The sequence below is a fragment of the Streptomyces sp. 1331.2 genome, assembly GCF_900199205.1.
Lineage (GTDB): Bacteria > Actinomycetota > Actinomycetes > Streptomycetales > Streptomycetaceae > Kitasatospora.
This window is the reverse complement of record NZ_OBMJ01000001.1, coordinates 2,350,344-2,408,014: the sequence shown is the minus strand read 5'-3', so window position 1 is coordinate 2,408,014 and position 57,671 is coordinate 2,350,344. Positions and strand designations below refer to the sequence as shown.

Sequence of the window (57,671 nt, the reverse complement as noted above, 5' to 3'; positions counted from 1 at the left end):
GGGCACCCGCCGGTACGAAACCGGCAGGTGCCCCTCTCTCCCGCGCCGGGACCGAACCACCGGTCCCGGCGCCACCCCACGCAGACACGCGAGACGCGAGAAGAGATTCACACCATGGCGAACTTCACCGCCGCGGACGTCAAGAAGCTCCGTGAGCTCACCGGCGCCGGCATGATGGACTGCAAGAAGGCCCTGGACGAGGCCGAGGGCAACGTCGAGAAGGCCGTCGAGCTCCTGCGCATCAAGGGCCAGAAGGGCGTTGCCAAGCGCGAGGGCCGCGACGCCTCCAACGGCGCCGTTTCCGCGCTGATCGCCGAGGACAAGAAGTCCGGCGTCCTGGTCGAGCTGAACTGCGAGACCGACTTCGTCGCCAAGGGTGACAACTTCGTCAAGGTCGCCGACGCCATCGCCGCCCACGTCGCCAAGTCCGCCCCGGCCGACCTGGACGCCGCCCTGGCCTCCGAGATCGAGGCCGGCAAGACCGTCCAGCAGTTCGTGGACGAGGCCAACGCGACCCTGGGCGAGAAGATCGTCTTCCGTCGCTTCGCCCAGTTCGACGGTGACGGCTTCGTCGCGGTCTACCTGCACAAGACCAGCCCCGACCTGCCGCCGGCCGTCGGCGTCCTGGTCGAGCTGGACAAGGAGAACGCCGAGGTCGCCAAGGACGTCGCGCAGCACATCGCCGCCTTCGCGCCGAAGTACCTGTCCCGCGAGGAGATCCCGGCCGAGGAGCTTGAGAACGAGCGCCGCGTCGCCGAGGCCACCGCTCGCGAGGAGGGCAAGCCGGAAGCCGCCCTGCCGAAGATCGTCGAGGGCCGCGTCACCGGCTTCGTGAAGGAGAACTCCGTTCTGGAGCAGGCCTTCGCGAAGGACAACAAGAAGACCGTCGCCAAGGTCCTTGAGGAGAACGGCGTCGCCCTCAAGCGCTTCGCCCGCTTCCGCGTCGGCGCCTGAGCCACGTTCCACCTGGTCCCCGGCCCCCTTAGGCTGGGAACCGCCCCCGCCCGCTGACCGGGGCGGGAGGAACGCCGAACGGGCTCACCCAGCGCCTACCGCCCACGGGCGGGCTCGCGTCGGCACCATGAACGACGAGGAGGCCATTGCCGTGCAGGACACCGAACCGGTTCCCGCGGCAGTGGCCTCCTCGCGTGTACGCGCAGGCGGGGCATCCGCACACCCGCGCCTGTGACCAGTAGGTGCAAAAAGGAGAAGTCCATGCAGGAGACGCAGGAGACCGCGCAGGACCCCAAGGCCGGCTCGCGCCGCCGGGTGCTGCTCAAGCTGTCCGGTGAAGCCTTCGCCGGTGGCGGCGGGCTCGGCGTCGACCCGGACGTCGTGCACGCGATCGCCCGGGAGATCGCCACCGTCGTCCGCGCCGGTACCGAGGTCGCGGTGGTCATCGGCGGCGGCAACTTCTTCCGGGGCGCCGAGCTGCAGGTCCGCGGTATGGACCGGGCCCGCTCCGACTACATGGGCATGCTCGGCACCGTCATGAACTGCCTTGCGCTGCAGGACTTCCTGGTCAAGGAGGGCATCGAGACCCGGGTCCAGACCGCCATCACCATGGGCCAGGTCGCCGAGCCGTACCTGCCGCTGCGCGCCGTCCGGCACCTGGAGAAGGGCCGCGTCGTGATCTTCGGCGCCGGTATGGGCATGCCGTACTTCTCCACCGACACCACGGCCGTCCAGCGGGCGCTGGAGATCCACGCCGACGTCCTGCTGATGGGCAAGAACGGCGTGGACGGCGTCTACGACTCCGACCCGCGGACCAACCCGGACGCGGTCAAGTTCGACGCGCTGGAGTACTCCGAGGTCATCGCGCGCGACCTCAAGGTCGCCGACCTCACCGCGATCACGCTGTGCAAGGACAACAACCTTCCGATGCTGGTCTTCGAACTGCTGGCGGAGGGCAATATCGCGCGTGCGGTGAAGAGTGAGAAGATCGGCACACTCATCAGCCAGGATTCTGTCCGGGCCTGAGCAGCAACCAGCCGTACGGGACGGCGCGGGCGCCGCGACCGGCCTCCGAGCCGTCACCGGTCGGAACAACAGCAGATGAACCGGACAGGGAGACCACAGTGATCGAAGAGACCCTCCTCGAAGCCGAGGAGAAGATGGAGAAGGCCGTCGCCGTCGCCAAGGACGACTTCGCCGCCATCCGCACCGGCCGCGCGCACCCGGCGATGTTCGCCAAGATCGTCGCGGAGTACTACGGCGCCGTGACGCCGATCAACCAGCTGGCCTCGTTCTCGGTGCCGGAGCCCCGGATGGCGGTCGTCTCGCCGTTCGACAAGACCGCGCTGAAGGCCATCGAGCAGGCGATCCGCGACTCCGACCTGGGCGTCAACCCGTCCAACGACGGCAACATCATCCGCGTCGTGCTGCCCGAGCTGACCGAGGAGCGCCGCCGGGAGTTCATCAAGGTCGCCCGCGGCAAGGGCGAGGACGCCAAGGTCTCCATCCGTTCGGTGCGCCGCAAGGCCAAGGACGCGATCGACAAGCTGGTCAAGGACGGCGAGGTCGGCGAGGACGAGGGCCGCCGCGCCGAGAAGGAGCTCGACGACACCACGGCCAAGTACGTGGCCGCCGTCGACGAGCTGCTGAAGCACAAGGAAGCCGAGCTGCTCGAGGTCTGATGAACGACGCCCCTGACGCCCCTGGCTACTGGGGCCCGTCCGACCAGCAGTTCCAGCCCTACCGCCCGGCGCCCCAGCCGCAGCCACTCCGCGACCCGGTCGGACCGGCGCCGGGGTACGGCGAGCAGCCGGCGCCGGTCCAGGGACGTCCCGGCCACCCGGGCGGCCCGGCCGTGCCCCCGGGCGTGCCGGGTGCCGTCCCGGGGGACCAGGGTCTCCGTTCGGATCACTTGCGGCAGCCCCCGGTGTACTGGGGCGGCGACGCGGAGGAGACTCAGGTCATGCCCCCCGTCCCGGCCGACCCCGGCCCGCCCCCCGGTGCGCCGGGCCGCGGCCGACCGGCCGTCCCCGGCGCCTCCGCGGCGGAGCCGGCCCGGGAGGCCGGCCGACTGAGCGGTCCGCTGTTCCGCGACGAGCCGTCCGAGCCGGCGCCGCCCGCCGTGACGGAGACGGTCGTGCTGCGCGCGATATCGCCCGACGTCGCCCCCGCCCCCGCCCCCGGTCACGGCACCCCGCCGCACCCGGGGGCACCGGTGCATCCCGCGCCGCCGCCCAGCCACCCGGCGGCCGGACAGCCCCGCTTCGTGCCGTCGTCCCACCCAGGGCAGGAGACACCCGTGGCCGCCCAGCCCGACCCGCAACCGCAGCCGCGCAAGCAGCGCGGTGGCCGTAACCTCCAGGCCGCCATAGGCGTGGGGGTCGGCCTCGGCGTGGTGATCATCGCCTCGCTGTTCGTGGTGAAGGCGCTGTTCCTGGTCGTCGTGATGGCCGCGGTCGCGGTCGGCGTCTGGGAGCTGACCAGCCGGCTCTCCGAGCGCAAGGAGATCAAGGCGCCGCTGGTCCCGCTGGTCGTCGGCGGCATCGCGATGGTCGCCACCGGTTACTGGTCCGGGGTCGAGTGGGCCGCAGCCTCACTCGCACTGACCGGCCTGGCGGTGATGGTCTGGAGGATGGCCGAGCCGCCGGAGAACTACCTGCGGGACATAACGGCGGGCGTGTTCACCGCCTTCTACGTGCCCTTCCTGGCCACCTTCGTGGCGATGATGCTGGCGGCCGACGACGGCCCCCAGCGGATCGTGCTCTTCCTGATCGTCACGATCTGCAGCGACACCGGCGCCTACGCCGTGGGCTACAAGTTCGGCCGGACCAAGCTGGCCCCGACGATCAGCCCCGGCAAGACCCGCGAGGGCCTGGCCGGCGGCATCGCCCTGTCGATGCTGGCCGGCGCCGTGCTGATGCAGCTGATCATCGACGACGGCAGCTGGTGGCAGGGCCTGATCCTGGGCGGCTGCGCCGCGGTCACCGCGACCCTGGGCGACCTGGGCGAGTCGATGATCAAGCGCGACCTGGGGATCAAGGACATGGGCACGCTGCTGCCCGGCCACGGCGGCATCATGGACCGGTTGGACTCGCTCCTGCCGACCGCCCCGGTGGTCTGGCTGCTGCTGGTGGCCTTCGTCGGCAGCTGATCCGCGCGTACGACGGAGGGCCCCGGACGCCTGGCGTCCGGGGCCCTCGCGCGTCTGCGACACTGGAACAACCATGCCTAAGCCCGGAGAACTCACCTTTGTCGCGCCGCGCGGCGCCAAGCCCCCGCGACACCTCGCCGACCTGAGCCCCGCCGAGCGCAAGGAGGCCGTCGCCGAGCTGGGCGAGCAGCCGTTCCGCGCCAAGCAGCTCTCCAACCACTACTTCGGCCGGATGTCGAACGACCCGGCGGGCTGGACGGACATCCCCGCCGCCAGCCGGGAGAAGCTCACCGGGAGCCTGCTGCCCGAGCTGATGTCGGTGGTGCGGCACGTGTCCTGCGACGACGACGCCACCCGCAAGACGCTGTGGAAGCTCTTCGACGGCACGCTCGTGGAGTCCGTGCTGATGCGCTACCCGGACCGGGTCACCATGTGCATCAGCTCGCAGGCGGGCTGCGGGATGAACTGCCCGTTCTGCGCCACCGGTCAGGCCGGGCTGACCCGCAACCTCTCCACCGCCGAGATCGTCGAGCAGATCGCCGCCGGGATGCGCGCGCTCAAGGTCGGGGAGTTCGGGGCGCGCGGGACGTCGTCCGTCGAGGACGGCAGCGGTCCGGCCGGCGAGGCGCGGCTGTCCAACGTGGTCTTCATGGGCATGGGCGAGCCGCTGGCCAACTACAACCGGGTGCTGGCCGCGATCCGCCGGCTGACCGACCCGGCGCCGGACGGCTTCGGGCTGTCCCAGCGCGGCATCACGGTCTCCACCGTCGGCCTCGTCCCGGCGATGCACCGCTTCGCCGACGAGGGCCTGAGCTGCCGCCTGGCGCTGTCGCTGCACGCCCCGGACGACGAGCTGCGCGACGAGCTGGTGCCGGTGAACACCCGGTGGAAGGTCGCCGAGGTGCTGGACGCGGCCTGGAACTACGCGGAGAAGTCCGGCCGCCGGATCTCCATCGAGTACGCGCTGATCAAGGACATCAACGACCAGGCCTGGCGGGCCGACCTGCTCGGCCGGTTGATCAAGAACCACCGGGTGCACGTCAACCTGATCCCGCTGAACCCGACGCCGGGTTCCAAGTGGACGGCCTCCCGGCCCGAGGACGAGCGCGAGTTCGTCCGCCGGCTCCGGGCCCACGGCGTGCCGACGACCGTCCGCGACACCCGCGGCCAGGAGATCGACGGCGCCTGCGGCCAGCTCGCCGCGGCCGGCTGACCGGAGCGGTCAGCGCAGACCGGCGGCCGCCAGCGCGGCGGTCGCCCCGCCGGTCAGCAGCAGCGTCGTGCCGACGGCCAGGGTGCGCAGTGCGACCGCGCCGAACAGCAGCCGGGGCGAGGTGCCGAGGCGCAGCAGCACCTCGGTGACGTCCCGGCGGTCGGTGCGGACCTCGGCCAGCCGGGCGATCACCGCGGCGGCCGCGCAGCCGAGCACCAGGCAGGCCTCGACGGCGGGCAGGGCGTCGGCGCTGCCGGGGGTGCCGATCCAGTAGCGGATGGTGGTGAGCACCAGCGCGACGGCCAGGGTGAGGACGGCCAGCGGCGCGCCGAGGCGGGGGGCCTGGGCGGTGAGCCCGCGGCCGGCCAGCAGCCGTAGCGGGGTGGGCCGGCCGAGGGCGAGCAGCCGTCCGGCCCAGGCCAGCAGCGGGCCGGTGAGCAGGGCGAGGCCCAGTGCGCCGGCCGCCCAGCCGCCGAGGGCGGCGGTGCTGGTGGTGCCGAGCCCGGCGGGCAGGTGGATCGGGCGGCCGTCGGCGGGGGCTCCGGGCCGCAGCGCGATGAGTTCGAGGGCCGCGCCGATCACGCTCACTCCGATCGGCAGCGCGATCCGCCAGACGCCGAAGCCGGTGCGGTGGTGGGTGCGGCCGCCGGGCAGGTCCTCGGTGACGGGCACCGCGCAGGCGGCGGCGATGCCGGCGGTGAGCGGGACCAGGGCGAGCAGGGTGACCGGTGCGGCGGCCGGCAGCGGGACGCCCATGCCGAGGTCGGGGGCCAGTGAGGGCCCGGCGATGTCGTTGCGCAGTACCAGGAAGACCAGCAGGGTGAGCACGCTGCCGAGGGTGCAGGCGAGGGCGACCTCGCCGGCGATCAGGGCCCGGATCCGGCGGGAGCCGGCCCCGGCGGCGGTGAGGCCGGCGATCCGCTCGGGCCGCCGGGCGGGGACCGAGCGGGCGGCGACGGCGGCGAACCAGGCGACGGCGGCGAGCGGGGGCAGGCACCAGAGCAGCCGGACCAGCGGGTCGGCACCGCCGAGCGGGTCGCTCATGGCCCGGCCGAGGGAGCGCAGCAGGAAGGCGGCCACCACGGCGGCGGCCAGTGTGGTGAGCAGCCAGCGGCCGAGGTCGGGCGCCCGGTAGCCCCGGGCCAGACGGAGATAGAACACGGCGACTCTTTCAGCGGCTCGGCGTCGTCAGCGGCACGGTGTCGTCAACGGCTCGGTGTCGTCCGTCGTCAGAGGCGGGTGGCCGTGACGGCGGGTGCTCCGGTGGTCCCGCGCGGGACGGGGGCGGCGGGGGCGGTGAGCCGGCCGTCGACGAGGGCGACGGCGCGGTCCGCGAACCGGACGAGTTCGGGGTCGTGGGTGGCCAGGACGAGGGTGAGCTGGTGCGAGCGGGCGGCGCTGGTCAGTATCCGCAGGACCTGGTCGGCGGCCTCGCGGTGCAGCGGGGCGGTGGGGTCGTCGGCGAAGACGACGGGCGGCTGCGGGGCGAGGGCGCGGGCGACGGCGACCCGCTGGCGCTGGCTCTGGACCAGCCGGTCGGGGCGGTGCCTGGCGAAGTCGCCGACGTCCAGGCGCTCCAGCCACTCGTCGGCGGCGGTGTACGCGGCCTTGTTGCCGGCCCCGGCGAGCAGCAGGGGCAGGGCGACGTTCTCCCGGGCCGTCAGTTCGGGGACGAGCTGCGGCTCGGAGCCGACGAAGCCGAAGCGGTCGCGGCGCAGCCGTTCGCGGCCGGCCCGGTTGAGGGTGTGCACGGGGGCGCTGTTGAACCAGACCTCGCCCTCGTCGACCGGGAGCCGGGCGGAGAGGCAGCCGAGCAGGGTGCTCTTGCCGGAGCCGCGCGGGCCGGTGACGGCGAGTACCTCGCCCTCGCGGACGCCGAGCGAGATGCCGCGCAGGGCGGGGGTGCTGTGATGGGACTTGACGATCCCCCGGGCCCACAGCACGTCGTTGTCAGGCGGTGCCGCTGACATGAGGTTCCATCCTGGGTGGCCGCAGGGATATGACAGTCGTCAGATTAGAACGACCGTGGCGGGTCGCGGTTGCGGCGCACTGGTCCATCACGGGCAAATCACCCGCATTCAGGCATGTTTGGTCGTACGACTGTGATGTTCGGTGACGGTGGTGTGAACGCCGAAGGGCGGCCCCGCGGGAGCGGGACCGCCCTTCGGCGGAGGGTGGGGAAGAGGGCTCAGGGGATCAGAGCTTCGCCCACGCGTCGGTGAGGCTGGTCCGCAGGATCTGCTCGATCTCGTCGAAGGTCGACTGGTCGGAGATCAGCGGCGGGGCCAGCTGGACGACCGGGTCGCCACGGTCGTCGGCGCGGCAGTACAGGCCGTTGTCGAAGAGAGCCTTCGAGAGGAAGCCGTAGAGCACGCGCTCGGTCTCCTCGTCGTTGAAGGACTCCTTGGTGATCTTGTCCTTCACGAGCTCGATGCCGTAGAAGTAGCCGTTGCCGCGGACGTCGCCGACGATCGGCAGGTCGCGCAGCTTGCTCAGGGTGCCCAGGAAGCGCGACTCGTTGTCGAGCACGTGCTGGTTGAGGCCCTCGCGCTCGAAGATGTCGAGGTTGGCGAGCGCCACGGCCGAGGAGACCGGGTGGCCGGCGAAGGTGTAGCCGTGCAGGAAGGTGTTGTCACCCTTGTAGAACGGCTCGGCGATGCGGTCCGAGATGATCGTGGCGCCGATCGGGGAGTAGCCCGAGGTCATGCCCTTGGCGCAGGTGATCATGTCCGGCACGTAGCCGAACTTGTCGGCGCCGAACATGGTGCCGAGGCGGCCGAAGGCGCAGATGACCTCGTCCGAGACCATCAGCACGTCGTGGCGGTCACAGATCTCGCGCAGGCGCTGGAAGTAGCCGGGCGGCGGCGGGAAGCAGCCACCGGCGTTCTGCACCGGCTCGACGAAGACGGCGGCGACGGTCTCGGGGCCCTCGAAGAGGATCGCCTCCTCGACCTGGTCGGCGCACCAGCGGCCGTACGCCTCGGGGTCGACGGTGCCGTCGGGGCCCTCAAGGTAGTGCGGGGCGCGGTAGATGTTGGTGTTCGGGGCCTTGTGGGTGCCCGGCACCAGCGGCTCGAACGGGGCCTTCAGGCCCGGCAGGCCGGTGATGGACAGCGCGCCCTGCGGGGTGCCGTGGTAGGCGATGGCGCGGGAGATGACCTTGTACTTGGTCGGCTTGCCGATCAGCTTGAAGTACTGCTTGGCGAGCTTCCAGGCGGTCTCGACGGCCTCGCCGCCACCGGTGGAGAAGAAGACCTTGTTCAGGTCGCCCGGGGCGTAGTTGGCCAGGCGCTCGGCCAGCTCGACGGCCTTGGGGTGCGCGTAGCTCCAGATCGGGAAGAACGCGAGTTCCTTGGCCTGCTTGGCGGCGACCTCGGCGAGCTCGGTGCGGCCGTGACCGGCCTGCACGACGAACAGGCCGGCCAGGCCGTCGATGTACTTCCGGCCCTTGTCGTCCCAGATGTAGGTGCCCTCGCCCTTGACGATCGTCGGCACGGGGGAGTTCTCGTACGACGACATGCGGGTGAAGTGCATCCACAGGTGGTCGTAGGCGGTCTTGGAAAGGTCCTTCTGCGCCGGGTCGGCTGTCATCGGGTGCCCCAGGTGTAGGTCTGTTTCCGGAGCTTCAGGTAAACGAAGCTCTCGGTGCTCCGCACGCCGGGAAGGGCGCGGATGCGCTTGTTGATCAGTTCGAGCAGGTGCTCGTCGTCCTCGCAGACCAGTTCGGCCAGAAGGTCGAACGAGCCTGCGGTGCAGACGACGTAGTCGACCTCGTCGAGGGCGGCCAGCGCGTCGGCGACGGGCTCGATGTCGCCCTCGACCCGGATGCCGACCATCGCCTGGCGGGTGAAGCCGACGGTGAGCGGGTCCGTGACGGCGACGATCTGCATCACGCCTTGGTCGAGCAGCTTCTGGACGCGCTGCCGTACGGCTGCCTCGGACAGGCCGACGGCCTTGCCGATGGCGGCGTACGGGCGGCGCCCGTCCTCCTGGAGCTGCTCGATGATCGCCTTGGAGGCGGCGTCGAGGGGAACGCTGGCGTTCCGGTCGCGGTTGGCCACGCGGCCACTGTGCCTGATCGATTCGGCGTTCGCAAGCTTGGAAGCTGCTGATTTCGTCGCGATCTTGGAAAACGCGTACGGATTTCATCGCGTACATCCACTTGGCCTGTCGATTACGGCAGTGGTGCGGCTACCCTGGCACGGTACGCGCGCGGCCCCGCGGGATGCGGCGCGTACCGCCACCAGTGGACCGCGCCGTTTCGGGCCCGGCCACTCGGCACCCTTCGTACGCCGGACCCGCCGACGTACCATGGCGCCGGAATCTGCAATGCCGCAGGCCCAGACCGAGGAGAGACCCCGTGAGCGACCTTCGTACGCTGCGCAACTACATCAATGGTGAGTTCGTCGACGCGGCTGACGGCCGCACGCTCGACATCGTGGACCCGACCACCGGCGAGGTGTACGCGACGTCGCCGCTGTCCGGTGCCGCGGACGTGGACGCCGCCATGGCCTCCGCCGCCGCCGCGTTCCCGATCTGGCGCGACGCCACCCCGAGCACCCGGCAGAAGCTGCTGCTCAAGATCGCCGACGCGGTCGAGGCCCGGGCCGACGAGATCGTCGACGCCGAGGTGCGCAACACCGGCAAGCCCCGCGGGCTGACCCTCTCCGAGGAGATCGGCCCGATGGTGGACCAGATCCGGTTCTTCGCCGGTGCCGCCCGCCTGCTGGAGGGCAAGGCCGCCGGTGAGTATATGGACGGGATGACCTCGATCATCCGCCGCGAGCCGGTCGGCGTCTGCGCCCAGGTCGCCCCGTGGAACTACCCGATGATGATGGCCGTCTGGAAGTTCGCCCCGGCCATCGCCGCGGGCAACACCGTCGTGCTGAAGCCCTCGGACACCACCCCGGCCTCCACCGTGCTGCTGGCCGAGATCATCGGCGGCGTCCTCAAGGAGCTGGAGCTGCCGGCCGGCATCTTCAACGTCATCTGCGGCGACCGCGAGAGCGGCAAGCTGATGGTCGAGCACCGGACGCCGGCGATGGCCTCCATCACCGGTTCGGTCCGGGCCGGCATCCAGGTCGCCGAGTCGGCCTCCAAGGACGTCAAGCGCGTCCATCTGGAGCTGGGCGGCAAGGCCCCGGTCGTGGTCTTCGAGGACGCCGACATCGCCGAGGCCGTCGAGGGCATCTCGGTGGCGGGCTACTTCAACGCCGGCCAGGACTGTACGGCCGCCACCCGCGTGCTGGTGCACGAGTCGATCCACGACGCCTTCGTCGAGGCGCTGGCCAAGGCCGCGGCCGAGACCAAGACCGGCGGCGTGGACGACGAGGACGTGCTGTACGGCCCGCTGAACAACGCCAACCAGCTGAAGCAGGTGGCCGGCTTCATCGAGCGGCTGCCCGCCCACGCCAAGGTCGAGGCCGGTGGCCACCAGGTCGGCGACAAGGGCTACTTCTACGCCCCGACCGTCGTCTCCGGCCTGAACCAGGACGACGAGATCATCCAGAACGAGGTCTTCGGCCCGGTCATCACCGTGCAGAAGTTCACCGACGAGGACCAGGCCGTCGAGTACGCCAACGGCGTCGAGTTCGCGCTGGCCTCCTCGGTGTGGACCAAGGACCACGCCCGCGCCATGCGGATGTCGCGCCGCCTGGACTTCGGCTGCGTCTGGATCAACACCCACATCCCGCTGGTCGCCGAGATGCCGCACGGCGGCTTCAAGAAGTCCGGCTACGGCAAGGACCTGTCGTCGTACGGCTTCGAGGACTACACCCGCGTGAAGCACGTCATGACCGCGATCTAGCGGGTCGTGACCGTCGGGCGGGGTATGACCGCGATCTAGCGGGTCGTGACCGTCGGGCGGGGTATGACCGCGATCTGAGTGCTGGTATGAACTGACCATGGGCCCGGGGCTTTTCGCCCCGGGCCCTGTGTCTTTGCATCCTGTCGACGGATCGGGTGACCGGCTGACAAGATGAAACTGCCCTTCGGGGACGACCGGCCCTAGCCTTACCGGCATGAGCATCCCCACCGCTGACTCAGCCACCGGCCAGGCGGTCAAGGCCGCCGACCGCGCGCACGTCTTCCACTCGTGGTCCGCCCAGGCGCTGATCGACCCCCTCGCGGTGGCCGGCGCCGAGGGCTCGTACTTCTGGGACTACGACGGCAACCGCTACCTCGACTTCTCCTCGCAGCTGGTCAACACCAACATCGGCCACCAGCACCCGAAGGTGGTCGCCGCGATCCAGGAGCAGGCGGCGAAGCTCTGCACCATCGCCCCCGGCTTCGCGGTCGAGGCGCGCAGCGAGGCCGCCCGGCTGGTCGCCGAGCGCACCCCGGGCGACCTGGACAAGATCTTCTTCACCAACGGCGGCGCCGAGGCCAACGAGAACGCCATCCGGCTGGCCCGGCTGCACACCGGCCGGCAGAAGGTCCTGTCCACCTACCGCTCGTACCACGGCGCCACCGCCAACGCGATCGCCCTGACCGGCGACCCGCGGCGCTGGGCCAACGAGATCGGCGTCTCCGGCGTGGTGCACTTCTGGGGCCCGTACGCCTACCGCTCCAACTTCCACGCCGAGAACGAGGCGCAGGAGTGCGAGCGCGCGCTGCGGCACCTGGAGGAGGTGATCGCGTTCGAGGGGCCGGGCACCGTCGCGGCGGTCATCCTGGAGACCGTGGTCGGCACCGCGGGCATCCTGGTCCCGCCGCCGGGCTACCTGGCCGGGGTGCGGGAGATCTGCGACCGGTACGGCATCGTGTTCATCCTCGACGAGGTGATGGCGGGCTTCGGCCGCACCGGCGAGTGGTTCGCCGCCGACCACTGGGGCGTCACCCCGGACCTGCTCACCTTCGCCAAGGGCGTCAACTCCGGTTACGTGCCGCTGGGCGGCGTGGCGATCAGCGCCGAGATCGCTGCCACCTTCGCCGAGCGGCCGTTCCCCGGCGGGCTCACCTACTCCGGCCACCCGCTGGCCTGTGCCTCGGCGGTGGCCACCATCAACGCCATGGCGGAGGAGGGCATCGTCGAGAACGCCAAGCACATCGGCGAGACGGTGCTCGGCCCCGGGCTGCGCGAGCTGGCCGAGCGGCACCCCTCGATCGGCGAGGTCCGCGGCCTCGGCGTGTTCTGGGCGCTCGACCTGGTGAAGGACCGGGAGACCCGCGAGCCGCTGGTGCCGTACAACGCCGCCGGCGCCGCCAACGCACCGATGGCCGAGCTGGCCGCGGCCTGCAAGCAGCGCGGGCTCTGGCCGTTCGTCAACATGAACCGCTTCCACGTCGTCCCGCCGTGCACCGTCACCGAGGAGGAGGCCAAGACCGGCCTCGCGGTGCTGGACGAGGTGCTGTCGCTCACCGACGCGCACACTGTCTGACGTACCTCCCAGGACGGCCCCGGCGCCCGCGCGTGCCGGGGCCGTCCCACGCTCCGGAAGGCTCCCCATGTCCAGCTCCACCCTGACCCGCCGTTCGTCCGACTCCCGTACTGTGCGCCGACGTTCCGTGCTCGGCGGGGCGGCGCTGCTCGGTGCCGGCACACTGACCGGCTGCGGGATCCCGTCCGCGTACGTCCCCGAGGACCGCCGCTCGGCACCGGACCGTTCGGAGAGCGACCGGAGGCTCGCCTTCTCCAACTGGACGCAGTACATCGACACCGACGACCAGGGCGGCCGACCGACCCTGGACGCCTTCAGCGCCAGCACCGGGATCGCGGTCACCTACACCGAGGACATCAACGACAACGACGAGTTCTTCGGCAAGATCAGCCCGGTGCTCACCCAGGGCGCCGACCCCGGCCGGGACCTGATGGTGGTCAGCGACTGGATGGCCGGGCGGTACGTCTCGCTCGGCTGGGTGCAGGCCATGGACCGGGCCAACCTGCCCCACGTGACCGCCAACCTGGACCCGCAGCTCGCCGACCCGGCCTTCGACCCCGGGCGCCGGCGCAGCGTGCCCTGGCAGTCCGGGATCACCGGCATCGCCTACAACCGCAAGGCGCTCGGCCGGGAGATCAAGTCCACCGCCGACCTGTGGGCGCCTGAACTCAAGGGCCGGGTCACGCTGTTCGCCGGGCTGGACGAGGCGCTCGGGCTGCTGATGCTCTCCCAGGGCGCGGACCTCGCCAGGTTCACCGGGGACGACGCGGACAAGGCGATGGACCTGGTGCAGAAGATGGTCGACACCGGCCACGTCCGCCGCTTCACCGGCAACGACTACACCAGCGACCTCGCCTCCGGGGCGGCCCTCGCCTGCCAGGCCTACTCCGGCGACGCCGTCCAACTCACCGCCGAGAACCCGGACATCGAGTTCGTGGTGCCCGAGGAGGGCGGCGAACTGTGGGCGGAGAGCCTGATGATCCCCAACCGGGCCGTCCACAAGCGCAACGCCGAGGCGCTGATCGACTACTACTACCAGCCCGAAGTGGCCGCCGAACTCGCCGCGTTCGTCCAGTACATCTGTCCGGTGCCGGCCGCCCGCGAGGTGCTGGCGGCCAGCGGCGACAAGGAGAAGGCCGAACTCGCCGAGAACCCGCTGGTGTTCCCGACCGAGGAGATGCGGGCCCGGCTGCACACCATGCGCGACGTCACCTCGGCCGAGCGGCCGCAGCTGCACAAGGTCTGGGGGCGCATCACCGGGGTGTGATCCGCCGTGTTGTGATCCGCGGGGTGTGATCCGCCGGGGTGTGACGGCAACCGGAGCGCGGCCCCCTGGGCTCAGCGGCGGACGGCGTCCAGGGCGAGCAGCGCCACGTGCAAGGACAGGCAGGACTCCACCTGGTCCAGGTCCACGCCGAGGATCCGCTCGACCTTGTGCAGCCGGTCGTAGAAGGACGGCCGGGACAGGTGGGCGGCGTCCGCCGCGGCCGACTTGTTCCGGCCCTGCTCCAGGTAGATCCGCAGCATCTGCACCAACTGGCCGTTGTGCTCGGCGTCGTGGGCCAGCAGCGGGCCCAGCTCTCGCTCCACGTAGGTCTGCAGCCGGGCGTCGTCGCGCAGCAGGTGGAGCAGGCCGCGCAGCCGGACGTCCGGCAGCCGGTAGTAGGAGGAGGTGCGGCCGCCGCCGGGCACGTCGTGCAGCGCGGCGTCGGCGACCTGGGTGGCCTCCAGCAGGGTGCGCCGGGCGTCGCGGACCGATCCGACCGAGGAGCCGACCGCGACCACCGGGGCGGCCGGGTCGCCGCCCTCCCGGCCGGCCTCGGCCGACATCCGGCGCAGGGTGGCCGAGAAGGCGTCCAGCGAGGCGTGCTCCTCCTGCTGGGCGCCGAGCGAGATCAACAGGCCGACGGCCTCGTCGTCCAGCGCGCCGACCAGGGCGGAGAGCCGGGCGGCCCGGGCCGCGCCCGCGGCCAGCTCGGTGAAGTCGCGCAGCCGGGCCTGTGCCTCCAGCGCGGCCGGGATCGGCCCGCGCCGCTGGCGCAGCACCACGCCGACCAGCCGTCGGCCCTCCAGCGGGACGCCGAGCGCCTGGGCGCGCAGCGCCGCCTCGGAGACGGTCAGGGCGTGGGTGAGGATGCCGGAGAGCAGGGTGCGGTGGGTCTGCCGCTCCAGGGACTCCCGGTCGCGGACCACCAGCCGGTTGAGCGCCAGCGCGGAGGCGCCGCGTTCCAGGAGCATGGCGTGCGGGTGGGTCTCGCCCTCGGGCAGCGGGCCGGGCTCCTGGACCAGCACCAGCCGGCCCCAGTCCTGGCCGCGGGCGCCGACGGTGGTGACCAGCCAGCCGCTGCGCGGGTCGTGCCCGGTGCGGCCGGACGGGCGCACCCCGCGCGAGCGGCGCTCCCAGTCCTCCAGTACCTCGGCCTCCGGGCGTCCGGCGGTGTCGTGGGCCAGCACCTGGTGCGCCAGGTTCTCCAGGACGACCGGCGCGCCCGCCATCCGGGCGACCTGCCGGATCACCTCGGGCGGCTCGGCGCCCTCCACCACCAGCTCGTTGAACACCTGGTGCACGGACTCGGAGATGCGCAGCTGCTCCAGCTGGGCGTTGACCACCAGGGCGTGCACGGCCTCGGTGACGGCGACGAAGCGCAGTTCGCGGCGGAGCGTGATCAGCGGCAGCCCGCGTTGCTCGGCGGCGTTGACCAGGGCGCGGGGGAGCGCGTCGAAGTAGCGCCGCCCGAACTCGACGACCAGGCCGGCGACCCCGACCTCGTCCAGCTCGCGGACGTAGCGGGCCAGGCCCTCGCGGTCCTCGGGCAGCGCGATGCCGGTGGTCAGCACCAGCTCGCCGCCGCGGAGCATTCCGGCGACGTCGGGCAGCTCGCTGACGTGGACCCAGCGGACCGGGCGCTCCAGGTGGTCGGCGCCGGCCACGACCTGGGGCAGGCCGCGCCGCATCACCTCCAGGTCGAGTACGCGGGCGACGGTGGGGAGCATCGCGGGCCTCCAGGACCGTGTGGGTTCGGGCTATCCAGGGTTCGGGCTATTCAGGGTGTCAGGTGAATCATCCATCGCCGCGACGACCTGTTGCCCTGCCCGCACCCTTGCACCCTGTAAGGCGCTTCGTACCGAGATTGCCGCAGTGACCCTTGTCACGCCCCGGCGGCAACGGGCATGGTCAGCGGGTCAGCCGTGGCGGAAAACCGATCCTGCACAGGAATCCGTCGCGTGACCGGAAAGCAACCGCGGAATCCCTTGCTAGGAACCCCGCCGGGCTGTCAGGATCGCGCAACCCCCAGTGATCGACACGGCGGACTCCGCTACCGCGGAAGCGCGCTACGGCCCTGCGCAGTCGTACCACCGGCACTTGGAGGAACCAGATGGACCTGACCGACTTCGGCGCAGGCGCGCAGCACATCGCGGGCCGCCGGACCCGGGGCGGCGGCGAGGCCTTCCAGGTCGTCAACCCCGCCGACGGCAGCGTGGTCGAGCAGGTCTCCCTGGCCACCACCGAGGACGTCGACGCGGCCGTCGCAGCGGCAAGGGCCGCCCTGCCGGGCTGGTCCTCGGCCACCCCCGGTGCGCGTTCCGAGGCGCTGACCCGGCTGGCCGCGGTGCTGACCGAGGCCTCCGGGGAGCTCGCCCGGGTGGAGACCGCGCAGACCGGCAAGCCGGTCAAGCTCGCCACCGAGTTCGACGTGCCCGGCACCATCGACAACGCCGCGTTCTTCGCCGGCGCCGCCCGCAACCTGGAGGGCAAGGCGGCCGGCGAGTACTCCGGCGACCACACCTCCTACGTCCGGCGCGAGGCGATCGGCGTGGTCGGCTCGATCTCGCCGTGGAACTACCCGCTGCAGATGGCCGCCTGGAAGATCCTCCCGGCGATCGCGGCGGGCAACACCATCGTGCTCAAGCCGGCCGAGCTGACTCCGCTGACCTCGCTGATGTTCGCTTCGGCGTGCACCGCGGCGGGCATCCCGGACGGCGTGGTCAACGTGGTCACCGGCGCCGGGCGCACCGCCGGCGAGCACCTGGTCGGACACCCGGACGTCGCGATGGTGTCCTTCACCGGCTCCACCGCGGTCGGCAGGCGGGTCGCCGAACTCGCCACTGCGAGCGTCAAGCGCACCCACCTGGAGCTCGGCGGCAAGGCCCCGTTCGTGGTCTTCGACGACGCCGACCTGGACGCCGCCGTGCACGGCGCGGTCGCCGCCTCGCTGATCAACGGCGGCCAGGACTGCACGGCCGCGACCCGCGCGTACGTCCAGCGCCCGCTGTACGACGCGTTCGTGGCCGGGGTGGCCGAGCTGTTCGCGGCGATCCGGATCGGCGACCCGCTGAACCCGCACACCGACCTCGGCCCGCTGGTCTCGTACACCCACCGGGACCGGGTGGCCGGCTTCGTGGAGCGCGCCCGCTCGTACGCCACCGTGGTCACCGGCGGCCGCGCGCCGGCGAAGGGCCACGACGGCACCGACCTCACCCGGGGCGCGTACTACCCGCCGACCCTGATCACCGGCGCGGCCCAGGACAGCGAGGTCGTCCAGGGCGAGATCTTCGGCCCGGTGCTGGTCGTGCTGCCCTTCGACGGCGACGACGAGGGCCTGCGGCTGGCCAACGACACCCCGTACGGCCTGGCCGCCTCCGCCTGGACGGGCAACGTGCACCGCTCGCTGCGCGCCACCCGGGAGCTCGCCGCCGGGTGCGTCTGGGTCAACGACCACATCCCGATCATCAGCGAGATGCCGCACGGCGGCTACAAGGCGTCCGGCTACGGCAAGGACATGTCCCAGTACTCGCTGGACGAGTACACCCAGGTCAAACACGTCATGTTCGACACCACCGCGGTGGCCCGCAAGGACTGGCACCGCACCGTCTTCGGAGACAGATAACCCCCCGGACCGGGGCGCCCCCCCCACGCGCCCCCTCTCCCTCCCCAGGAGGCCCGTTCCATGACGTTCAAGGCGTTCAACGAGCTCACCGACGGTCTGCCCGAACCGGTCCGCAGGGCCTGGGAACGCAGCCTGACCAGCGGCCGGGCCGCACTCGGGCGCCGCACCCTGCTGCGCGCCGCCGCGCTGACCGCCGGAGCGGGCACCCTGGCCGCCTGCGGCATCCCGGCGGCGCCCCGGGCGACCGGCGACGCCACCGCGAACGCCGCCAAGGACCTCTCGGGCACGGAGAAGGAAGTCAGCTTCTCCAACTGGCCGCTGTACGTGGACACCGACGAGAAGGACAAGGAGAAGCACGGTACCCTGGACGCCTTCACCCAGGCCACCGGGATCAAGGTCAAGTACACCGAGGACGTCAACGACAACGTCGAGTTCTTCGGCAAGATCAAGCCGCAGCTCGCCTCCGGCGAGGACACCGGCCGCGACCTGATGGTGCTCACCGACTGGATGGCCGCCCGGCTGATCCGGCTCGGCTGGGTGCAGAAGCTCAACCCGGCGAACGTCACCACCGCGATCACCAACGTCGAGGCCCGCTTCCGCGCCCCCGACTGGGATCCGGGCCGGCTCTACTCCTACCCGTGGGCCGGCATCCAGGTCGTCGTCGCGTACAACAAGAAGGCGACCAAGGGGAGGGAGGTCACCAGCGTCTCCCAGCTGCTGGACGACCCCGAGCTCAAGGGCCGGGTCACCTTCCTCTCCGAGATGCGCGACAGCATCGGGATGGTCCTGCTGGACATGGGCAAGGACCCGGCGAAGTTCACCGCCGACGACTTCGACGCCGCGATCGCCCGGGTGCAGAAGGCCGTCGACAGCAAGCAGATCCGCCGCTTCACCGGCAACGACTACGGCCAGGAGCTGTCCTCCGGCGACATCGCGGCCTGCGTCGCCTGGGGTGGCGACCTGATCCAACTGCGCGCCGACAACCCGGACATCGAGTTCGTCGTCCCGGAGCAGGGGTTCATCGCCTCGACCGACAACCTGCTGGTTCCGGCCAAGGCGCAGCACAAGACGAACGCGGAAAAGCTGATCGACTTCTACTATCAGCCGAAGATCGCGGCGCAGCTGGTCGCGGGCATCGGCTACGTCTCCGCCGTCACGGGGATGAAGGACGAGCTCGCCGCCCTCGCCCCGGACACCGCGGCCAACCCGCTGGTCGTACCCACCCCCGAGATGGCGGCCAAGGCGCACGTGTTCCGCACCCTCACCGAGAGCGAGGAGAGCGACTTCGAGCAGAAGTTCTCCAAGCTCATCGGCGCCTGACCCCCCGTCCCGGCAGAACCGCAGAGACCCAGGAAGACACCACCCCATGACAGACCAGCAGCGAGACGCGGCCGCCGGCGGCGACGTCCGGCTCACCGGCATAGGCAAGACCTACGGCTCCTTCACCGCCGTCCACCCGCTCGACCTGACCGTCCCCCAGGGCTCCTTCTTCGCCCTGCTCGGCGCCTCCGGCTGCGGCAAGACCACCACCCTGCGCATGATCGCCGGCCTGGAGGAGCCCACCAGCGGCACCGTCCTGATCGGCGGCCAGGACGTCACCGCCCTGCCCCCGTACAAGCGGCCGGTGAACACCGTCTTCCAGAGCTACGCGCTCTTCCCGCACCTCGACATCTTCGAGAACGTCGCCTTCGGGCTGCGCCGGCGCGGCAAGAAGGACGTCAAGAAGCAGGTCGACGACATGCTGGAACTGGTCGAACTCGGCCAGTACGCCCGGCGCAAGCCCCACCAGCTCTCCGGCGGCCAGCAGCAGCGCGTCGCCGTCGCCCGCGCGCTGATCAACCACCCGCAGGTGCTGCTCCTGGACGAGCCGCTCGGCGCGCTCGACCTCAAGCTCCGCCGCCAGATGCAGCTGGAGCTCAAGCGGATCCAGACCGAGGTCGGCATCACCTTCGTGCACGTCACCCACGACCAGGAGGAGGCCATGACCATGGCCGACACCATCGCGGTGATGAACGGCGGCCGGGTCGAGCAACTGGGCGCCCCCGCCGAGCTGTACGAGAACCCCGCCACCACCTTCGTGGCCAACTTCCTCGGCCAGTCCAACCTGCTGCCCGCCGAGGTCACCGGCACCGCGGGCGGCGACCTGCTGCTCAGCGCGGCCGGCGCCCGGCTCACCGTGCCGAAGGCCCGCTGCGCCACCGACGCCAAGCGCGTCCACCTGGGCGTGCGCCCGGAGAAGATCACCATCACGCACGCCTCCGAGGAGGTCGCCGACGGCCGCAACCAACTCGCCGGCACCGTCCTCGACTCCAGCTTCATCGGCGTCTCCACCCAGTACGTGGTGCGCACCGAGGGCGGCCAGGAGGTCAGCGTCTTCGAGCAGAACATGGAACGCGACGCCCGGATCGTCCCCGGCGCCGCCGTCCGGCTGCACTGGAACCCGGCGCACTCCTTCGCCCTCGACGCCTCGCAGGCGATCGACGCGGGCACCGTGGAGGAGGCCGCATGACCGCCGCCACCCCGGCCGCGCCGCCGCAGGTCATCCCGTTGGCACCGGCGGAGCGGAAGCCGAAGCGCAAGCTCACTCCGTACTGGCTGCTGCTGCCCGGCATCGCCTGGCTGGTCGTCTTCTTCGCCGTTCCGATGATCTACCAGGCGTCCACCTCGCTGCAGACCGGTTCGCTCGAAGAGGGCTTCAAGGTCACCTGGCACCTCTCGACCTACTGGGACGCCCTGGTCGAGTACAAGTGGCACTTCGTCCGCTCGTTCTCCTACGCCGCCGTTGCCACCGTGCTCTGCCTGGCCGTCGGTTATCCGCTCGCGTACACGATCGCCTTCAAGGCGAACAAGCGCTGGCGCAACGTCATCCTGATCCTGGTCATCGCGCCGTTCTTCACCAGCTTCCTGATCCGCACGCTGGCCTGGAAGACCATCCTGTCCGACGGCGGTCCGGTGGTCGGCGCGCTGAACGCGCTGCACGTCCTGGACCTCACCAACCTGGTCGGCCTCACCGACGGCGACCGGGTGCTGGCCACCCCGCTCGCGGTGGTCTGCGGACTGACGTACAACTTCCTGCCGTTCATGATCCTGCCGCTGTACACCTCGCTGGAGCGGATCGACCCCCGCCTGCACGAGGCGGCCGGCGACCTCTACGCCCGCCCGTTCACCACCTTCCGCAAGGTCACCTTCCCGATCTCGCTGCCGGGCGTGGTCGCGGGCACCCTGCTGACCTTCATCCCGGCCTCCGGCGACTACATCAACGCCCAGCTGCTGGGCTCGCCGAGCGAGCAGATGGTCGGCAACGGCATCCAGAAGCAGTTCCTGAACGTGCTCGACTACCCCACGGCAGCTGCGCTGAGCTTCATCCTGATGGCCCTGATCCTGGCCATGGTGACGGTCTACATGCGCAAGGCCGGGACGGAGGAACTGGTCTGATGTCCCGCATCGTCAAGTGGATCCGCGCCCACCTCGTGGTGCTGGCCGGCCTGCTGGCCCTCGCCTACCTGGTGCTGCCCAACCTGGTCGTGCTCGCCTTCTCGTTCAACAAGCCGGTGGGCAAGTTCAACTACGAGTGGAACGAGTTCTCCACCGACGCCTGGACCAACCCCTGCGGCGTGGCCGACATGTGCCAGTCGCTCTCGCTCAGCCTGCAGATCGCGGTGTTCGCCACCATCGGCGCCACCGTGCTCGGCACCATGGTCGCCTTCGCACTGGCCCGCCACCGCTTCCGCGGCCGCTCGGCCACCACCGCGATGATCTTCCTGCCGATGGCCATGCCCGAGGTGGTCATGGCAGCCTCGCTCGGGACGCTCTTCCTCAACATGCGCATCCCGTTCGGCTTCACCACCATCCTGATCGCGCACATCATGTTCTGCCTCAGCTTCGTGGTGACGGCCGTCAAGGCGCGCGTGACGAGCATGGACCCGAGGCTCGAACAGGCCGCCCAGGACCTGTACGCGACCCCCACCCAGACCTTCCTCAAGGTCACCCTGCCGCTGGCCGCCCCCGGCATCGCGGCGGGCGCACTGCTCAGCTTCGCGCTCTCCTTCGACGACTTCATCATCACCCAGTTCAACTCGGGCCCGACCACCGTCACCTTCCCGATGTTCGTCTGGGGCGCCTCGCAACGCGGCATCCCGGTGCAGGTGAACGTCATCGGCACCGCGATGTTCCTCGCCGCCGTCGCACTGACCGTCGCCGGCCAGTGGCTCGGCAACCGCAGGAAGGCCACCGCCTGACGTACGGTCGGTCAGCGGTGGCTCGTAACGTCATCTATCCGTGGAAAGTGGCTGATAATGCATGGACTCCGCGCGCGCACTCAGTGACGCCAGGCCCACCCCCTTCTGGCTGGAGGACCCGGGCCGGCCGGCGGCACTCCCCGCCCTGGTGGGCGACACCACCTGCGACCTGCTGGTCGTCGGCGGCGGCTACTCCGGCCTGTGGACCGCCCTCATCGCCAAGGAACGCGACCCCGCCCTGGACGTCGTGCTGGTCGAGGGCAACGAGGTCGGGTGGGCCGCCTCCGGGCGCAACGGCGGATTCTGCGCGGCCAGCCTCACCCACGGCTTCGGCAACGGCCTGGAACGCTGGCCCTCCGAACTCGCCCAGCTGGAACGCCTCGGCGCGGCCAACCTCGACGCCATCGAGGAGACCCTGAAGCGCCACGGCATCGACGCCGAATGGGAGCGCACCGGGGAGATCGACGTGGCCACCCAGCCGCACCAGGTCGAGGAACTGCACGAGGTCGCCGAAGCCGTCGCCCGGTACGGCCTCGACATCACCGTCCTGGACGCCGACCAGCTGCGCGCCGAGGTGAACTCGCCGACCTTCCTCGGCGGCCTCTGGGACAAGGAGGGCGTGGCCATGGTCCACCCCGCCAAACTCGCCTGGGGCCTCAAGGACGCCTGCGTGCGCCTGGGCGTGCGGATCTTCGAGCACACCCGGGCCACCGACCTGCGGGAGCACGGCAGCGGCATGGCCGCCCGCACCCCGTACGGGCGGGTCTTCGCCCGGCGGGTCGCGCTCGGCACCAACGTGTTCCCGTCCCTGCTCAAGCGCGTCCGTCCGTACATCGTGCCGGTGTACGACTACGCGCTGATGACCGAACCGCTCAACGCGGAGCAGCTGGCCTCGATCGGCTGGCGCGGGCGGCAGGGGCTCGGCGACAGCGCCAACAAGTTCCACTACTTCCGGCTCTCCGCCGACAACCGGATCCTGTGGGGCGGCTACGACGCGGTCTACCACTACGGCGGCCACGTCCGGCACGAGTACGACCAGCGGCCGGAGACCTTCCGCACCCTCGCCGGCAACTTCTTCCGCTGCTTCCCGCAGCTGGAGGGGCTGCGCTTCACCAACGCCTGGGGCGGGGCGATCGACACCTGCAGCCGGTTCTCGGCGTTCTTCGACACCGCGTACCGGGGCAAGGTCGCGTACGCGGTCGGCTTCACCGGGCTCGGCGTCGGCGCCACCCGCTTCGGCGCCGAAGTGATGCTCGACCTGCTCGCGGGCGAGCGCACCGAGCGCACCTCGCTGGAGATGGTGCGCAGCAAGCCGCTGCCGTTCCCGCCCGAGCCGGTGCGGTGGGCCGGGATCGAGATCACCACCCGGTCGCTGGAGCGGGCCGACCGCAACGGGGGCCACCGCAACCTGTGGCTGCGCACGCTCGACCGGCTGGGTCTGGGCTTCGACAGCTGACCTCGGCCGGCGGCAGCTGACCCCGGCCGGCGCAGCTCCGGGCAGCTCGCAGCAGCTTTCGACCGCCGATCCGTTCGTTCCCGCGTCCGCGACCCGTGTAAGAGGGACCCGCCGTCCGCCTCTCCTTGGTGACGGCGGGTCTCGCCTTTCCCGCCGCGCCCCAACAGGACGAACGGCAAGAAGCGGGGACAGACATGGAGAGCACCGGACTGCACTGGCTCGCCCAGGTGGCACCGGACCCGGAATCCTTCCGGGAACAGTGGGAGCGCACCCGGCTGGGCCTGATGCTGCTACCGGCCGGCCGCCGCTGGGACGTCCTCTCCGTCCCCGGACGGCTCGGGCGCCCGGCGCTGGAGATCCTGGACACCGGCTCCCGCGGCCCGGCGCTCACCGACTTCGGCGAGGAGCACGTCAACTTCCTGGTGCCGGTCGGCACCGCCGCGCGCTGGGTCGGCACCGGCGTGCGCGGCGCGGGGGAGGGCACCTGGATCGTCGTCCCGCACCCCGAGCGCAGCAGTCGGGGGGTGCGCTGGCTGGTCCCGCCCGACGGCTCCGGGCGGCTCAACGACCCGGTGCTGCTGGAGCTCGCCCTGCACGAGGCCGCGGCGGAGCTCAGCGGGTGGTGAGGCGGGCGACTCGTCCCTGAGGGGCCGGCGGTGGCGCGCGGAGCGGGCGGTCGCGTCAGACTGGAGGTGTGACCACCGCCCCGCACACCGTCGACGCGTCCCTGCGACCGGGCCGCGCGCAGCTGCGCCTCGCCGCCGTGGCCGCGCCGGTCTGCGACCGGTACGGCCTCGCCCTGGCCGGCGGGCACGCGCTGCGCGCCCACGGCGTCGCGGCCTGCGCCCAGGACGGGCTCACCCTGGCGACCGGCGGGGCCGACCTGCCGGAGGTGGCCGAGGCACTGGGCGAGGCCTACCGGGCGGCGGGCGGCGGAGTCGCCGAGCGGCCGGGCACGCCGCGGCTGGAACAGCTGGTCGTCCGGCTGGCACTGGGCGGGCGGTCGCACTCGGTGGAACTGCGCAAGGAGCCGCTGGGGCACCGGCCGGTCCGGCTCGACCTCGGCACGCCCGGGCCGGACGGGCCGGACGAGCCGCCGGTGGTGCTGCCGGTCGTCGCCCTGGAGGACGCGGCGGCGCTGGCCACCGCGCTGCTCGTGGACCGCGGCATGCCGCGCGACCTGATCGACGTGCACGCCCTCACCCGCTGCTACCGGGAGGGCGAACTGCTCGCCCTGGCAGGGGAGTTGGACCAGGACTTCCAGCCCGCGGCGCTCGCCGACCGGCTGGAGACGCTCGCCGAGGCGGCAGACGGACGGTTCCGTGCCCGGGGCGTCCCGGCCGGGGCGGTGGACGGGCTGAAGCGGTGGGCGCTGGCGTGGGCGCAGGACCTGAGGCTGGACCTGCTGGAGACCCAGGAGGCGGCGGACGGGCTGCACGATCCGTACCTGGAGGACGAGGAGGCCTGAGCGGCCTCGGTGCTTCGATGGCCTCGGTACCTCGACGGCCTCGGTGCCTCGACGGCCTCGGTGCCCCGGCGGCCTCGGTGCCTCGATGGCCTTGATCCCGCCTGGCGCGCACCCGTTCGGAGTAGTGACCGGACGACCTGTAAGGCTGAATCCAGGATCCCCGTCAGCCTGTTCGTTGAGCCCGGCTCGGTCGGCCACCAGACTGGAGACGAGAGCGCGGTAGCCCCGTGAATTCCCGTCGCCCGGCCCACTCGCGGGCGGCGCCAGACCGGACCGGTGGCAGGACGCCGCCCGGGACTTCGGAGGCAGACGGACTTGAGCAAGCACATCATTCACTGGATCGCCGGCAAGCCGGTCGCCACCGCCGGTGCGGCGCCCCGCCGCGGCGACGTCTTCGACCCGGCCACCGGCCAGGTCGCCGGTCAGGTCGACTTCGCCGGGATCGCCGAGGTCGACCAGGCCGTCGCCGCCGCCGCCTCGGCGTTCACCGAGTGGCGCACCGCCTCGGTCGCCAAGCGGTCGACGGTGCTCTTCGCCTTCCGCGAGCTGCTGAACGCCCGCCGTGAGGAGCTGGCCTCGATCATCGTGGCGGAGCACGGCAAGGTGCACTCCGACGCCCTCGGCGAGATCGCCCGCGGCCTGGAGGTCGTGGAGTACGCCTGCGGCATCCCGCAGCTCATCAAGGGCGGCTTCACCGAGCAGGCCTCCACCGGCATCGACGTCTACTCGATCCGCCAGCCGCTCGGCCCGGTCGCGATCATCTCGCCGTTCAACTTCCCGGCCATGGTGCCGATGTGGTTCTTCCCGATCGCCATCGCGGCCGGCAACACCGTCGTGGTGAAGCCCTCGGAGAAGGACCCGTCCGCCGCCAACTTCCTCGCCGAGCTGTGGAAGGAGGCCGGCCTGCCGGACGGCGTCTTCAACGTCGTCCACGGCGACAAGGTCGCCGTCGACCGCCTGCTGGAGCACCCGGACATCAAGTCCGTCAGCTTCGTCGGCTCCACCCCGATCGCCCGCTACGTCTACGAGACCGGCACCCGCTACGGCAAGCGCGTGCAGGCCCTCGGCGGCGCCAAGAACCACATGCTGGTCCTGCCCGACGCCGACCTCGACCTGGCCGCCGACGCCGCCGTCAACGCCGGCTTCGGCGCGGCCGGCGAGCGCTGCATGGCGGTGTCCGTCCTGGTCGCGGTCGACCCGATCGGCGACGAGCTGGTCGAGAAGATCAAGCAGCGGATCGCCACCCTGAAGGTCGGCCCCGGCTGCAACGGCGACTCCGAGATGGGCCCGCTGGTCACCGGCCAGCACCGCGACAAGGTCACCTCCTACGTGGAGTCCGGTGTCGCCGACGGCGCCGAGCTCGCCGTGGACGGCCGCAAGCACCCGATCACCGCCGAAGACAGGGACGGCACCCCGACCGCCGACGGCTTCTGGCTCGGCCCCACGCTGTTCGACCACGTCAAGCCCGGCATGTCCGTCTACAACGACGAGATCTTCGGCCCGGTCCTTTCCGTGGTGCGCGTCTCCTCCTACGACGAGGGCCTGGCGCTCATCAACGCCAACCCGTACGGCAACGGCACCGCCCTCTTCACCAACGACGGCGGCGCCGCCCGGCGCTTCCAGTTCGAGGTGGAGGTCGGCATGGTCGGCATCAACGTGCCGATCCCGGTGCCGGTCGCCTACTACTCCTTCGGCGGCTGGAAGGCCTCGCTGTTCGGCGACGCCCACGCGTACGGCCCGGACGGCGTGCAGTTCTTCACCCGCGGCAAGGCCGTGACCCAGCGCTGGCTGGACCCGTCGCACGGCGGCATCAACCTGGGCTTCCCGACCAACAGCTGATCCCGCTGATCCCGCAGCCCCGCCCGCGTGCCGGCCGGGCCCCTCTCGCCGGGGCCCGGCCGGCCGCTTTGCACATCGTTTGCATCCGGCCGTCGTATCGCGTAGAGTTCTTCGAGCTGCCTGGCAGGGAGCACCGGACACGCGTCGGCGCGGACGGTCCCGGGGCAGCCAATCCCTTGAAACACCACTTCCCGGCTCGGGCTGGGTCGTTTATGCGTTTTTACGCTCAGCGGCTCGGCGTTATTCGGCGTGTTCATTTTATCGGATTGCGGCTGGATTCGCTTCTCGGAGCGGGGATCGGCTAGAGTTTGGAACGTCGGACGGGGCGTCAAACCCCGGAAGACACCGGCGAGTTGGATGAACGAAGCCCCGGAAACGGAGCGGAAATCATCTGATAAGCTGGGAACACGAAAGAACGAAGCCCGGAGGGTCCGCTGGAAGGCGGTCCGAAGGAAGCGTCCGTTCCTTGAGAACTCAACAGCGTGCCAAAAGTCAACGCCAGATATGTTGACATCCCCGGCCTCAGGTTTCCTGGGGTTGGAGATTCCTTTTGAAATAACACTAGCGAGGACGCAGTGCGCGGGATCACCCTATTCCGGTGGTTGCCGTGCCGCTCAACGCGAGTGCCGCCCGATTACGGGTAGACATTCACGGAGAGTTTGATCCTGGCTCAGGACGAACGCTGGCGGCGTGCTTAACACATGCAAGTCGAACGGTGAAGCCCTTCGGGGTGGATCAGTGGCGAACGGGTGAGTAACACGTGGGCAATCTGCCCTGCACTCTGGGACAAGCCCTGGAAACGGGGTCTAATACCGGATATGACCCGGGAGCGCATGCTCTCGGGTGGAAAGCTCCGGCGGTGCAGGATGAGCCCGCGGCCTATCAGCTTGTTGGTGGGGTAATGGCCTACCAAGGCGACGACGGGTAGCCGGCCTGAGAGGGCGACCGGCCACACTGGGACTGAGACACGGCCCAGACTCCTACGGGAGGCAGCAGTGGGGAATATTGCACAATGGGCGCAAGCCTGATGCAGCGACGCCGCGTGAGGGATGACGGCCTTCGGGTTGTAAACCTCTTTCAGCAGGGAAGAAGCGCAAGTGACGGTACCTGCAGAAGAAGCACCGGCTAACTACGTGCCAGCAGCCGCGGTAATACGTAGGGTGCGAGCGTTGTCCGGAATTATTGGGCGTAAAGAGCTCGTAGGCGGCCTGTCGCGTCGGATGTGAAAGCCCGGGGCTTAACCCCGGGTCTGCATTCGATACGGGCAGGCTAGAGTGTGGTAGGGGAGATCGGAATTCCTGGTGTAGCGGTGAAATGCGCAGATATCAGGAGGAACACCGGTGGCGAAGGCGGATCTCTGGGCCATTACTGACGCTGAGGAGCGAAAGCGTGGGGAGCGAACAGGATTAGATACCCTGGTAGTCCACGCCGTAAACGTTGGGAACTAGGTGTTGGCGACATTCCACGTCGTCGGTGCCGCAGCTAACGCATTAAGTTCCCCGCCTGGGGAGTACGGCCGCAAGGCTAAAACTCAAAGGAATTGACGGGGGCCCGCACAAGCAGCGGAGCATGTGGCTTAATTCGACGCAACGCGAAGAACCTTACCAAGGCTTGACATATGCCGGAAACACCTGGAGACAGGTGCCCCCTTGTGGTCGGTATACAGGTGGTGCATGGTTGTCGTCAGCTCGTGTCGTGAGATGTTGGGTTAAGTCCCGCAACGAGCGCAACCCTTGTTCTGTGTTGCCAGCATGCCTTTCGGGGTGATGGGGACTCACAGGAGACTGCCGGGGTCAACTCGGAGGAAGGTGGGGACGACGTCAAATCATCATGCCCCTTATGTCTTGGGCTGCACACGTGCTACAATGGTCGGTACAAAGGGCTGCGATGCCGTGAGGCGGAGCGAATCCCAAAAAGCCGGCCTCAGTTCGGATTGGGGTCTGCAACTCGACCCCATGAAGTTGGAGTTGCTAGTAATCGCAGATCAGCATGCTGCGGTGAATACGTTCCCGGGCCTTGTACACACCGCCCGTCACGTCACGAAAGTCGGTAACACCCGAAGCCGGTGGCCTAACCCGTAAGGGGAGGAGCCGTCGAAGGTGGGACCAGCGATTGGGACGAAGTCGTAACAAGGTAGCCGTACCGGAAGGTGCGGCTGGATCACCTCCTTTCTAAGGAGCACATAGCAGCTTCGGGCGAATGTCCCGGAGTGCTCGCTCATGGGTGGAACGTTGACTATTCGGCACAGGAAGAGATCGGACTGCTAGTACTGCTTCGGCGTGGAACGCTTCCGGGATTGACTGTGTCGGGCACGTTGTTGGGTCCTGAGGGAACGGGTAACCGTTGTCTCAGTGGTTGCCGGCCTCACTTGAGGCAGCCCGGTTCGGGTTGTTGAGGGTGTGTGACTGGTCGTTGTTTGAGAACTGCACAGTGGACGCGAGCATCTGTGGCCAAGTTTTTAAGGGCGCACGGTGGATGCCTTGGCACCAGGAACCGATGAAGGACGTGGGAGGCCACGATAGTCCCCGGGGAGCCGTCAACCAGGCTTTGATCCGGGGGTTTCCGAATGGGGAAACCCGGCAGTCGTCATGGGCTGTCACCCGCTGCTGAACACATAGGCAGTGTGGAGGGAACGCGGGGAAGTGAAACATCTCAGTACCCGCAGGAAGAGAAAACAACCGTGATTCCGGGAGTAGTGGCGAGCGAAACTGGATGAGGCTAAACCGTTTTGGTGTGAGACCCGGCAGGGGTTGCCATTGCGGGGTTGTGGGAATGAGCTTCAGTCGTCTGCCGGCGGCTGGGCGAGTCAGAAACCGTATGGGTAGTCGAAGGACATGCGAAAGGTCCGGCGTAGAGGGTAAGACCCCCGTAGACGAAATCTGTACGGCTTGCTTGCTCATCTCCCAAGTAGCACGGGGCCCGAGAAATCCCGTGTGAATCTGGCGGGACCACCCGCTAAGCCTAAATATTCCCTGGTGACCGATAGCGGATAGTACCGTGAGGGAATGGTGAAAAGTACCGCGGGAGCGGAGTGAAATAGTACCTGAAACCGTGTGCCTACAAGCCGTGGGAGCGTCGTTCATCAGCTTGCTGGTGGGCCGTGACTGCGTGCCTTTTGAAGAATGAGCCTGCGAGTTTGCGGTGTGTAGCGAGGTTAACCCGTGTGGGGTAGCCGTAGCGAAAGCGAGTCCGAATAGGGCGTTTGAGTTGCATGCCCAAGACCCGAAGCGGAGTGATCTAGCCATGGGCAGGTTGAAGCGCGGGTAAGACCGTGTGGAGGACCGAACCCACCAGGGTTGAAAACCTGGGGGATGACCTGTGGTTAGGGGTGAAAGGCCAATCAAACTCCGTGATAGCTGGTTCTCCCCGAAATGCATTTAGGTGCAGCGTCACGTGTTTCTTGCCGGAGGTAGAGCACTGGATAGGCGATGGGCCTTACCGGGTTACTGACCTTAGCCAAACTCCGAATGCCGGTAAGTGAGAGCGTGGCAGTGAGACTGTGGGGGATAAGCTCCATGGTCGAGAGGGAAACAGCCCAGAACACCGACTAAGGTCCCTAAGCGTGTGCTAAGTGGGAAAGGATGTGGAGTCGCAGAGACAACCAGGAGGTTGGCTTAGAAGCAGCCACCCTTGAAAGAGTGCGTAATAGCTCACTGGTCAAGTGATTCCGCGCCGACAATGTAGCGGGGCTCAAGCACATCACCGAAGTCGTGTCATTGCAGCATTGAGGGCCAACGCCTGCTGTGATGGGTAGGGGAGCGTCGTGTGCCGGGTGAAGCGGCGGTGGAAACCAGTCGTGGACGGTATACGAGTGAGAATGCAGGCATGAGTAGCGATACAAGAGTGGGAAACTCTTGCGCCGATTGACCAAGGGTTCCTGGGTCAAGCTGATCTGCCCAGGGTAAGTCGGGACCTAAGGCGAGGCCGACAGGCGTAGTCGATGGACAACGGGTTGATATTCCCGTACCCGCTTTGAAGCGCCAACGCTGAACCTCTTGATGCTAAGCCCGTGAAGCCGGCCCGGAGTCTTCGGACAAAGGGACGTGGTGGAGCCGGTGACCCAACGGGGTAGTAGGTGAGCGATGGGGTGACGCAGGAAGGTAGTCCAGCCCGGGCGGTGGTTGTCCCGGGGTAAGGGTGTAGGCCGTGAGGTAGGCAAATCCGCCTCACGTTAAGGCTGAGACCTGATGCCGAGCCGATTGTGGTGAAGTGGATGATCCTATGCTGTCGAGAAAAGCCTCTAGCGAGTTTCATGGCGGCCCGTACCCCAAACCGACTCAGGTGGTCAGGTAGAGAATACCGAGGCGTTCGGGTGAACTATGGTTAAGGAACTCGGCAAAATGCCCCCGTAACTTCGGGAGAAGGGGGGCCATTCCTGGTGACGGGCCTTGCGCCTTGAGCTGGGGGTGGCCGCAGAGACCAGCGAGAAGCGACTGTTTACTAAAAACACAGGTCCGTGCGAAGCCGTAAGGCGATGTATACGGACTGACGCCTGCCCGGTGCTGGAACGTTAAGGGGACCGGTTAGCTCCATTTCGGTGGGGCGAAGCTGAGAACTTAAGCGCCAGTAAACGGCGGTGGTAACTATAACCATCCTAAGGTAGCGAAATTCCTTGTCGGGTAAGTTCCGACCTGCACGAATGGCGTAACGACTTCTCGACTGTCTCAACCATAGGCCCGGTGAAATTGCATTACGAGTAAAGATGCTCGTTTCGCGCAGCAGGACGGAAAGACCCCGGGACCTTTACTATAGCTTGATATTGGTGTTCGGTTCGGCTTGTGTAGGATAGGTGGGAGACTTTGAAGCGGCAACGCCAGTTGTTGTGGAGTCGTCGTTGAAATACCACTCTGGTCGTGCTGGATGTCTAACCTGGGTCCGTGATCCGGATCAGGGACAGTGTCTGGTGGGTAGTTTAACTGGGGCGGTTGCCTCCTAAAGGGTAACGGAGGCGCCCAAAGGTTCCCTCAGCCTGGTTGGCAATCAGGTGTTGAGTGTAAGTGCACAAGGGAGCTTGACTGTGAGACTGACGGGTCGAGCAGGTACGAAAGTAGGGACTAGTGATCCGGCGGTGGCTTGTGGAAGCGCCGTCGCTCAACGGATAAAAGGTACCCCGGGGATAACAGGCTGATCTTCCCCAAGAGTCCATATCGACGGGATGGTTTGGCACCTCGATGTCGGCTCGTCGCATCCTGGGGCTGGAGTAGGTCCCAAGGGTTGGGCTGTTCGCCCATTAAAGCGGTACGCGAGCTGGGTTTAGAACGTCGTGAGACAGTTCGGTCCCTATCCGCTGTGCGCGTAGGAGTGTTGAGAAGGGCTGTCCCTAGTACGAGAGGACCGGGACGGACGAACCTCTGGTGTGCCAGTTGTCCTGCCAAGGGCATGGCTGGTTGGCTACGTTCGGGAGGGATAACCGCTGAAAGCATCTAAGCGGGAAGCCTGCTTCGAGATGAGCACTCCCACCTCCTTGAGAGGGTAAGGCTCCCAGTAGACGACTGGGTTGATAGGCCGGATATGGAAGCCCTGTGAGGGGTGGAGTTGACCGGTACTAATAGGCCGAGGGCTTGTCCTCAGTTGCTCGCGTCCACTGTGTTGTTCTGAAACAACGACCGCCCTGCCGGCGGGTCGACAGTTTCATAGTGTTTCGGTGGTCATAGCGTGAGGGAAACGCCCGGTTACATTCCGAACCCGGAAGCTAAGCCTCACAGCGCCGATGGTACTGCAGGGGGGACCCTGTGGGAGAGTAGGACGCCGCCGAACAATCATTCCGAAAAGACCCCCTTCCATTCGGGAGGGGGTCTTTTTGCGTTACCCTCTGCCAATGCAGAACCTGACCCTGACCTGGCAGTCCGCCGGGGGCGCTGCCGCCGGTCTCTACGCCGGTGCGTTCGCCGCGGCCAAGGTTCGGAAGCCGGCGTTGTCGGCGCTGCTGCGGGAGGCCGGGACGCTGCTGGCGCTGTTCGCGCTCTGGCAGCTGGTCGGGCACCTGTCGGTGATGAGTACGGACCACGCGCTGGACCGGGCGAGCTGGATCCACCACACCGAGCAGGTGATCGGGTTGCCCGACGAGGCGTCCTGGCAGGCGGCGGTCACGCCGTACCCGGTGCTGGTCCGGCTGGCGAACTACTACTACGCGGTCATGCACTTCGCGGTGATGCTCGGCGTCCTGCTCTGGGTGTTCGTGCGGCACCGGGAGCGGTACTCATGGGTGCGGAACACGCTGGTGATCACCACCGCCGTCTGCCTGCTGGTGCAGTTCATTCCGGTGGCACCGCCCCGGATGCTGTCGGAGAGCGGCTTCGTCGACGTGGCTGCGGAGTACGGGCAGTCGGTGTACGGGGGCGCGGTCGGCGGTGTCGTGGTGGCTGACCAGCTGTCGGCCATGCCTTCGGTACACGTGGCCTGGTGCGTGCTGGCCGCGGTCGCGGTGATCCGGGTGTCGCGCAGCTCGCTGCGGTGGGTGATGCTGCTGCACCCGGTGCTGACCGTCGCGGTGGTCGTGGTGACGGCCAACCACTTCTGGTCGGACGGCATCGTCGCGGTGGTCATCCTCCTGCTCGCTTACGCCGTCCTGGCGTTGGCGGCACGCCGACGGGGCCGGCCCTCCGTCGGGACGAAGGGCCGACCCCGCAGCACCGCCGAGGAACGGTTGGAACAGGTCGGTTGAGCCGGCTCGGTGTCCGGTCGGTCACTTGACCGGCAGGGCGACCTTCCCCCAGGAGCCGTTGCTCAGCGCGGAGGTGGCCCAGTACCAGGCGGCGAGGCCGGAGACGGCCGCGACCCAGCCGGCGAGCTTGGCCAGACCGCCGTAGCCGCCGAAGGTGGCGATGGCGGACAGCAGCAGGGAGAGCGTCAGCAGGCCGTAGACGGCCCGGCTGAGCAGGCCCGAGCCCCAGCTCGCCGCGGTGAGGGTGAGCGCGAGCAGGGCCCACAGCAGCAGGAACAGTCCGGCGGCGTTCTTGCCGGCGCCGCCCGCCGCCGACCAGGTCGCCCAGAAGGCGCCGAGGCTGGTGAAGGCGGTTCCGGTGAAGCCCTCGCCGCCGCGGAGCTGCCAGAGGCCCGCGATGAAGAGGGTGACGCCGCCGAGCAGGTGGGCGAGGTGGGCCGCGTCGCCGACTCCGGTGCCGTGCAGGAGGCCGGTGGAGAGCAGGCCGTAGGCGAGAAGTGTCAGGCCGAGGGCGAGGTAGCCGAGGTTACCCGCGTCGGCTCCGGTGGAACGGGCGTTCGTTGCCCCGGTAGCGTCGTTGCTCACCGGAGGCTCCTTTCACTCTGGGCGCGCGCAGGGCGCAGTGACGCTGTGGTGTGGTGTCGGTGAGTGGATGCGCGCGACCGCGCCGAGGGCGCACGGCTGTGGGCGTGCGCGGGCTGCGGTCAGAAGTGACGGGCCAGGAGTGATGGGCCAGGGAAGAACCGCTGGCCACGTCCCCGCCGGGTGGATTCCCCGGTGGGATCGGTCTACCCGACGCAGGGCGCTTGTACCCTTGTGAAGATAACAATTTGTGACTGCGTCAGCTGCCGAGTGCGGACGAGTGCGGACGAGTGCGTACGAGTGCCGACGCGGGCCGACGAGCGCGCGGAGCAGCCGGAGTCGGGGAGGGCTCAGGGCCGGCGACGCTGGTTGGGCACCCGCAGGGTCAGGATCGCCATGTCGTCGGACGGCGGCTCGGGGGCGAAGCGCTCGACGGCGCGCTGGACGCGGGCTGCGACGGCGCCGGCGGTCAGGCCGGTGCAGCCGGTGAGCACCTCGGCAAGGCCGTCGTCGCCCAGCATCCGCCGGCCCTCACGGCGTTCGGTGACGCCGTCGGTGACGCACAGCAGGACCTCGCCGGGGGCGAGCACCAGGGTCTCGGCGGTGAGTTCGAGGTCGTCCATGACGCCGAGCAGCGGCTGCGGGGTGGCGGCGCGGTCGACCCGGCCGTCGGTGCGCAGCCGCAGCGGGAGCGGGTGGCCGGCACAGACCAGGGAGAGTTCGGTGCTGCCGTCCGGTCGGGGCGTCAGTTCGCCGTAGAGCAGGGTGAGGAAGCGGCTGCGCGAACCCTCGTCCAGGATGGCCGCGTTGAGGCGGCTGAGCACCTGCGGGGCGTCCAGGCCCTCGCGGGCGAGCAGCCGCAGCGAGTGCCGGGCCAGGCCGGTGACCGAGGCGGCCTCGGGGCCGGTGCCGCAGACGTCGCCGATGGCGAAGCCGTAGGTGCCCTCGCGGATGGTGAACAGGTCGTAGAAGTCCCCGCCCACCTCGTTGCCCTCGCCGGCGGCCTGGTAGTAGACGTCCACCTCGACGCCCGGGATCTCCGGCAGGTCCGGCGGCAGCAGGCTGCGCTGCAGGGCCTGGCTGGTGGCGGTGCGCTCGGAGTAGAGGCGGGAGTTGTCGAGGGCGAGGGCGGCGCGACGGGAGAGGTCCTCGGCGAGTTCGAGGATCTCCTGGCGGAACCGGACGCCGGCCGGGACGCCGAGGGCCAGCAGGCCGATGACGCGGTTGCGGGCGGTCAGCGCGATGGCGACGGTCTCGCCGAGCAGGCCGGCGAGTTCGGGGTTGTCGGTGAGTCCGCCGGCTTCGGCGGCTTCGGCGGGCGCGGTCCAGAAGCGGACGCCGTGGGTGGGGCCGGCCGCGGGGGCGGGGGTCTTGTCGAGCAGGTCGCGCAGCGGGTCGATGCGGTCCTCGTCCTCGTGCAGGACGAAGGCGAGCCGGGCCGGGGACGTGTGGTCGGCGGTGGTGTAGACGGCGCACCAGGAGGCGAGGGTGGGGACGGCCATCTGGGCCATCAGCGCGAGGGTCTGCTCGTGTTCGAGGGTGCCGGCCAGCAGGTCGGAGGCCTCGACGAGGAAGGAGAGCGAGCCTCGGCGAAGCCGTTCGAGCTCGGTCAGCCGGGTGCTCTCGACGGCGAGGGCGACCCGGTCGGCGGCGGACTGCAGGCGCAGCGCGTCCTCGTTGTCGTAGCGGCCCGGCGAGGCGGCGGCGATGCCGAGCGAGCCGATCAAGCGGCCCTCGACCTTGAGCGGGACGGTGAGCAGGGAGCGCATGCCGCTGTCGGTGAGCAGGGGCAGGCCGGTGGGGCGGGCGCTGAGGTCCTCGTGGACGGAGGGCAGCCGGGCGGAGTGGTAGCGGTTGCCGCTCTCGACGGGGAAGCGGGTGTGCCGGCGGTGTCCGGAGGTGAGGCCGGTGGCGGCGCGGACCTCGAACTCGGCCTCGTCGTCGGTGGTGAGCAGCAGGTAGGCGGCGTCGCCGTCGAGCAGGTCGCGGGCGCGCTCGACGGTGCGCTGCAGCAGCGTGTCGAGGTCGTCGGTGGTGACCGGGCCGGCCAGCAGGTCGAGCCGGGGGCCGGCAGGGTCGGGGCGCTCGCCGGGCAGGACGCGGGAGGGGGAGCGCAGGACGGCGCGGTCGGGTTCGAGGACGAGCAGGCAGAGGGTGGAGGGGACGCCCGCGGTGTCGCGCACGCGCACCTGCACGCCGTACACCTCGACCTCCCGGCCGTCTTGGCGGCGGATCCCGTAGCCGCCCTCCCAGCGGGCCATCCGCAGGGTGTCGGTCAGATCGAGGCCGCGGCCGGCGGGCTTCGGCCAGACGGCGAGGTCGGCCCAGGGGCGGCCGAGGACGGCGCCGGCGGGGTAGCCGAAGAGCGCCTCGGCGTCCGGGTTCCAGGCCAGGACGCGGCCGTCCTCGTCGAGTTGGACGACGGCGACGTGCACCGGTCCGGGGCTGCTGGGCAGGTCGCTTCCGGGGGTGGCGGGAACGGCGTAGCGGGTGCCGAGCACGTGTGCGGGCAGGGCGAGGCGGAACCAGACGGTCTTCCGGCCGGCCCCGTACTCGACGCCCCATCTCTCGGCGAGGGCGGAGCACATCAGCAGGCCGCGGCCGCCTTCGCCGTCGGGGTCGGCGTAGCGGTCGGAGGCGGTGACGGGCCCGTCACCGAGGGAGGGCAGGCCGCGTTCGGGGTGGCGGTCGGTGACCTCGATCCGGACGGTCTCCTCCTCGCGCAGGCAGCAGACCTCGGCGGGGGTGCCGGCGTGTACGACGGCGTTGGTGACCAGCTCGCTGACCAGCACGACCGCGTCGTCCACGACCTCGGGCAGACCCCAGCCGAGCAGCGCGTCCCGGACGAAGCCCCGGGCGGCCGCCGCGGACCTGCCGTCGGGGTCGAAGGTGGCGGCTGCGCGCGCGGTGACCACGTTGCCACTTCTCCTCTGCTGCTTCTTGCCCTGGCTGTCCGGGGTGCGGCGCCGACTTTCCCCGTGCGCGCCGTCGGGGTGAGCGGCGGCGCTGGGTCGGGTCGTGGCCCGGTGCAGCGCTCCACCCTACTTTCCGCTTGGTTCCCCGTGGGGGCGGGGCGTCGAAACAGGCACCTGAGGGTGATTCTGCCCACCTGTTTCGGACGGTGCGGTGCTTTCCGTGCGTAACCGGCCGTACACCCGGCGCCGGTGCTGCCAGACTGGGGGGTCCGCACTGACCGGTACGAGCAGTACGGTCGTGTGGGTGCCGGTGCGCCGCAGGCCGCCGGTACGCAGCCCAGCCGGGCCGGTGCCCGGGCGCGCGTGTCGCGCTCGGCACGGGCGGTCACCGGACAGTTCACGATGTGGGAGGGGCCCGTTGAGTTCGGCCACCAAGGACGCAACCGGTACGACGCCGCCCGCCCAGCGCGGCGGCCGCCCCGGGACCGCGCCGCGGAACGCGGCCGGCCGTCGGGCGAGCCACAACCGCGGTGCGGAGCCCGCCGACCTGCGCAAACTGCTGTCCGCGCTGACCGCGATGCGCGACGGCAACTTCCGCCGCCGGCTGTCCGTCCCGGGCGACGGGCCGCTGGCGGAGATCGCCGCGGTGTTCAACGAGGTCGCCGAGCGCAACCAGCACCTGACCGGTGAACTGGCCCGGGTGCGGCGGGCGGTGGGCCGCGAGGGCCGGCTGAACGAGCGGCTGGAGACCGGGGCCGGCGAGGGCGCCTGGATGGCGGCGACCGACAACTGCAACGCGCTGATCGACGATCTGGCCCGTCCGATGGCAGAGGTGGGCCGGGTGCTCACCTCGATCGCCGAGGGCGACCTGGACCAGAAGATGGAGCTGCGCTCGCTGCACAGCAACGGGGTGAGCCACCCGCTGCGCGGCGAGTACCTGAAGATCGGCCGGACCGTCAACGGACTGGTGGACCAGCTCTCGGAGTTCACCGACGAGGTGACCCGGGTGGCCCGCGAGGTGGGCACCGAGGGCAAGCTCGGCGGTCAGGCCAAGGTCCGTAGCGTGTCGGGCAGTTGGAAGGACCTGGCGGATTCGGTCAACACCATGGCCGGCCGGCTGACCGCGCAGGTGCGCAACATCGCGCAGGTGACCACGGCGGTGGCCAAGGGCGACCTGTCCCGCAAGGTCACCGTCGAGGTGGCCGGCGAGATGCTGGAGCTGAAGAACACCGTCAACACGATGGTGGACCAGCTGAACGGCTTCGCCGCCCAGGTCACCACCGTTGCCCGGGACGTGGGGACGGAGGGCCGGCTGGGCGGTCAGGCCCAGGTGCCGGGCGTGGCCGGGGTGTGGCGGGACCTCACCGACTCGGTGAACTTCATGGCCGACAACCTGACCGGCCAGGTCCGCAACATCGCCCAGGTGACCACGGCGGTGGCCCGCGGTGACCTGTCGCAGAAGATCGAGGTGGACGCGCGCGGCGAGATGCTGGAGCTGAAGAACACCATCAACACGATGGTGGACCAGCTCTCCGGCTTCGCCGAGCAGGTGACCCGGGTGGCCCGCCAGGTGGGCACCGAGGGCCGGCTGGGCGGTCAGGCCCAGGTGCCGTGGGCGGCCGGGGTGTGGCGGGACCTGACCGACAACGTCAACTTCATGGCCAACAACCTCACCGACCAGGTGCGCAACATCGCCCAGGTGACGACCGCGGTCGCCAAGGGCGACCTGTCGCAGAAGATCCAGGTGGACGCGCGCGGGGAGATCCTGGAGCTGAAGAACACCATCAACACGATGGTGGACCAGCTGGGCGCCTTCGCGGACGAGGTCACCAGGGTCGCCCGGGACGTCGGCACCGAGGGCATCCTCGGCGGTCAGGCCAGCGTGCCGGGCGTGGCCGGGATCTGGAAGGACCTGACCAACTCCGTCAACCTGATGGCCAACAACCTGACCAGCCAGGTCCGCAACATCGCCGAGGTGACCACGGCGGTGGCCCGCGGAGACGTGTCGAAGAAGATCACCGTCGACGCCCGGGGCGAGATCCTGGAGCTGGTGACGACCGTCAACACCATGGTCGACCAGCTGTCGGCCTTCGCCGACGAGGTCACGCGCGTTGCCCGAGAGGTGGGCACCGAGGGGATCCTCGGCGGTCAGGCGCGGGTGCGCGGGGTGTCGGGTATCTGGAAGGACCTGACCGACAACGTCAACTTCATGGCGTCCAACCTGACCGGTCAGGTCCGCAACATCGCCGAGGTCGCCGGCGCGGTGGCCCGCGGAGACCTGTCCAAGAAGATCTCCATCGACGCGCAGGGCGAGGTCGCGGCGCTCGCCGCCACCCTCAACACCATGGTCGACCAGCTCTCCTCCTTCGCCGTGGAGGTCACGCGCGTTGCCCGCGAGGTGGGCACCGACGGCACCCTGGGCGGTCAGGCGAGCGTGCCCGGCGTGGCCGGGATCTGGAAGGACCTGACCGACAACGTCAACCTGATGGCCAACAACCTGACCGGTCAGGTGCGCAACATCGCGCTGGTGATCACCGCCGTGGCCCGCGGCGACCTCTCGCAGAAGATCGACGTGGACGCGCGCGGGGAGATCCTGCAGCTCAAGACCAGCATCAACACCATGGTCGACCAGCTCTCCGCGTTCGCCGACGAGGTCACCCGGGTCGCCCGCGAGGTGGGCACCGACGGGCGGCTCGGCGGCCAGGCCCGGGTGCCTGGCGTGGACGGCACCTGGCAGGACCTGACCGAGTCGGTGAACGAACTGGCCAACAACCTGACCCGGCAGGTGCGTGCGATCGCCCAGGTCGCCACCGCGGTGACCAGGGGCGACCTGAGCCTGCGGATCGACGTGGACGCGGCGGGCGAGCTCGACGAGCTCAAGGACAACATCAACCAGATGATCGCCAACCTGCGCGAGACCACCCGCACCAACCAGGAGCAGGACTGGCTCAAGACCAACCTGGCCCGGATCTCCGGCCTGCTCCAGGGCCGCCGGGACCTGGAGGCGGTCGCGTCCCTGATCATGACCGAGCTGACCCCGGTCGTCTCCGCCCAGCACGGCGCCTTCTTCCTCGCCCAGCCGGCCGGCCGCACCGCCGAACTGATCACCGAGGACGACGACGAGAACGACACGGTGCTGCGCCTGATCGGCAGCTACGGCTACCAGCGCAGGGCGATGCCGACCACCTTCCGCCCCGGCGAGTCGTTGATCGGCCAGGCCGCGGTGGAGAAGCGGGCGATCATCCTCAAGGAGGCGCCGCCCGGGTACCTCAAGATCGCCTCCGGCCTCGGCGAGGCCTCCCCGGCCCACATCGTGGTGCTGCCGGTGCTGTTCGAGGGCCGGCTGCTGGGCGTGATCGAACTGGCCACGTTCAGCTCCTTCACGACCGTCGCGCTGGACTTCCTGAACCAGATCGCGGACCTGATCGGTGTCACGGTCAACACCATCAGCGTCAACACCAAGACCGAGGGCCTGCTGCTGGAGTCCCAGCGACTCACCGCCGAACTCTCCATGCGGTCCGCCGAGTTGGAGGCGCGCCAGGAGGAACTGGAGCGCACCAACGAGGAGTTGCAGGAGAAGGCCGAGCAACTCGCCCAACAGAACCGCGACATCGAGATCAAGAACAGCGAGATCGAGGAGGCCCGCCAGGTCCTGGAGGAGCGCGCGGAACAGCTCGCCCTGGCCTCCCGGTACAAGAGCGAGTTCCTCGCCAACATGTCGCACGAGCTGCGCACCCCGCTCAACTCGCTGCTGATCCTGGCCAAGCTGCTCTCCGACAACAACGAGGGCAACCTCTCGCCCAAGCAGGTCGAGTTCGCCGACACCATCCACGGCGCCGGCTCCGACCTGCTCCAGCTGATCAACGACATCCTCGACCTGTCCAAGGTCGAGGCCGGCAAGATGGACGTCCGCCCGGCCCGGATCGCCCTGGTCCAGCTGGTCGACTACGTGGAGGCCACCTTCCAGCCGGTCGCGCTGGACAAGAACCTGGACTTCGCCGTCCGGGTCTCGCCCGCCCTGCCGGTCACCCTGCACACCGACGAGCAGCGGCTCCAGCAGGTGCTGCGCAACCTGATCTCCAACGCCGTGAAGTTCACCGACGCGGGCGCCGTCGACTTCTCGATCCGCCCGGCCGGCCGGGAGGTCCCGCAGCACGTGCGCGAGCGGCTGCTGGAGTCCGGCTCGATCAAGGGCCCGGACGAGGAGCTGATCGCCTTCTCGGTCTCCGACACCGGCATCGGCATCCCCGGCAACAAGCTGCGGGAGATCTTCGAGCCGTTCCGGCAGGCCGACGGCACCACCAGCCGCAAGTACGGCGGCACCGGCCTCGGGCTGTCGATCAGCCGCGAGATCGCCCGGCTGCTCGGCGGCGAGATCCACGCCGAGAGCGAGCTGGGCAAGGGCTCCACGTTCACGCTCTACCTGCCGCTGCGCACCGAGGCCCCGGAGACCGGCCCGGGCGAGCAGCGGCCCTCCGCCGAGCGCCAGGCCGGGCCGAACGACCGGGTGCCGCGCGCCTCGGTCGGGGTGACCCCGGTCGGCCTGCCGGTGCCGGTCGGCGAGAACCCGGCCGACCACTGGGCCCAGGAAGTCCGGGAGATGGCCGAGGAGCGCCGCCGCGGAGCCGTCGAACGCCGCCGCAACGCCGCCCTGGAGACCGCCTCCGGGCCCCGGGCGGTCGAACCCGCCGCGCCCCGGCCGGCCAACGGCGGCCGGCGCTTCGACGGTCAGCAGGTGCTGATCGTGGACGACGACGTCCGCAACGTGTTTGCCCTCACCAGCGTGCTGGAGCAGCACGGCCTGACCGTCCTGTACGCCGAGAACGGCCGCGAGGGCATCGAGATGCTGGAGCAGCACGAGAACGTGGCGCTGGTCCTGATGGACATCATGATGCCGGAGATGGACGGCTACGCGACCACCGAGGCGATCCGCCGGATGCCCCAGTTCGCGGGCCTGCCGATCATCGCGCTGACCGCCAAGGCGATGAAGGGCGACCGGGAGAAGTCGCTGCAGGCGGGTGCCACCGACCACATCACCAAGCCGGTCGAGACCGACCACCTGCTGTCGGTGATGCACGAGTGGCTGAGCGGCGACCGCTCGTGAGCTCGAAGACGGGCCCGGGGGAGGCGTGAACCCCGGGCCGGGCCCCCGGGTTCGCGCCTGCCGGGCGGTCGCTTTGCTGGCGGTCGGGCCCGGGAACCGGGTAGGGTCACCGATCGTTGCGAACAGTGACCGGATGGCGACGCCCTGCTGAGCGTGCGCCGGAGCACTGGCCGCGCGCCGCTCCGGATCGGGTCACGACGGAGCGATGTGCCGGGCGAGGGGGTGCGGCTAGCATGACCGGGGTAGCGGTGGGCAGTACGCGAGTGCCCGCACCGGGCGGCAGGCAGGCGACAGGAGGGCGGGCCCTGATGCAGAAGGCGAAGATCCTCCTGGTCGACGACCGACCGGAGAACCTGCTGGCGCTGGAGGCGATCCTCTCGGCCCTGGACCAGACGCTGGTGCGCGCCGCGTCCGGCGAGGAGGCGCTCAAGGCGCTGCTCACCGACGACTTCGCGGTGATCCTGCTGGACGTCCAGATGCCCGGGATGGACGGCTTCGAGACCGCCGCCCACATCAAGCGCCGCGAGCGCACCCGGGACATCCCGATCATCTTCCTGACCGCGCTCAACCACGGTCCGCACCACACCTTCCGGGGCTACGCGGCCGGGGCCGTGGACTACATCTCCAAGCCCTTCGACCCGTGGGTGCTGCGCGCCAAGGTCTCCGTCTTCGTCGACCTGTACGCGAAGAACTGCCAGCTGAAGGAGCAGGCCGCGCTGCTGCGGCTGCAGCTGGAGGCGGGCGGCGGCGAGCAGGCCCTGGGCGGGGTGCTGCTGGGCGAGCTGTCCGCGCGGCTGGCGGCCGTCGAGGAGCAGGCGGAGTCGCTGGGCAAGCAGCTGGACGGGGTCGAGGACGCCGGGGTGGCGGCGACCGCCGCGCACCTGGAGCGCAAGCTCGCGGGACTGCGCCGGGCGCTGGACGCGATGCGCCCGGGAAGCCCCTGATCCGCCGCCCCGGGTTCACCCGCCCGAGTGGTTTGGTGTGGCGCACGGGTGAATCCCGGTCAGGGTGACGGTGTGTCTGCGACACGTCCGGGCGGCCCGGCTCGGGCGCATGTGCACCGGTGGTCCGCACCGGTAGGCTGCTGACCCATGGCCACTCGTACGCCCGGAAACGCAGCACGTAAGACGAGTCCGGGACCGTCCAAGAAGGCCGCGGCGAAGGCCCCCGGCAAGCCGCCCGCGAAGAAGGCGGCGGCCAGGAAGGCGGCCCCCGCGAAGAAGGCGGCGGCCAAGCCCGCACCCGCGCCGGCACCGTCCCGGTCGGTGCTGATGGGCGCGCTCAACGCACTGGCGAGCCCGATCGCCGCGATCTTCCGCGGCGCCAGGTACCTCGACCCGGCCCACCGCAAGGACGGCGTGGGCCTGCTGCTGTTCGCGCTCGGGCTGGCCACCGCCGCCGGCACCTGGTTCAGCGAGAAGGGCTGGCTCAACGACGCGGCCACCAACGTGGTCTCCGGGCTGTTCGGCCGGCTCGACGTGCTGGTGCCGTTCCTGCTGGCCGGGATCGCCATCCGGATCTGGCGCCACCCGGACCTGCCGGAGGCCAACGGCCGGATCATGATCGGGCTGACCACGCTGCTGGTCGGCGTCCTCGGCCTGGTCCACATCGGCTGCGGCGCGCCCGTGATGGGCAGCGGCGCCTCCCGGATAAGGGCGGCCGGCGGCATCCTCGGCTGGGCCGCGTCCACCCCGATGATGGCCGCCGCGGGCCCGGCGCTCGCCGTGCCGCTGCTCCTGCTGCTGGCCTTCTTCGGCCTGCTGGTGGTCACCGCCACCCCGGTCAACCGGATCCCGGAGCGGCTGCGGGCGATCGGCATACGGCTCGGCGTGGTCGAGCCCGGGCCGGACGACGAGTACCGCGGGGGGCGCACGCCGGAGCGCGACCTGTCCACCGAGCCGCCGGAGGACGCCGACCCCGACGCCCTGCCGTTCACCGTGGACAGCGGTGGTGACGATCCGGCGGACGAGGTGGCCGCCCGCCGGCTCCGCCGCCGGCGCCGCCAGGCCGACCCGGAGGATCCGGCGGAGGCCGTCCGGGTCTCCCTGGACAAGGAACCGCAGGACCCGTACGCCACCCGCAACCTCGCCGCCGGCGCGGCCGCCGATCTTGACGGCGCGCTGGTCTACGGCGTGCCCGCCTCCTCCGCGGTGGCGGACATGATGCACCAGGTGCAGGACCGCACCGCCCCGCCCGAGGAGCCCGTCGTCCCGGCCGCCCGCGGCGCAGGCCCGGGCGCGCCCGAGGAGCACGGCCCGGCACCGGTGCGGATGGAGCAGCTCCAGCTCACCGGCGACGTCACCTACGCGCTGCCCTCCCTCGACCTGCTGGAGCGCGGCGGCCCGGCCAAGGCCCGCAGCGCCCTCAACGACGAGGTGGTCGCCCAGCTCACCGGCACCTTCGCCGAGTTCAAGGTGGACGCCCGGGTCACCGGCTTCACCCGGGGCCCGACGGTCACCCGCTACGAGGTCGAGCTCGGCCCGGCCGTCAAGGTGGAGCGGATCACCGCGCTCGCCAAGAACATCGCGTACGCGGTGGCCAGCCCGGACGTGCGGATCATCAGCCCGATCCCGGGCAAGTCCGCGGTCGGCATCGAGATCCCCAACCGGGACCGCGAGATGGTCAACCTCGGCGACCTGCTGCGTTCGCGCACGGCTGCCGAGGACACCCACCCGATGGTCGTCGGCATGGGCAAGGACGTCGAGGGCCACACCGTGATGGCCAACCTCGCCAAGATGCCGCACATCCTGGTGGCCGGCGCCACCGGCGCGGGCAAGTCGTCCTGCATCAACTGCCTGATCACCTCGATCCTGGCCCGGGCCACCCCGGACGAGGTCCGGATGGTGCTGGTCGACCCCAAGCGGGTCGAGCTGACCGCCTACGAGGGCATCCCGCACCTGATCACGCCGATCATCACCAACCCCAAGAAGGCCGCCGAGGCCCTGCAGTGGGTCGTGCGCGAGATGGACATGCGCTACGACGACCTCGCGGCGTACGGCTTCCGGCACGTGGACGACTTCAACGCGGCGGTGCGGGCCGGCAAGGTCACCCCGCCGCTGGGCAGCGAGCGGGAGCTGCGGCCGTACCCGTACCTGCTGGTGATCGTCGACGAGCTGGCCGACCTGATGATGGTCGCGCCGCGCGACGTCGAGGACTCGGTGGTCCGGATCACCCAGCTGGCCCGTGCGGCCGGCATCCACCTGGTGCTCGCCACCCAGCGGCCCTCGGTGGACGTGGTCACCGGCCTGATCAAGGCCAACGTGCCGTCCCGGCTGGCCTTCGCGACCTCCGCGATGGCCGACTCCCGGGTCATCCTGGACCAGCCCGGCGCGGAGAAGCTGATCGGCAAGGGAGACGCGCTCTTCCTGCCGATGGGCGCCAGCAAGCCGATCCGGATGCAGGGCGCGTTCGTCACCGAGGCGGAGATCGCCAAGGTGGTGCAGCACTGCAAGGACCAGCTGAGCGCCGTCTACCGGGACGACGTGACGGTCGGCGGCGGGCCGAAGAAGGAGATCGACGAGGAGATCGGCGACGACCTGGACCTGCTGATCCAGGCGGCCGAGCTGGTGGTCTCCACCCAGTTCGGCTCGACCTCGATGCTCCAGCGCAAGCTCCGGGTCGGCTTCGCCAAGGCGGGCCGGCTGATGGACCTGATGGAGTCGCGCGGGATCGTCGGCCCCAGCGAGGGCTCCAAGGCCCGCGACGTCCTGGTGAAGCCGGACGAGCTCGACGGGGTGCTGCTGACCCTGCGGGGCTGAGGACGGACCTGCGGGGCTGACGGGCCGTGTCCTCCGCCGGGGGCCGGGTCCTCCTCCCGGCCCGTGTCCCGGGCGGGTGTCACTCGTTCGGAGGAGGGCGGGCGCGGTGTGCGGAACCGGACGTCCGTACACCGCGTCACAGGCCGGGAAGCGAACGCCGGGTCCTCCGCGCGACTGCGCTGACGGCCGGTCAGCGCAATGCCGGGCCCCGGCCGGAGCGGGTGCGCGCATTCGGTCCCTCTCCGCTTGAGAAACGATCCGCCCACGCCCCTAGACTGTTCCCCAGCAGGTGGCCATCCGCTCGAAAGGCGTGCCCCGTGACCATCGGCAAGTCCTCCGACCGCGAGAACGCCCCGTCGTCCGTCCTGCCGACCGACGACGCGGTGCAAGCGGCCGATGCCCCGAGCATCGGCCGGGTGCTGTCCGCCGCCCGGATCGACGCGGGACTCACGGTGGACCAGGTGAGTACCGCCACCAGAGTCCGGGTGCCGATCGTCCATGCCATCGAGGAGGACGACTTCGGCCGCTGCGGCGGCGACTTCTACGCCCGCGGGCACATCCGCCTGATCGCCCGCGCCGTCGGCGCGGACGGCGAGGCGCTGGTCGCCCGGTACGACGCCGCGCACGGCGGCTCCCCGGCCTCCAAGCGCCCGGCGGGTCAGCTGATCGACAGCGGCCCGATCAAGGTGCCCAGCCGCGGCCGGCCGAACTGGGCGGCCGCCATGGTCGCCGCGATCGTCGCCGTGGTCGCCCTGATCGGCTTCAACCTGGTCAGCGGCAAGGGCGGGCACGGCACCACCGGCTCGGCCAGCGCGCCGCTGCCCAGCGGCTCCGGCACCGGCTCGGTGGCCCCCGCGGCCAGCCCCGCCGTCCAGCCGCCGGCGCCCGCGCCGAGCGCCGCCGCGATCGCCGCCGTCCCGGCCGACAAGGTCACCGTGAAGCTCGTCGCCGCGGGCACCAGCTGGGTCTCGGCGATGAACGGCAAGGGCGAGTCGCTGTTCCAGAACAACATCAGCGACGGCCAGGACCAGACCTTCACCGACGCCAAGCAGATCAAGCTGGTGCTGGGCAACGGCGGGGCCGTGCACGCGTACGTCAACGGGAAGGACCTCGGTCTCCTCGGCAAGGACGGCCAGGTGGTGCACGTCACGTACACCCCCGGAGACCCGCAGGCGGGCTGACCACAGGGGCTGCGGAGCCCGCTGATGATCAGCTGATCCGAGGCGCGCGGCCTCCGGGGCGAACGGCACCGGAGGCCGCGCGTTAATCTTGGGCCTATGCCTGAACGCCGCACTGTCGCCCTTGTCACGCTCGGATGCGCCCGCAACGAGGTGGATTCCGAGGAACTCGCCGGGCGACTGGAAGCCGACGGCTGGTTGCTCGTCGACGACGCCGCCGAGGCCGATGTCGCCGTCGTCAACACCTGCGGCTTCGTCGAGGCCGCCAAGAAGGACTCCGTGGACGCCCTGCTGGAGGCCAACGACCTCAAGGGCCACGGCCGCACCCAGGCCGTCGTCGCGGTCGGCTGCATGGCCGAGCGGTACGGCAAGGAGCTCGCCGACGCCCTGCCCGAGGCCGACGGCGTGCTCGGCTTCGACGACTACGCCGACATCTCCGACCGCCTGCAGACCATCCTCTCCGGCGGCCACCACGCCCCGCACATCCCGCGCGACCGCCGCAAGCTGCTGCCGATCAGCCCCGCCGAGCGGCAGTCCGCCGCCGAGGCCGTCGCGCTGCCCGGCCACGGCGCCGAGGCCGCCGCCGAGCCGATCGCCGACCTGCCCGAGGGCGTCGCCCCGGCCTCCGGCCCGCGCACCCTGCGCAAGCGGCTGGACGACAATCCGGTCGCCTCGGTCAAGCTCGCCTCCGGCTGCGACCGGCGCTGCTCCTTCTGCGCCATCCCGGCCTTCCGCGGCTCCTTCATCTCCCGCCGCCCCTCCGACGTGCTGCACGAGGCCCAGTGGCTGGCCGGGCAGGGCGTCCGCGAGATCGTCCTGGTCAGCGAGAACAACACCTCGTACGGCAAGGACCTCGGCGACATCCGGCTGCTGGAAACGCTGCTCGGCGAGATCGCCGCGATCGAGGGCGTCGAGCGGGTGCGGGTCTCCTACCTGCAGCCGGCCGAGATGCGCCCGGGCCTGATCGACGCGATGACCGGCATCGAGGACATCGCGCCCTACTTCGACCTGTCCTTCCAGCACTCGGCGCCCGCCGTGCTGCGCCGGATGCGCCGCTTCGGGTCCACCGACCAGTTCCTGGAGCTGCTGAAGACCATCCGCGACAAGGCTCCGCAGGCCGGCGCCCGCTCCAACTTCATCGTGGGCTTCCCCGGCGAGACCGACGAGGACTTCGCCGAGCTGGAGCGCTTCGTCACGCACGCCGGGCTGGACGCGATCGGCGTCTTCGGCTACTCCGACGAGGAGGGCACCGAGGCCGCCGGCTACGACGGCAAGCTGCCCGAGGACGTGATCGCCGACCGGCTGGACCGGCTCAGCCGGCTGGCCGAGGAGATGACCGCCCAGCGGGCCGAGCAGCGGATCGGCACCGAGGTCGTGGTGCTGGTCGAGTCGATCGAGGACGGCGTGGTCGAGGGCCGGGCCGCCCACCAGGCCCCGGAGACCGACGGCCTGACCACCCTCGAAGGCGTCGAGGCGCCCGCGGTCGGGCAGTTCTGGCGGGCCAAGGTGGTGGCCAGCGAGGGCGTCGACCTGGTCGCCGAGGCGCTGGAGCAGGTCCGGCCGGCCAGGACGTCGGGGGCCGAGACCCCGGGAGCCGGGGAATGACCCAGGGGCCCGGCGCCCCGGCCGCGGCCCACCCGGGCAGACCGGCGGCCGCGGTGCCGTCGACCCCGGGGGTCTGGAACATCGCCAACGTGCTCACGATGGTCCGGGTGCTGCTGGTGCCGGTCTTCGTGGCCCTGCTGTTCGCCGGCGGCGGGCACGATCCCAAGTGGCGCTCGGTCGCCTGGGCCGCGTTCGCCATCGCGATGATCACCGACCTGTTCGACGGGGAGATCGCCCGCCGCAAGGGTCTGGTCACCGACTTCGGGAAGATCGCCGACCCGATCGCCGACAAGGCGATCATGGGCTCGGCGCTGATCGGCCTCTCGCTGCTCGGCGACCTGCCCTGGTGGGTCACCGTGGTGATCCTGGCCCGCGAGCTCGGCATCACCCTGATGCGCTTCTGGGTGATCCGCTACGGGGTCATCCCGGCCAGCCGCGGCGGCAAGCTCAAGACGCTGACCCAGGGCACCGCGGTCGGCATGTACGTGCTCGCCCTGACCGGCTGGCTGGCCACCGGGCGGGCCGTGCTGATGGGGCTGGCGGTGCTGCTGACCGTCGGCACCGCGCTGGACTACGTCGGACAGGCGCTGCGACTGCGCCGCGAGGGACGGGCCGCGGAGCGCGCGGACCGGTGAGCGACGGGGGAGACCGGGTGGCGGAGCACGACCACGGGCTGGCCGAGCGGGCGCACGCCGCCCTGCGGGCCGAGGGCGGCACCCTGGCCGTCGCCGAGTCGCTGACTGGGGGGCTGCTGGCCGCCGCGCTGGTGGACGTCCCCGGGGCGTCCGCGACCTTCCGGGGCTCGGTCACCGCGTACGCGACCGAGCTGAAGGCCTCGGTGCTCGGCGTCGACGAGGGCCTGCTGGACGTGTACGGGCCGGTCCACCCGGTGGTGGCCCGGCAGATGGCCGAGGGCGTGCGGCGGCTGCTGGGTGCCACCTACGGGCTGGCGACCACCGGGGTGGCCGGTCCGGAGCCGCAGGGCGGGCAGCCGGTGGGCACCGTACACCTGGCGGTCGCCGGACCGGGGGGAACTCTGGTCACTTCGCCCCTGCTGTCGGGCGGGCGTGCCACAATCCGTCACGGGGCGGTGACTGCCGCGCTGGAGCTGCTCGTCGGCCGGCTCGCACGATGACGGCCCTCGCCGACGGATCTCCACCGAACCGAGATCTGCCGATCTGGCGCACGGGGACGACACAGCTGGAGGATCGTGTTACATCCAACAGCCTGGTTGGGCAGAAACCAGGTGGCGAACGAGTTGCGTGACGGTGGCCGGGTGGCCCGCGTCGGGTACCACGAGGGGCCCACGGACCCGGGGACGACACCGGAACGAGGAGGGGGACAGCCTTGCAGCCCAGAGTGAACACGACCAGGGTCCCCGCACGCGAAGCGGGCAAGGCGGTACGGTGGGGTCGTGACATCTCGATCCGCAGTCCGAGGAGGGAGGCACCGATGATCCTGCTCCGTCGCCTACTGGGCGATGTACTGCGTCGGCAGCGCCAGCGCCAGGGCCGCACACTCCGCGAGGTGTCGGCGGCCGCCAGGGTTTCGCTCGGGTACCTCTCCGAGGTCGAGCGGGGACAGAAGGAGGCCTCCTCGGAGTTGCTCTCCGCCATCTGCGACGCACTCGACGTCCGGATGTCCGAGGTCATGCGCGAGGTCAGCGACGAACTGTCGCTCGCCGAACTTGCGGCGATGGCCACCCTCTCCGAAGGTGATCTGCTGAGGCCGGTACTCGAACCGGTTCCGCTTCCCGCCCCCGGCAGCGACCGGGCGACCATGTCGCCCAAGGCCGCCGCGATGGACGTGGTCGCCGCCTGATCCCGGCCTCGACTCCCGGGCGTCCCTGCCCGGGGCGAGCGAAGGGAGGGCGGTCGTGCGAAGAGACGTGCGGATGCGCCCGTCGGCCCGAATACGGGCCCGGGCGCGACTGTTGCTCCGGGCGCGACGTCCGGTGCGGCCGGTCCTGGCGGCCGTGGCGGCCGGGTTCGCCTGGTGGCTGCTGATCGTCCGGGGAGAACTCGCCGACGGTGCGGCGCTCGGGCTGCTCGCGGCCGGAGGCTGGGGGCTCGGTCTCATCCCGGTGCACGCCGACCGGAACGCGACCGGACCGGCCGGGCGCCGGCCCGAGGAGGCGGTCCGGCCGGTGGAGGCGCAGCCGCCGCAGATCGGGTGAGTGCGACCCGGGTGACGACGGCTCGGGAGACACAGCTCGGGAGATCAGACGTGGCCGGAGGCCGCGGGGTCCTGGACCCCGCGGCCTCCGGCGTTCCCGTGTGCTGCTTCGTGCCCCGGCTCAGGGGCGCAGCCGCAGGCCGCGCGGGGTGGCGTGGAACCCGGCGTCCTCCAGGGCGCGGCCGAGCTCGGAGCCGAGGGCGGGCTCGCCGTTGGCCCGCTCCACCGTGACGCTGCCGAGCGCGCCCGCCCGGATGGCGGCGGCCAGCGCACCGGCCGCCAGCGCCCGGGTCTCCTCGTCCTCCGGCCAGGCCAGCAGGGACTTGCCGCCGCGCTCGACGTACAGCGTCAGCTCGCCGTCCACCAGGACCACCAGGGCGCCCGCCTTGCGGCCCGGGCGGTGGGCGGTGGACTCCTTGCCGCCGGGCGCGGTGGGCGGCTCCGGCCAGGGCAGGGCGGCGCCGTAGGCGTTGGCAGGGTCGGCGGCGGCCAGCACCAGGGCCTGCGGCGGCTCGGCGGCCGGGGCGGCGGGCCACTCGGCGGCCCGGCCCCGCTCCAGTCGGCCGTTGACGGAGCGCAGCCGGTCGGCCGCGCCCTCCATCGCGAACTGGGCGCCGCCGAGGCCCTCGACGAAGTAGCCCCGGCGGGCCCGGCCGCGTTCCTCCATCGCGGCGAGCACCCGGTAGACCCCGGCGAAGCCGCCGGGCACCCGTTCGGCCGCCACCGTGCCCCGGGTGAGCAGGCCGTGGCGATCCAGCAGGCTCTGCGCCTGGGCGGTGGCCCGGACCGTCGGGTCGGGGGCGAGGCCGGGCAGCAGCGACCAGCGCCCGGCCACCGTCGGCGGACCGCTGCGCAGGGCGCCGCCGACCCGGCCGAAGGGGCGGCCGGCACCGCCGTAGCGGCCGCGCGGCGTCGCCCGGGGCGCGCGGTGGGCGGTGGCGCCGGCCGTCCGGGCGGAGCCGAGCAGGGCGCGCAGCGGGGCGAGGGTGTCATTGGTGACGTAGCCGGCCCAGACCAGGTCCCACAGGGCCGTGACGACCTCGGGCTCCGCGGTCTCCTCCGGGAGCTGTTGGACGAGCTGGCGGAAGAACAGGCCGTAGCCGCCGGCCAGGGCGGACATCAGGGCGCTGTGCAGCGGGGTGAGCGCGGGCGGGACCGGCTCGGGGCGCAGCAGGTGGGCGTTCTCGGTGAGGTGCAGGCTGATCCAGCCGTCCTTGCCGGGCAGTGCGCCGGCCCCGCACCAGCCGATCTCGCCGGCCGCCGTCAACTCGTCCAGCAGGCCGGGGGAGTAGTCGGCCAGCCGGGCCGGGAGGACCAACTTCTCCAGGGCGGAGGCGGGCAGGGCGGTGCCCTGGAGCTGTTCGACCACCCTTAGCAGGCCGTCCGGGCCGCGCAGCCGGTGGCCGGCCAGGTGCTGCCACTGCGGGAGGAAGGCGGCCAGGGCGCGCGGCGGGACGGGCTCGACCTCCTGGCGCAGGGCGGCCAGCGAGCGGCGGCGCAGCCGGCGCAGCACCTCGGCGTCGCACCACTCGGGGGCGGCGGTGTGGCTCTCGGCGGGCCGGAAGGCGCCCTGGACCAGGCGGCCGGCGGCGGTGAGGCGGTGCAGGGTGCCGGTGACGACGGCGGTGCCCAGGCCGTACCGGGCGGCGGCCTCGGCGGCGGTGAACGGGCCGTGGGTGCGGGCGTGGCGGGCCAGCAGGTCGCCCAGCGGGTCCTTGACCGGTTCGGTGAAGGCCTCGGGGACGCCGACCGGCAGCGGGGTGCCGAGCGCGTCGCGCAGCCGTCCGGCGTCCTCGATCGCGGCCCAGCGCTGCTCGCCGGCGATCCGGACCTGGATCACCCGGCGGGCGGCCTCCAGTTCCAGGGCCCACAGCGGCTCGGCGCCGCGGGCGGTCAACTCGGCCTCGCCGAGCGGGCCGAGCAGGCGCAGGGCGTCGGCGACGCCCTCGGCGTCCCTGATCCGGCGCTCGGGGGTGAGGCGTTGGAGCTCGGCCTCCAGCTCGGCGAGTACCCGGGGGTCGAGCAGTTCGCTCAGCTCGGCCTGGCCGAGGAGTTCGGACAGCAGCCGGGAGTCCAGCGAGAGGGCGGCGGCCCGGCGTTCGGCGAGCGGGGAGTCGCCCTCGTAGAGGAACTGGGCGACGTAGCCGAAGAGCAGCGAGCGGGCGAAGGGCGAGGGCTCGGGGGTGGTGACCTCGACCAGCCGGACGGCGCGGGATTCCAGGTCCCCCATCAGCTCGACCAGGCCGGGGACGTCGAAGACGTCCTGCAGGCACTCGCGGACGGCCTCCAGGACGATCGGGAACGAGCCGTACTCGGAGGCGACTTCGAGCAGTTGGGCGGCGCGCTGGCGCTGCTGCCAGAGCGGGGTGCGGCGGCCGGGGCTGCGGCGGGGGAGCAGCAGGGCGCGGCCGGCGCACTCGCGGAAGCGGGAGGCGAACAGGGCGGAGCCGCCGACCTGGTCGGTGACCAGCTGTTCGATCTCGCCCGGGTCGAACAGGGCGGCGTCGGCGCCGACCGGGGCCTCGTCCGGGGTCGAACCCGCCTGTTGCGACTGGTCCGCAGGGCTGCCGAAATCGAAGTCGGGGGCGAGCAGGTCCGCGTCGGGCAGGCGCAGGACGATGCCGTCGTCGGCGTGCATGACCTGGGGGTCGAGGCCGTGCTTCTCCCGGAGTCGGGCGCCGAGGGCGAGGGCCCAGGGGGCGTGCACCTGGGCGCCGAACGGGGAGTGGATGACGATCCGCCAGTCGCCGAGCTCGTCGCGGAAGCGCTCGACCACGATGGTGCGGTCGTCCGGGAGGTGGCCGCAGGCGGCGCGCTGTTCGGCGAGGTAGTCGAGCAGGTTGGCGGCGGCCCAGTCGTCCAGCCCGGCCTGCTTGAGGCGCTCGGTGGCGGCCGCGGGCTGCAGCGCACCCAGCTCGCGGGTGAACGCGCCCAGGGCGCGGCCGAGTTCGAGCGGACGGCCGAGGGTGTCGCCCTTCCAGAACGGGAGCCGGCCGGGGATGCCTGGGGCGGGGGTGACCAGCACCTTGTCGTGGGTGATCTCCTCGATCCGCCAGGAGGTGGTGCCCAGCGTGAAGACGTCGCCGACGCGGGACTCGTAGACCATCTCCTCGTCGAGCTCTCCCACCCGGCCGCCGCCCTTCTTGGGGTCTGCGCCGGCGATGAAGACGCCGAACAGGCCGCGGTCGGGGATGGTGCCGCCGGAGGTGACGGCCAGGCGCTGGGCGCCGGGGCGGCCGGTCACGGTGCCGGCCACCCGGTCCCAGACCACGCGGGGGCGCAGCTCGGCGAAGGCGTCCGAGGGGTAGCGGCCGGCCAGCATGTCGAGCACGGCGTCGAAGGCGGACTGCGGGAGGGTGGCGAAGGGCGCGGCGCGGCGGACCACGGCGAGCAGGTCGTCCACCGGCCAGGTGTCCAGGGCCGTCATCGCGACGAGTTGCTGGGCCAGCACGTCCAGCGGGTTGCGGGGGATGCGCAGCGCCTCGATCCGGCCGGCCCGCATCCGCTCGGTGACCACGGCGGACTGCACCAGGTCGCCCCGGTACTTGGGGAAGAAGACGCCGGTGGAGACCGCGCCGACCTGGTGGCCGGCCCGGCCGACCCGCTGCAGGCCGGAGGCGACCGAGGGCGGGGACTCGACCTGGACGACCAGCTCGACGGCGCCCATGTCGATGCCCAGCTCCAGGCTGGAGGTGGCGACCACGGCGGGCAGCCGGCCGGCCTTCAACTCCTCCTCGACCAGGGAGCGCTGCTCCTTGGAGACGGAGCCGTGGTGGGCCCGGGCGATGACCGCGGGCGCGCCCTTGGCTGCGCCCGAGCCGCCCATCAACTGGGCCGGGGCGTGCGCCTCGGGGGCGGCGGTGCCGGTGGCGCGCTCGTGGGCGATCTCGTTCAGCCGGTTGCACAGGCGCTCGGCCAGACGGCGGGAGTTGGCGAAGACGATGGTGGAGCGGTGCGCCTCGACCAGGTCGACGATCCGCTCCTCGACGTGCGGCCAGATCGAGGCTTGACGCTGTGGGTCGCCGGCGGCGGCGCCGCCGGTGGCCGGGGCGGCGGGCAGGTCGTCCAGGTCGGGGACGGGGACGACCACCGAGAGGTCGAAGTCCTTGGCGGCGGGCGGCTGGACGACGACGGCGCCGCGCTGCGGGCTGAGGAAGCGGGCCACCTCCTCGACCGGGCGCACCGTCGCGGACAGGCCGATCCGGCGGGCCGGGCGGTCCAGCAGCTCGTCCAGCCGCTCCAGGGTGAGCGCGAGGTGTGCGCCGCGCTTGGTGCCGGCGACCGCGTGCACCTCGTCCAGGATCACCGTGTCCACGCCGCGCAGGGCCTCCCGGGCGGCGGAGGTGAGCAGCAGGAACAGCGATTCGGGGGTGGTGATCAGGATGTCCGGCGGGTGGGTCGCGAAGCGGCGGCGGTCGGCGGCCGGGGTGTCGCCGGAGCGGATGGCGACCTGGACCTCCGGCTCGGGCAGACCGAGCCGGACGGCGGCCTGGCGCAGGCCGGTCAGCGGGGCGCGCAGGTTCCGTTCGACGTCCACCGCGAGGGCCTTGAGCGGGGAGACGTAGAGGACCCGGCAGCGGTGCTTGGGATCGGCCGGGGGAGGGGTGCTGCTGAGCCGGTCGAGGGCGGAGAGGAAGGCGGCGAGCGTCTTGCCGGAGCCGGTGGGGGCGACCACCAGGACGTCCGTGTCCCGCTGGATGGCGCGCCAGGCCTCGGCCTGGGCGGTGGTGGGGGCGGAGAAGGCGCCGGTGAACCAGGCCCGGGTGGCCGGGGCGAAGCCGGCCAGGGGGTCGTCGGGCCGGGGGGAGCCGGCGGCTGGGGTCGGGTGCTGGGGCGCCATGCCCCCATGGTGCCGGGTGGGACCGACAACGGGTGGCCGAGGCGTGGGGGAGGGGTGCAAGCCGGGGAGCAGAAACGACAATCCGCTCATATGGTGATGATTCGGGAGCATGATCCACCCGTGAAATCACCGGACCGACGAGCGGAGGCCGTGCGATGGCGCAGGCGCACCCGTCGAGCCGGCCCGCCCGCGCCGCCCGCCGCCGGGTCCGCGGGCCCGCCCGGGCGCTGCTCGCGATGCTGCTCACGGCGCTCGTGGTGGGCGGGGCCGTCCCGTACGTGTCCGGGCCCGGTCGGGCCTACCTCAGCTACCTGGTGCTGGCCGAGCGGGAGGACGCGTCCGGCGCCGACCGGGCCGCGGCGGAGAGCCGGGCGGCCGGCGGGCAGGTGGTGCAGGCGTACCCGCAGATCGGAGCCGTCCTGGCGTACGCGACCGGCGGGTTCGCGGACGCGGTGCGGGCCCGGCCCGGGATCGCCGCCGTCGGCGCCACCCGGACCGCGCCGGTGGTGGCGCCGCCCCGCGCGGTGGACGGGGCCGGGGACTTCACGGCGGGCGTGGCCCGGGGCGTGACCGGGACGAGGGGGGCGGACGCGGTGGGGGCTGCGCTCGGTGTCGCCCACCGGCCGGACCGGGTCGGTGGGGCGGACCGCGCGGACCGGGCCGACGGGGAGACGGCCACCGTGCCCGATCCGGCCGAGGGCGGGGCCTGGAACCTCGCCATGCTCGGGGCCGGTGCGGCCCGGGCCGGCGACGCCTCCCCGACGCCGAACGGCGCCCCTGCGGGCGGCGTGCCCGGCCCGGAGACCCTGCGCGGGGTGCTGGTCGCGGTGCTGGACTCCGGCGTCGACGACACCCACCCCGACCTGCGGGCGGCCGTCGACCCGAAGGCCTCCGTCTCCTGCGCCGACGGCCGGCCCGACGCCCGCACCGGCGCCTGGCGGCCCGACCCCGGGGTCGGCGAGAGCGGCCACGGCACCCACGTCGCCGGGATCGTCGGCGCGGCCCGGGACGGCCGCGGCGTCACCGGGGTCGCGCCGGGCGTGCGGATCGCCGCCGTACGGCTGCTCGGACCGCTCGGGCAGTACTACGCCGAGAACATCGTCTGCGGCCTGCTCTGGGCCGCCGACCACGGCGCCAAGGCGGTCAACAACAGCTACTTCGCCGACCCGTGGAAGTACAACTGCCCCGGGGACCGCGACCAGGCCACGCTGATCGCCGCCGTCGACCGGGCCGCCCGGTACGCCCGGGGCAAGGGCGCGGTGGTGGTCGCCTCGGCGGGCAACGACGGGCAGGACCTGAGCGCCGCCCGGACCGACGAGCGCAGCCCCAACGACCGGGCCTCCGGGCCGCCACGCACCCGCTACCTGGGCACCGAGTGCGTCCGGCTGCCCGGCGAGCTGCCCGGCGTCGTCACCGTCACCGCCGTCAACCGGGACGGCCACCCGTCCGCGTACACCAACTACGGGCGCGGCCGGGTCTCGCTGGCCGCCCCCGGCGGGGACCCGGACGGCGGGACGCAGAACGCGATCGTCTCGGACTGGCCCGGCGGGCAGTACGCGACGCTGGCCGGCACCTCGATGGCCGCCGCGCACGTGACCGGTGCGGTCGCGATCGCGGCGGCGCTCCACCCGGGCCTCGGCTCGGACGGCCTGGCGGCGCTGCTCGCCGACTCCGCGACGGCCGGCTGCCCGCCGGGGCCGTACGCGTGCGGGGACCGGCAGTACTTCGGGGCGGGGCTGCTGGCGCTGCCGCGTTGACCCCGGCCTGTGCGGCGGAACTCCGGGGACGGGCGCGGGCGGTGGGGTCCGGGATACTTAAGCCATGAGGCTGACGGAGTTCTGGCGACGGATGTACGCGCACTTCGGAGAGGCGTACGCGGAGTCGTTCGCGACCGACCACGTGCTGACGGAGCTGGGCGGGCGGACGGTGCGGCAGGCGCTGGAGGCGGGCTGGGAGGCCAAGGACGTCTGGCGCGTGGTCTGCGACACCCAGGGGGTCTCGACGCTGCTGCGCTGAACGGGGCCTCCGCCGGGAGCCGCGGCGCGGGGACGTGCGACGCTTGAATCGAACAGATGTTCTTTGTACTCTCCGGCGACGAGTTTTCCACAGGCCGAGCCCGATCGGGCTCGTTTGTCAGTGGGACGCGCTAGCGTCGAGGACGATGAAGCGCACAGCACAGAACCCGAGGGAAAAAGCCATGGCAGGTACGGACCGCGAGAAGGCCCTGGAAACCGCGCTCGCCCAGATCGAGCGGCAGTTCGGC

The 57,671-nt window shown here is 71.1% G+C and carries 38 protein-coding genes and 3 rRNA genes (1 of these 41 only partly in view); 33 read left to right on the top strand and 8 right to left on the bottom strand.

Annotated features, from left to right (window positions below):
• Positions 1–114: 114 nt before the first annotated feature.
• The 5 genes from tsf to rlmN all read left to right on the top strand — a co-directional run bounded on the left by tsf (position 115) and on the right by rlmN (position 5,318).
• Positions 115–954: a translation elongation factor Ts gene (tsf, locus tag CRP52_RS10065; protein ID WP_097236082.1), complete on the top strand. Its 840-nt coding sequence runs from the start codon at positions 115–117 to the stop codon at positions 952–954.
• A gap of 261 nt (positions 955–1,215) precedes the next feature.
• The gene (gene pyrH / locus CRP52_RS10060) at positions 1,216–1,980 is read left to right on the top strand and encodes a UMP kinase (RefSeq protein ID WP_030056790.1); all 765 of its coding nucleotides are present in this window, start codon (positions 1,216–1,218) and stop codon (positions 1,978–1,980) included.
• Between the two features lie 98 nt (positions 1,981–2,078).
• Positions 2,079–2,636, top strand: a complete 558-nt coding sequence (gene frr, locus CRP52_RS10055; RefSeq protein WP_097236081.1) for a ribosome recycling factor — start codon at positions 2,079–2,081, stop codon at positions 2,634–2,636.
• Positions 2,637–2,917: 281 nt separating this feature from the next.
• The gene (locus CRP52_RS10050) at positions 2,918–4,105 is read left to right on the top strand and encodes a phosphatidate cytidylyltransferase (RefSeq protein WP_097239980.1); all 1,188 of its coding nucleotides are present in this window, start codon (positions 2,918–2,920) and stop codon (positions 4,103–4,105) included.
• Between the two features lie 73 nt (positions 4,106–4,178).
• Entirely contained in the window at positions 4,179–5,318 is a 1,140-nt protein-coding gene (gene rlmN, locus CRP52_RS10045) for a 23S rRNA (adenine(2503)-C(2))-methyltransferase RlmN (protein WP_097236080.1), read from the top strand.
• Between the two features lie 9 nt (positions 5,319–5,327).
• Here the strand turns inward: rlmN and CRP52_RS10040 are convergent, their stop codons facing one another.
• From CRP52_RS10040 to CRP52_RS10025, 4 genes are all read right to left on the bottom strand, one after another.
• Positions 5,328–6,479, bottom strand: coding sequence for a hypothetical protein (locus CRP52_RS10040; protein WP_097236079.1), 1,152 nt, complete (start codon positions 6,477–6,479; stop codon positions 5,328–5,330).
• Positions 6,480–6,547: 68 nt separating this feature from the next.
• On the bottom strand, positions 6,548–7,288 hold the full coding sequence (locus tag CRP52_RS10035; protein WP_097236078.1) for an ABC transporter ATP-binding protein: 741 nt from the start codon (positions 7,286–7,288) through the stop codon (positions 6,548–6,550).
• Positions 7,289–7,514: 226 nt separating this feature from the next.
• Complete coding sequence (locus CRP52_RS10030; RefSeq protein ID WP_097236077.1) at positions 7,515–8,909, bottom strand: aspartate aminotransferase family protein; 1,395 nt, start codon at positions 8,907–8,909, stop codon at positions 7,515–7,517.
• Positions 8,906–9,379 carry an Lrp/AsnC family transcriptional regulator gene (locus tag CRP52_RS10025; protein WP_030243538.1) on the bottom strand — a complete coding sequence of 158 codons (474 nt, stop codon included), beginning with the start codon at positions 9,377–9,379 and terminating at the stop codon, positions 8,906–8,908. The genes CRP52_RS10030 and CRP52_RS10025 overlap by 4 nt, the downstream gene beginning before the upstream one ends.
• Positions 9,380–9,678: 299 nt before the next feature.
• Between CRP52_RS10025 and CRP52_RS10020 the strand changes: the two genes are divergently transcribed.
• The 3 genes from CRP52_RS10020 (at position 9,679) to CRP52_RS10010 (ending at position 13,964) form a co-directional block, all read left to right on the top strand.
• Positions 9,679–11,124 carry a gamma-aminobutyraldehyde dehydrogenase gene (locus CRP52_RS10020; protein ID WP_097236076.1) on the top strand — a complete coding sequence of 482 codons (1,446 nt, stop codon included), beginning with the start codon at positions 9,679–9,681 and terminating at the stop codon, positions 11,122–11,124.
• Positions 11,125–11,338: 214 nt separating this feature from the next.
• Positions 11,339–12,697, top strand: coding sequence for an aspartate aminotransferase family protein (locus CRP52_RS10015; protein ID WP_097236075.1), 1,359 nt, complete (start codon positions 11,339–11,341; stop codon positions 12,695–12,697).
• A 67-nt stretch (positions 12,698–12,764) separates the two neighbouring features.
• Entirely contained in the window at positions 12,765–13,964 is a 1,200-nt protein-coding gene (locus CRP52_RS10010) for a polyamine ABC transporter substrate-binding protein (protein WP_097236074.1), read from the top strand.
• A 71-nt stretch (positions 13,965–14,035) separates the two neighbouring features.
• On the opposite strand, the gene CRP52_RS10005 is transcribed toward CRP52_RS10010, so the two are convergent.
• Positions 14,036–15,691 (bottom strand): PucR family transcriptional regulator, encoded by a 1,656-nt coding sequence (locus tag CRP52_RS10005; RefSeq protein ID WP_097236073.1) that lies wholly within the window; start codon positions 15,689–15,691, stop codon positions 14,036–14,038.
• A gap of 383 nt (positions 15,692–16,074) precedes the next feature.
• On the opposite strand from CRP52_RS10005, the gene CRP52_RS10000 reads away from it, so the two are divergent.
• The 13 genes from CRP52_RS10000 (at position 16,075) to CRP52_RS09935 (ending at position 33,251) form a co-directional block, all read left to right on the top strand.
• On the top strand, positions 16,075–17,586 hold the full coding sequence (locus CRP52_RS10000) for a gamma-aminobutyraldehyde dehydrogenase (RefSeq protein ID WP_097236072.1): 1,512 nt from the start codon (positions 16,075–16,077) through the stop codon (positions 17,584–17,586).
• A gap of 60 nt (positions 17,587–17,646) precedes the next feature.
• Entirely contained in the window at positions 17,647–18,906 is a 1,260-nt protein-coding gene (locus tag CRP52_RS09995) for a polyamine ABC transporter substrate-binding protein (RefSeq protein ID WP_097236071.1), read from the top strand.
• A gap of 46 nt (positions 18,907–18,952) precedes the next feature.
• Positions 18,953–20,095, top strand: coding sequence for an ABC transporter ATP-binding protein (locus CRP52_RS09990; RefSeq protein WP_097236070.1), 1,143 nt, complete (start codon positions 18,953–18,955; stop codon positions 20,093–20,095).
• The gene (locus tag CRP52_RS09985; RefSeq protein WP_097236069.1) at positions 20,092–21,021 is read left to right on the top strand and encodes an ABC transporter permease; all 930 of its coding nucleotides are present in this window, start codon (positions 20,092–20,094) and stop codon (positions 21,019–21,021) included. The genes CRP52_RS09990 and CRP52_RS09985 overlap by 4 nt, the downstream gene beginning before the upstream one ends.
• Positions 21,021–21,824, top strand: coding sequence for an ABC transporter permease (locus CRP52_RS09980; protein ID WP_097236068.1), 804 nt, complete (start codon positions 21,021–21,023; stop codon positions 21,822–21,824). Before CRP52_RS09985 ends, CRP52_RS09980 begins: the two co-directional genes overlap by 1 nt.
• A 61-nt stretch (positions 21,825–21,885) precedes the next feature.
• Complete coding sequence (locus CRP52_RS09975) at positions 21,886–23,280, top strand: NAD(P)/FAD-dependent oxidoreductase (protein WP_097236067.1); 1,395 nt, start codon at positions 21,886–21,888, stop codon at positions 23,278–23,280.
• A 194-nt stretch (positions 23,281–23,474) separates the two neighbouring features.
• The gene (locus CRP52_RS09970; RefSeq protein WP_097236066.1) at positions 23,475–23,906 is read left to right on the top strand and encodes a hypothetical protein; all 432 of its coding nucleotides are present in this window, start codon (positions 23,475–23,477) and stop codon (positions 23,904–23,906) included.
• Between the two features lie 68 nt (positions 23,907–23,974).
• Positions 23,975–24,748, top strand: coding sequence for a nucleotidyl transferase AbiEii/AbiGii toxin family protein (locus CRP52_RS09965; protein WP_097236065.1), 774 nt, complete (start codon positions 23,975–23,977; stop codon positions 24,746–24,748).
• Between the two features lie 315 nt (positions 24,749–25,063).
• Positions 25,064–26,587 carry a CoA-acylating methylmalonate-semialdehyde dehydrogenase gene (locus tag CRP52_RS09960; RefSeq protein WP_097236064.1) on the top strand — a complete coding sequence of 508 codons (1,524 nt, stop codon included), beginning with the start codon at positions 25,064–25,066 and terminating at the stop codon, positions 26,585–26,587.
• Between the two features lie 647 nt (positions 26,588–27,234).
• Positions 27,235–28,758 (top strand): 16S ribosomal RNA (locus tag CRP52_RS09950).
• A 277-nt stretch (positions 28,759–29,035) separates the two neighbouring features.
• A 23S ribosomal RNA gene (locus CRP52_RS09945) occupies positions 29,036–32,156 on the top strand.
• A gap of 71 nt (positions 32,157–32,227) precedes the next feature.
• Positions 32,228–32,344: ribosomal RNA gene (gene rrf / locus CRP52_RS09940) — 5S ribosomal RNA — on the top strand.
• The 16S, 23S and 5S rRNA genes sit together here, the layout of an rRNA operon.
• Before the next feature lie 61 nt (positions 32,345–32,405).
• The gene (locus CRP52_RS09935; RefSeq protein ID WP_097236062.1) at positions 32,406–33,251 is read left to right on the top strand and encodes a phosphatase PAP2 family protein; all 846 of its coding nucleotides are present in this window, start codon (positions 32,406–32,408) and stop codon (positions 33,249–33,251) included.
• Between the two features lie 21 nt (positions 33,252–33,272).
• Here the strand turns inward: CRP52_RS09935 and CRP52_RS09930 are convergent, their stop codons facing one another.
• Complete coding sequence (locus CRP52_RS09930; protein ID WP_097236061.1) at positions 33,273–33,836, bottom strand: acetate uptake transporter; 564 nt, start codon at positions 33,834–33,836, stop codon at positions 33,273–33,275.
• A gap of 347 nt (positions 33,837–34,183) precedes the next feature.
• Positions 34,184–36,748, bottom strand: coding sequence for a SpoIIE family protein phosphatase (locus tag CRP52_RS09925; RefSeq protein WP_097236060.1), 2,565 nt, complete (start codon positions 36,746–36,748; stop codon positions 34,184–34,186).
• A 418-nt stretch (positions 36,749–37,166) separates the two neighbouring features.
• Here CRP52_RS09925 and CRP52_RS09920 point away from each other — a divergent pair, with 418 nt between their 5' ends.
• From CRP52_RS09920 to CRP52_RS09880, 9 genes are all read left to right on the top strand, one after another.
• Positions 37,167–41,852: a HAMP domain-containing protein gene (locus CRP52_RS09920; RefSeq protein ID WP_179852744.1), complete on the top strand. Its 4,686-nt coding sequence runs from the start codon at positions 37,167–37,169 to the stop codon at positions 41,850–41,852.
• Positions 41,853–42,157: 305 nt separating this feature from the next.
• Complete coding sequence (locus CRP52_RS09915; RefSeq protein WP_097239978.1) at positions 42,158–42,796, top strand: response regulator; 639 nt, start codon at positions 42,158–42,160, stop codon at positions 42,794–42,796.
• Between the two features lie 147 nt (positions 42,797–42,943).
• Complete coding sequence (locus CRP52_RS09910) at positions 42,944–45,610, top strand: DNA translocase FtsK (RefSeq protein ID WP_097236059.1); 2,667 nt, start codon at positions 42,944–42,946, stop codon at positions 45,608–45,610.
• 317 nt (positions 45,611–45,927) lie between these two features.
• On the top strand, positions 45,928–46,791 hold the full coding sequence (locus CRP52_RS09905) for a helix-turn-helix domain-containing protein (protein ID WP_097236058.1): 864 nt from the start codon (positions 45,928–45,930) through the stop codon (positions 46,789–46,791).
• 96 nt (positions 46,792–46,887) lie between these two features.
• Positions 46,888–48,393: a 30S ribosomal protein S12 methylthiotransferase RimO gene (gene rimO, locus CRP52_RS09900; RefSeq protein ID WP_097236057.1), complete on the top strand. Its 1,506-nt coding sequence runs from the start codon at positions 46,888–46,890 to the stop codon at positions 48,391–48,393.
• Positions 48,390–49,028, top strand: coding sequence for a CDP-diacylglycerol--glycerol-3-phosphate 3-phosphatidyltransferase (gene pgsA, locus CRP52_RS09895; protein WP_097236056.1), 639 nt, complete (start codon positions 48,390–48,392; stop codon positions 49,026–49,028). The genes rimO and pgsA overlap by 4 nt, the downstream gene beginning before the upstream one ends.
• A gap of 17 nt (positions 49,029–49,045) precedes the next feature.
• Positions 49,046–49,528, top strand: coding sequence for a CinA family protein (locus CRP52_RS09890; RefSeq protein WP_373560474.1), 483 nt, complete (start codon positions 49,046–49,048; stop codon positions 49,526–49,528).
• A 317-nt stretch (positions 49,529–49,845) separates the two neighbouring features.
• Positions 49,846–50,214 carry a helix-turn-helix domain-containing protein gene (locus CRP52_RS09885; RefSeq protein WP_097236055.1) on the top strand — a complete coding sequence of 123 codons (369 nt, stop codon included), beginning with the start codon at positions 49,846–49,848 and terminating at the stop codon, positions 50,212–50,214.
• 55 nt (positions 50,215–50,269) lie between these two features.
• On the top strand, positions 50,270–50,569 hold the full coding sequence (locus CRP52_RS09880; RefSeq protein WP_143685699.1) for a hypothetical protein: 300 nt from the start codon (positions 50,270–50,272) through the stop codon (positions 50,567–50,569).
• Between the two features lie 120 nt (positions 50,570–50,689).
• Here the strand turns inward: CRP52_RS09880 and CRP52_RS09875 are convergent, their stop codons facing one another.
• A complete protein-coding gene (locus CRP52_RS09875; protein WP_097236053.1) occupies positions 50,690–55,408 on the bottom strand; it encodes an ATP-dependent helicase in 4,719 nt (1,572 codons plus the stop codon).
• A 155-nt stretch (positions 55,409–55,563) separates the two neighbouring features.
• Here CRP52_RS09875 and CRP52_RS09870 point away from each other — a divergent pair, with 155 nt between their 5' ends.
• The 3 genes from CRP52_RS09870 to recA all read left to right on the top strand — a co-directional run.
• Positions 55,564–57,165 (top strand): S8 family serine peptidase, encoded by a 1,602-nt coding sequence (locus tag CRP52_RS09870; RefSeq protein WP_097236052.1) that lies wholly within the window; start codon positions 55,564–55,566, stop codon positions 57,163–57,165.
• Between the two features lie 64 nt (positions 57,166–57,229).
• Positions 57,230–57,424, top strand: coding sequence for a DUF3046 domain-containing protein (locus tag CRP52_RS09865; RefSeq protein WP_097236051.1), 195 nt, complete (start codon positions 57,230–57,232; stop codon positions 57,422–57,424).
• A gap of 181 nt (positions 57,425–57,605) precedes the next feature.
• Positions 57,606–57,671: the beginning of a recombinase RecA gene (recA, locus tag CRP52_RS09860; protein WP_097236050.1), read on the top strand. Its footprint extends 1,050 nt past the window's final position; only the first 66 of its 1,116 coding nucleotides appear in the window; the start codon lies at positions 57,606–57,608; its stop codon lies off the right edge, out of view.

Excerpts from the sequence above, each read along its gene's own strand:
- tsf (WP_097236082.1), top strand. The coding sequence starts at position 115 with ATGGCGAACTTCACCGCCGCGGACGTCAAGAAGCTCCGTGAGCTCACC.
- pyrH (WP_030056790.1), top strand. The coding sequence starts at position 1,216 with ATGCAGGAGACGCAGGAGACCGCGCAGGACCCCAAGGCCGGCTCGCGC.
- CRP52_RS10050 (WP_097239980.1), top strand. The coding sequence starts at position 2,918 with ATGCCCCCCGTCCCGGCCGACCCCGGCCCGCCCCCCGGTGCGCCGGGC.
- rlmN (WP_097236080.1), top strand. The coding sequence starts at position 4,179 with ATGCCTAAGCCCGGAGAACTCACCTTTGTCGCGCCGCGCGGCGCCAAG.
- CRP52_RS10035 (WP_097236078.1), bottom strand. The coding sequence starts at position 7,288 with ATGTCAGCGGCACCGCCTGACAACGACGTGCTGTGGGCCCGGGGGATC.
- CRP52_RS10030 (WP_097236077.1), bottom strand. The coding sequence starts at position 8,909 with ATGACAGCCGACCCGGCGCAGAAGGACCTTTCCAAGACCGCCTACGAC.
- CRP52_RS10015 (WP_097236075.1), top strand. The coding sequence starts at position 11,339 with ATGAGCATCCCCACCGCTGACTCAGCCACCGGCCAGGCGGTCAAGGCC.
- CRP52_RS10010 (WP_097236074.1), top strand. The coding sequence starts at position 12,765 with ATGTCCAGCTCCACCCTGACCCGCCGTTCGTCCGACTCCCGTACTGTG.
- CRP52_RS10005 (WP_097236073.1), bottom strand. The coding sequence starts at position 15,691 with ATGCTCCCCACCGTCGCCCGCGTACTCGACCTGGAGGTGATGCGGCGC.
- CRP52_RS10000 (WP_097236072.1), top strand. The coding sequence starts at position 16,075 with ATGGACCTGACCGACTTCGGCGCAGGCGCGCAGCACATCGCGGGCCGC.
- CRP52_RS09995 (WP_097236071.1), top strand. The coding sequence starts at position 17,647 with ATGACGTTCAAGGCGTTCAACGAGCTCACCGACGGTCTGCCCGAACCG.
- CRP52_RS09990 (WP_097236070.1), top strand. The coding sequence starts at position 18,953 with ATGACAGACCAGCAGCGAGACGCGGCCGCCGGCGGCGACGTCCGGCTC.
- CRP52_RS09985 (WP_097236069.1), top strand. The coding sequence starts at position 20,092 with ATGACCGCCGCCACCCCGGCCGCGCCGCCGCAGGTCATCCCGTTGGCA.
- CRP52_RS09980 (WP_097236068.1), top strand. The coding sequence starts at position 21,021 with ATGTCCCGCATCGTCAAGTGGATCCGCGCCCACCTCGTGGTGCTGGCC.
- CRP52_RS09975 (WP_097236067.1), top strand. The coding sequence starts at position 21,886 with ATGGACTCCGCGCGCGCACTCAGTGACGCCAGGCCCACCCCCTTCTGG.
- CRP52_RS09970 (WP_097236066.1), top strand. The coding sequence starts at position 23,475 with ATGGAGAGCACCGGACTGCACTGGCTCGCCCAGGTGGCACCGGACCCG.
- CRP52_RS09935 (WP_097236062.1), top strand. The coding sequence starts at position 32,406 with ATGCAGAACCTGACCCTGACCTGGCAGTCCGCCGGGGGCGCTGCCGCC.
- CRP52_RS09910 (WP_097236059.1), top strand. The coding sequence starts at position 42,944 with ATGGCCACTCGTACGCCCGGAAACGCAGCACGTAAGACGAGTCCGGGA.
- rimO (WP_097236057.1), top strand. The coding sequence starts at position 46,888 with ATGCCTGAACGCCGCACTGTCGCCCTTGTCACGCTCGGATGCGCCCGC.
- pgsA (WP_097236056.1), top strand. The coding sequence starts at position 48,390 with ATGACCCAGGGGCCCGGCGCCCCGGCCGCGGCCCACCCGGGCAGACCG.
- CRP52_RS09885 (WP_097236055.1), top strand. The coding sequence starts at position 49,846 with ATGATCCTGCTCCGTCGCCTACTGGGCGATGTACTGCGTCGGCAGCGC.
- CRP52_RS09875 (WP_097236053.1), bottom strand. The coding sequence starts at position 55,408 with ATGGCGCCCCAGCACCCGACCCCAGCCGCCGGCTCCCCCCGGCCCGAC.
- CRP52_RS09870 (WP_097236052.1), top strand. The coding sequence starts at position 55,564 with ATGGCGCAGGCGCACCCGTCGAGCCGGCCCGCCCGCGCCGCCCGCCGC.
- CRP52_RS09865 (WP_097236051.1), top strand. The coding sequence starts at position 57,230 with ATGAGGCTGACGGAGTTCTGGCGACGGATGTACGCGCACTTCGGAGAG.